The sequence below is a fragment of the Bacillus sp. MYb78 genome (genome assembly GCF_002975115.1).
GTDB classification, from domain to species: Bacteria; Bacillota; Bacilli; order Bacillales; family Bacillaceae_G; genus Bacillus_A; species Bacillus_A cereus.
Map to the genome: position 1 here is coordinate 57,672 of NZ_PCOB01000016.1, position 57,671 is coordinate 115,342.

Sequence of the window (57,671 nt, forward strand, 5' to 3'; positions counted from 1 at the left end):
GAAATAAGAAATTGAATCGTCACTTCCATTCCATTCAAAAATACCTTTTTGACCATTTTCGCCCTTCTCTCTCTATAATTTACCCCTTAATTTTATTCTTAATTTTCTGAATTGTAAATATTTTAAGAACAAAAAATCACTAGGCTATGATCCTAGTGATTCCTTATGCGCATGCCTTTCTCTTTTCGCAAACGGCATATACAAAACCAAACATCCAATAAGCGCAGCTATTTCTAATGAAATAATATAGTAAGGATGCGGCCCTAACATATCAAGTAATGAAGCTGTTTCTGGCTTATGAGCTAAAAACATATAATTACCACCTGTTTTGTAATTTACAAACGAAACAATTGGAATCAATATGTTTAAAAATATCATTGTGCGTTTAATAGATTGTACTGTCGGACGATATCCTTCCACCCAAGTCATAAAGAGTGGTGCCCAAATGAGCAATATATGCGCGATAAAATATTCAATGAAACGAAAATGCGGAAAAGCATACTGCAAGTTTGGCGTTAAAATAGCTTGTGATGCACCAATAATTCCCGTGAAAAATACAATCTCATATATGCGGTAACTTTTCGTTACGATCATAATCGACGCTAATAATAAACTAATCGTACATAATTCAAACGGTAATGAAGTAGCTAGCTCAAAAATCCCCGCTTTCCACTCCCACATATGAAGCCCAATTTCACTACCTATAAATAAAAATGCAATTGCATATCGAACCGTTATATTCCACTCACTTTGACGTAATACATCTTGGTATTGATACAGAAAAAATATCCCCACCAACATAATAAATAATATAAGGGCATGTTGCCTTGAGTATGGAATAAATGGTTTTAATGGGTGTGCGCTAAAATAAGCTTCCATCTTCCTTCCTCCTTTCCTCCATACAATATTATTGTAAGAAAGAAACGACGAGTCAATTCATTTGCTTACACTAGGACAACCTCTACCTTACATTTACATATTCATACCTTACAAAACTGTAAGGTTATTGTAAGCTAAAACGATTTGTCAGATTCTTCACCTCTTCTATACTTAATGTAGATACTAAAACGAACGAAAAGGTGATAAATAGATGAAAAAGAAAAATAAAGTGTTAATTACTAGTGTAGTAGCAATCGGAATTGCAGCTGGATCATACTTTGCATTTGCTGGGGGCGGTTCAGATGTAGCAATGGCATATAGCGGATATAAAGTAACCGAAAAACAAATCCAAAACGCGCAAAAATTTGGTGGCGAAGTTATTCCAAATGGAATTGAAACTATTTCATTCGATCCAACAAAAGGAACATATGAATTAGCTGTAAAAAAAGGCGATGAAGTGAAAAAAGGTCAGCTTCTATTTAAATACAATGACCCGACTGCTAAACAAGGGGTAACAGAAGCAGAAATGCAAAAGAAAATCGCACAAAAAGAAGTAACGTTGTTCCAAAAACAAATTGATGCGGCGAAACAAAAATTACAAAAAGATAAAAATTCAGGCCTTCCTGCTGAAGCATTAAAAGCATCAGAAGCTGAAGTTGGGCAATTAGAATCACAACTTGAAATGAAAAAGTTTGAAGTTGAAAAAGCTGATGAAATGATTAAAACAGCAAAAGAGAAAGTAAACACTCTTTCTGTAACAAGTCCTGCTGATGGCGTAATTGATGATATCGTGAAAACTGCTGACGAAAAAACAGGTATGAGCGGAGTTACTCTTCGTCACGCTGGTCAATTTAAAGTAAAAGGTCAACTTTCTGAATATGAGCTTGCTAGTATGAAAGTTGGGCAAGAAGTAACTGTTTCATCAAAAACTGTCGCTGGTAAGACTTGGGCAGGAAAAGTAACAGAAATCGGTTCTACACCATTAAAGAGCATGGATGAAAATAAAACTGTTTCTAACTATCAATTCACTGTCACATTAGATAATAGTGACGAATTACAAAACGGATTCCACGTTTACGTAACAAGTAAATCTGGCGAAGCAACTGGTACAATTGTTCCGAAAAGCAGTATCGTGAAAAAAGGTGACAAAAATGTTGTCTTCGTTGTAAAAGACGGTAAAGCGAAAGAACAAGCAGTTACTGTTGAATTCGAGACTGATAGCGAAGCAAAAGTTTCTGGAGTGAAAAAAGGAGAGGAAATTATCTCTAAGCCTGAAAAAGACTTAAAAGATGGTATGGAGGTTGTCGCCCAGTGATTAACTTAAAAGGCATCACGAAATCCTTCCAAAATGGTGCAGAGTCCGTTCAAATATTACACGGAATTGATGTAACACTGAACCAAGGAGAATTCACTTCGATTATGGGACCTTCTGGTTCTGGTAAATCAACATTAATGAACATTATCGGTTGCTTAGATAAACCGACGACAGGTACGTACGAACTAGCTGGTCAAAACATTTCAAACATGTCTGAAACAGAACTTGCACACGTACGTAATAAAGAAATCGGATTCGTATTCCAAAACTTCATGTTATTACCTAGACTTACAGCACTTCAAAATGTAGAGCTACCTCTTATTTACGCTGGAGTCGATAAAAAAGAAAGACGTGAGCGCTCGTTAGCTGCTTTAACAAAAGTAGGCTTAGCTGATCGCGCTACTCACTTACCGAACGAATTGTCCGGTGGGCAAAAGCAGCGTGTCGCTGTTGCACGTGCAATCGTAAATAACCCAAAATTCATTTTAGCCGATGAACCGACGGGAGCACTTGATACGAAAACAAGCACACAAATTATGGACCTCTTTTACGAATTAAATAAACAAGGCTCAACAATTATTATGATTACCCATGATCGTGAAATCGGGGAAGCTGCAGCACGTCAAATTGTAATTCGTGACGGAAATATCGTCCAAGATTGGAGAGGTTAATTTTGAATACGAGTGAAAATATACGCATGGCCCTTTCCTCTATCTTTGCTCATAAGATGCGTTCTATCTTAACAATGTTAGGTATTATTATCGGTATTAGTGCCATTATTACTATCATCTCAATGGGTGATGGTACAAACGCAAAGTTTAAAAAAGAATTAGGCCAAGGAAAAGATAATGAAGTAACGATTTACTACAACAACCCTGATTACGGAACAGATAGTGCCAAAATCACACCTGATATGCTAAACCGTCTGCAAACTGTACCAGGCGTTAAAGATGTATATCCAGACGTAAGTATGAAAGTAAAAGCATCTGCTGGTTCAAAAGATGTAAATCTTGATTTAAAAGGTGGAACAGGCGCCTTTATGAAAGATTCGAAAATAAAATTAGTTCACGGTCGTGAATTAAATGACAGTGAACTAAACCAAGCAATCCCTGCTGTTATATTAAATGAAGAAGCTTTCAACAAATTATTTAGTGGTTGGGAATCAAACCAATACACAGATATAAAAGGAAAGCCTTATAAAATAGTCGGTGTATACGAAACGAAAAACGACTTCGGAATGCCTATGCCTGAAGGTTATACATCACTTGAAAACGCGCCTGTCATTTCAGGAGTAAATGAGTATGACTCTGTAAGATTAACAATGACCTCTCCGACAGAACGTAAAAGTGTAGAAAAACAAGCTGTTTCTGTCTTAAACGAAATGAAAGCTCCTAAATTTGAGCACAAATTCGAAGCACAAGATTTAGGTGAATTTACGAAACAACTAGACGAATCAATCGGTATGATGAAAATGGTATTCGGTGGTATTGCTGCTATCTCCTTACTTGTTGGTGGTATCGGTGTAATGAACATCATGCTCGTATCTGTAACAGAACGTACACGTGAGATTGGTATTCGTAAAGCACTTGGTGCAACACGTGGTAAAGTATTAACACAATTCTTAATCGAATCTTGTATTTTAACAGGACTTGGTGGTTTCATCGGATTCATGCTTGGTATTTTCTTCGCTTGGATCGTCTCAATCTTTGCTGGATGGCCACTCGTTGTCTCAAAAGAACTTGGACTTCTTGCCGTAGGTATTTCAATGCTAATCGGTATTGCATTCGGACTACTACCAGCCAACAAAGCTGCAAAACTTGATCCAATTGAATGTTTACGATATGAATAAACAAAAACGTAGGAGTTTACACTCCTGCGTTTTTTATTTACCTATTAAATCGAGTTTCTTCTATTATATATATTTCACGTTACAACTATCACTCTAATACTCTTCATTATTTATAGATACTAAGGCTATTATCTAATCCTATTATTGCAAAAATACTATGTAACAGACGAAAATCAAGGCGTAATTTTTTCCATGCTTCGACTGATTTTGTAACAATTATATCGATATTTCATTAAATTTCACCTCATTTATATCTTTTTACATCTAAAAAGGTTATCATTCCATAACTATCTTTTCATTCAGACAGTAAAATACGCTATTTTTGTAACACTATAGATATCCACAAGAAATATTACCGTAACATTATTAATGTTACGGTAATTGAAATGCTACTCATTTTGTGTTTTACATGCCCTAATACGCCAAAAAACAACAAGGAAGCGCTATCAGGATATTTATGGAATTGTTACAGAATATTAATGCCCCGTTACGAAAGCTTTGTAATTTTATGTTTTTCGCAAATAAGAAAATAATGGTTGCTATAATGAGGTCAACGAAAACAAATGCAATGGAGGCTATTATGAAAAAATTTATGGGTATAGCAACAGCAGCGGTTTTTGGTCTTGGGATTTTCACAACATCTGCTAAAGCAGAAACGATCGTAACGACTGACGTACTAAACGTACGAGAAAACCCAACTACTGAATCAAAAGTTGTAGGAAAATTATTAGATGGATATAAAGTAAATGTTTTACATACAGAAAATGGTTGGTCAAAAGTTCAATTGAATAGCGGTAAAGAAGCTTTCATAAGCGCTGACTATACAAAAGACACTTACTACGTAACAGCAAACGTATTAAATGTACGTGCTAGTGCAAACACAGATTCAGAGATTCTTGGTAAGTTGAAAAAAGATGATGTAATCGAAACAACACACCAAGTACAAAATGATTGGATTCAATTTGAATATAACGGAAAAACAGCTTATGTTCATGTTCCTTACTTAACAGGTAAAGCACCAGTTAAAGTTCAACCAGTAGTTAAAGCTGAAAAAACAACTACAGTTCAAGATACAGCTAAAGTTCGTGAAGCTGTTAAAGCTCAGGAAGTAGCTGAAACTCAAGCAAAAGCTAAAGCAGTGGAAGCAACTAAAGCTCGCGAAGCAGCTGAAGCTCAAGCAGAAGTTAAAGCTCAAGAAGCGGCTAAAGCTCGTGAAGCAGCTAAGGCTCAAGAAGCAGCTAAAGCTCAGGCAGATGCTGAAGCTCAAGCAGAAGCTAAAGCTCAAGAGGCGGCTAAAGCTCGTGAAGCAGCTAAAGCTCAAGCAGATGCTGAAGCTCAAGCAGCGGCTAAAGCTCAAGAAGCAGCTAAAGCTCGTGAAGCGGCTAAAGCTCAAGCAGATGCTGAAGCTCAAGCGGCTAAGGCTCAAGAAGCAGCTGAAGCTCGTGAAGCGGCCAAAGCTAAAGAAGCAGCTAAAGCTCAAAAACCAGCTACACAACAACCTGTTGCAAAAGAAACTGAAACAAGTGCACCATCATCTTCTCGTGAGTTACGTGTTGTAGCAACAGCTTATACAGCAGATCCACTTGAAAATGGTTATAAAGCAGGCGACCAAGTAAAATCAGCTTTAGGCCACAACTTAACAGCTAATCCAAACATGAAACTAATTGCAGTTGATCCAAGTGTCATTCCATTAGGTTCAAAAGTATGGGTTGAAGGTTACGGAGTAGCAATCGCTGGTGATACTGGTGGAGCTATTAAAGGTAATAAAATCGACGTTTTAATGCCAGATAAAGGCACATCAAGTAGCTGGGGACGTAAAACAGTTACAGTTAAAGTATTAAACTAGTTAAAAAAAAGAGTCAGTCTCATCGTTGAGGCTGGCTCTTTTTTTTACTCTATTAAACTACTGAAAAATGACATAGTAAATGAAATTATATCAACGATTTTTCAAATATATCTATCGTAACCTACAATATATCAACGATTTTTCGAATATATCTATCATAACTTACAATATATCAACGATTCGACAAGAGATATCGATTTACCGACAAATTTTGACGTTAAAAGTACTTTAATATTAAAAAGGCGTTCCAAAATTTGGACCGCCCCCTATCTTCCCTATTCCACACAAGTAAACTGTGTCCAAGCCCCTACGTAATCTAGTAAGAATAACTCCTCTTCCGCAATTATACCGACAATATTTTTCCGTTCATCTATCGGCATTTCTTTTAGAATGATTTGCAGTTCACCTTTATACTTACCAAATGAATTGTTACCAATTACAACTTGCCCTCTTTCCTGTAGCACACTTTCGCGCACTGGGAAGTCATAGTCTTTGTACTTTTTACGTACTTCTGTAGAACGTACCATATACTCTGTTATGTCGCCGCGTCTTACGTGTAATTCTTGCAGCGTAGCTCTCTTCTCTACTTCAGTCACTTCGTCTACAAAGTGCACTTTTAGCTGTAACATGTAGCGATTTAAGTTTCCTAGTTTCTCTAACTCTTCCTCACTCGCATAAGCATTTCCGATAATGACATCATCGATTAGCCCTGTTGCCCATAAATGCTTCGCTTGTACTTCAATTGGTAAATTACGATGCTCTTCTAACGTACATAATCCGTCGTTAATATCCCATGGACCGATGTTTGCGGCATGTGATGTAATAAATGCTGCACTGCGAATACCATGCTTTTTAAAGCGTTCACTACAGCGAATGAAATAATCGTACGGAAGACCAGTGAATTTTTGCGGATAAAAATTATGACAACCAATTAAAGCTGATTTATTCGCTTGATGCGAAAGAATATTTTCTAAGTACGCAATATCGTTACTTACATTTAACTCAATTTTTAAACCGTACGGATTATTCGTCATTTTCGCTTCCGTTAATCCGTCAAAACCTACATCTAAACGAATACCGTCTGCGCCTAACTCTGCGAAAAATGATAGATCGCTATAACTAATACCAAGCTGATCAAACACAGCTGGAGCTACATCTAAAATAACTTCCATATTGTTATCTTTTGCGTGATTGATAATCTCTTTAAATTCAGCTACAATTTCTTCTTTCGGACGATTCACAGATAACAAACAAGTAAATATTCTTGAAAAACCGTGTCGTGCCGCTGCGGAAATATAAGCCATATCTTTTTCTTTCGTTGAATGTTCTGGATAAAGTGAAATTCCTAATTTACGCTCCATGCTTTTGCATCTCCTTCACACGTTGTATTAATGCCATGCTCGTAAATCTATATTTTGCAGATAAACACGTTGCACATAAAATTGTCGGTACAATAATTACGTACGGTGATTGCAATCCTAACATTACATATGCACCCATTGAACAACCGATAAATAAAACTGATACTAGTAGTAACACTAATAAAGATTTACTTTGTATCCATTTCGAATAATGGGCAATACACTGTCCGACCACGAATGTAATTAAGATGATAATTGCTCCGAGCATTCTGTTTTCTCCTCTCCTGCTAATTGTTGTTTCTCATACATTTTGAAGAATGGATAGTAAATAACGAATGAGATCGCAAAGTTAACAAGTACAAGTACACCAGCCATAATTGTCCAGTCCGTGCTAATAATCGCTGCAATTGGTGCTAACATCGTAAATGGCAGTTTCGCCATCATGAGTGGAATCATACCTGAAACAACTGCGAAATATGATACTGTCGTTGTCACTAGCGGTGTAATAACGAACGGAATAATTAAGATTGGGTTCATTACAATCGGAGCCCCGAAAATAATTGGCTCGTTAATATTGAATAAACCTGGTACGAATGATAATCTACCTAACTCTTTTAGGAACTTAGATTTAGAGAACATAAACATAATTACTAAAGCTAACGTTGAGCCTGATCCGCCAATCCATACGAACCATTGAATGAATTGCTCTGTAAATAAGTTTGGTAACTGATGTGCATTTCCTGTAGCCGTGAACACTTCCATATTTTCAAGAATTGCTGAATCCCACATCGGACGAATAATTGGTCCTAAAATCGCCGGTCCATGTATACCAAATGACCAGAAGAACACGATTAAGAATACTGTTAATAAACCACCGAATAAGTTATTTCCTACTAGTACTGATTTTAATGGTGCGATTAAGTATGTAATTGTTGTATTTACATCGAATTTCAAACCGTAGCGAATGCCCCAGAATAAAAGAATAACTACTAATGTTGGAATTAATGCTGCAAACGAATTTGAAACTGCTGGTGGGACACTGTCTGGTAATTTTATTGAGATATTATGCTTAATCATAAAATGATAAATTTCTACTGCAATTAATGCTGTAACAATTGCGCCGAATAAAGACGTTGCACTTAATGTTCCTACTGAAATATATCGACCTGCATCAATAACACCTGGTACAGCTTTCGTAATTTGAATTGGTTCAACTGATGCTAGTAAAAAGGCGAGTACAGATAGTAGCCCTGCACTTAATTGATTGAGCTGATAAAAGTTCGCGAGCGAAGCTCCTACACCAAACGCTGCGTATAATGCCATTAGTCCTACTGTAAATCGGAATGGAATATCTAAAATATGGCGAAACGGTGCAATCCATTCCATATATGCATCAATTGGTAAATTTAAAAAGATAACGAAAAATGACCCGACGATCGTTAACGGTAATGTAGAAATAACCCCATTTCGTATTGCCAATAAATGTCGTTGTCCTGCAATCTTTTGCGTTGTTGGCATAATCTTTTGTTCCATAAAATTCATAAACCCATTCATCAATAGCCCTCCTCTTTCTCTCTACTATAAAAGAATGAAATAAACTTTATAACATTATAATGTTTATATTTAAAAAGATATAATTATGCTAAAACTAATTGTTCTGCTTGCCTAAGCACTTTCAAACCATCACACATGCCATAATCTCGTTGGTCTATAATTGCAACTGGTATGTTGTATGAGTTTGCAAGAAACTCTACAGCTGGAAATAAATATTTCACTTGTGGACCAATTAAAACGACATCAGCTTCCTTAATTTCAAGTTTCACAAGTTCTGAATCAACCGCCTTAATTTTATAATTCTTCCCCTGTTTCTTTGCCTCTTCTTGCATTTTTCTTACGACCATACTCGTTGACATACCTGCTGCACAACATAATAAAATATACATCTTATACTGTCACTTTCTCTTCCACGCGTTTATGAAGAGTAATAAATTCTTTAGCTAGTTCTTTCACTGTAATTGCATTCATTAAATGGTCTTGTGCGTGCACTAACAGTAAACTGATTTCTGCATGATTTCCTCTTGCCTCTTCTTGAATTAAATCCGTTTGAATACGATGCGCTGCTGAAATTTCCTCACTAGCAAGTTTCATCTTTTCACCCGCATTCTCAAAATCTCCTTGTCTTGCAAAAGCGATTGCTTCAAGCGCCGCACTTCTCGCATTGCCACCATGTAAAATTAATGCAAATGGAGTTTGCATATCAGCCATTTTAAATTCCCCCAAGCTATATGTTTTCTATATTTTTATCTTATTATGAAAACGCATACAATTAAACATAAAAAACTTCCGTTATGTAACGGAAGTTTTTATATACTTTTTCAAAATGATAATAAAATCTCTTGAAAATCTTCAATTACCTCGGTCTGAGTAAGTTTCTCTATCGTAGTTTGACTAGACATAATATCATATAAAAAATCATAAAGCCTTTGCAAATCTTCATTATTATTGCGCTTTACACTAAATAAAATAATTACTTGTACTTTTTTATCTCCCCAATCAACAGCCTTTTCAAGTGTGCAAAACATCAAGAAAGTTTCCTCACTTAATAATTGCATCGGATGCGGGATTGCAACTGAATTCCCAACCGCTGTCGGAGACGTATTTTCTCTTTCCATAACAGAAGCATAAAAGTGTTCTGGTACATAGCGTTTCTCAGCAGCTTTCTCACATAAAAACTGAATAACATCCTCTTTCGTAGAAGCACTATGATTTAAAAAGATTAAATCTTCCTTAATATATTGCTGCACACTATTATTCACATGCGTAAACAACCGCTGACCAATCGATTTAATCTCTTTATCATCAAATATTGAATTTACTTTTATAACTGGAACAGGCAAGCCACTCGGTATATGAATCGTACTAATAATACAATCTATTTTTTCTTTATAAAGATCTTCTACTTTCAATTGATAATAGCCTGTAATACCTACAATCTCTAATTTATCTCGGAACTGTGATAAAATTTTATATTTTAATAGTTGTGCACTTCCTTGACCAGTCGCACAAACTAATAAGCATCTTTTCTTTTGATTCTGCTCCTGCAAACGGCTCATCGCTCCGCCGAAGTGAATTGCTATATAACCAATTTCACTTTCAGGGATCGATTCACCCGTATATTCACCAATGATATCTCCAACAAGAACCGCAATTTCAAAAGCATACGGATAATTCTTTTTCACTTCTGCCAAAAGAGGATTTCTCGTATTTAACTTATACTTCAAACGATTTAATAACGTTTTTAAATGAATACCAAATCCAAATAATAATTCTTCATCATAATAAAAAATAAGATTCCGTTCTTCCGCTACTTTAAAAAGAATATGTTGCATAAATGCATATATATCTTTTCCTAATAGCTCTTCTACATTTTCATAGCGATCTCTCGTTGTAACAGCAGTACTTAATAAATGCATCGTCACATATAATACTTCTTCTTCTGGAAATAAAAATTTTAACTCTTTCTCTAAATCTCCTAAAATCTGCTTCGCAATTGTATATTCTTTCTTTATTATAAGTTCTGATTGCTCCGCATGCAGTTCTTTCATATAATGTTGACTTTGACAACGCTTTAATGCTATTGCAATATGAATGACTAAATTATCAATTTCTATATCAGATAAATATATTGTTCCGCCTTCAATATACTTTAATATAATTGAACGAATGAGTGATATATGAGGTAGCGATAAATATGTCTCCGTCTGCTCAAATTGCTCATGAAACGGAGTATGGTCATAACGCGGTAAACCATATTGTGATAAACAAGAACGAATATTAAATTCCCCTCCAACAATACGTATACCATAATACGGTCTCTTCTCAATTTGTAATTTATAGCGGCCACATATATCTGTAACATCTTTCATAATTAAATTGACCGTTGATTTGCTCACATAAATCTCTTCTGCTAATTCTGAAAGCTTCACATATCCCTCTGTCGTTAAAACACGCTGCAGAATATACGCTATTCTTTCTTCATAAGAAGTTGGGATCTTTTCCGTCTGTTTTTGAAATAGACTCACACAAAATTCTTCAAATTTCTTCGTTTGTATAATTTCTAATTCGTACCCAGTCCCTCTTTGCGATTCGATTTTCGCTCCGTTTTCTTCCAATATATCATTTAATAATTTTATATCCTTTTGAATCGTCTTCGTTGATACATGTAAACGGCCCGCTAAAAAAGCTCGATTTAACATCGATTTCTCTTCTAAAAACTCCTCTAAAATAGAAATTAATCGCTGATGCACCTTTGTCATAGCTCTTCCTCTCGCTCTTTATATATAAAGGGGAAAAAGCTGCTGAAATCAGTAGTTTTTCCCCTTTATATTCTCTCTATTTCTTTAATGTGAACCCGAATTTATCCCATGCTTGTAAATAATCTAATAAGAAAATTTCTTCTTCTATAATTCGACCAACTACATTTGTTTTTCCTGTATTCACCATATCTTTTAATGCAATTTGTAATTCGCCTTTATACTGGCCATATTGTTCATTATCAATTAATAAATCTCCACGCTTAATTTCACGCGTATTATGAGGTTTAAACTCTTCTTTTTTATATTTCACACGACTTTGTGTAGAACGAATCATATATTCAGATACATCTCCGCGATAAAAATGTGGTTCGTCTAATACGATAATTCTTTCTAATTCTGTCGTTGTATCATATAGTTCTATATCAAATGTTTGTTTCTCTTTATTTAATGCACCTAGTGCTTGTAATTCTTCTTCTGACGCATATGCGTTTGCAATAATAACATCATCAATTAATTCCGTCGCAAATAAATGCTTCGCCTGTGTTGTCATCGGTAATTCACGATGCTGCTCTAATGTACATAACCCTTCTGTTACTGGCCAAGGTCCGTATGTTGCATCAAATGATGAAATAAAAGCAGCCGTTCTCATACCGTAATCTTTAAATTGTTTCGAGCATTTAATGAAATGATCGTATGATAACCCTGAATAACGATGCGGATAAAAATTATGACAACCAATTAAATTTTCACGATTTGGTCTATGACTCATAATGTTATCTACATACTTCGTACCATTGCTCATATTAATCTCAATTTTCAAACCATACGGATTATAAGTCATAATTGATTCTTCTAATCCTGAGAAACCAACATCTAAACGAATACCGTACGCACCCAATTCATGGAAGAATGATAAATCATTATACGAAATACCTAATTGTTCAAAAACAGATGGACTAATATCAACTAATACTTGGAACCCTAATGCATTCGCATGAGAGATCGTTTCTTTAAATTCTTCTATAATTTTCTCTTTTTCTCCATCCACAGATAATAAACATGTGAACACACGTGTAAATCCATATTTACTTGCTAATGTTAAATACTCCTTATCTTTCTCTACTGTTGAATGTTCTGGATAAATAGAAATACCTAATCGTCTCATATGTACACGCCTCTTTCTTCATCATATTGTAAACCTTTTCAAATATATGTAGTGAAAAAGTATATATCCCCTTCTTGTTCACTACTCCTTTGAATCCGCTTTCTTTAAAGAAAAAACAATTTCTATCATTCTTAACACCTACAAGTCTATACATCTATACTTTACATCTTTTTTTCATAGTTGTGTAGCCTTTACACAAATTTGTCAGTTTTTCACCTTAAAAATTGTTATCCGTTTTCAAGACACCTTCCTTGACTGTTGCATTGGCCAATACATATACTCGAAAGAAAAGAGAAAATTTTATATAGGGGATGAATATATGGGAGAAGCAATACTCGTAAAACGAGAACCGTTATGGACAAAAGAGTTTGTTGCTTTAATTTTTGCAAACTTATGTATGTTTTTAGGGTTTCAAATGTTAATTCCAACCTTACCTGTTTATGTGAAAGAAATTGGCGGCACAAGTTCCAATATCGGATTGGTTGTCGGCATGTTTACCGTTGCGGCACTTTTTGTTAGACCGCTAACTGGGAACGCCTTGCAAAAATTTAATAAAAAAATCATCTTAATGATCGGTACTGCTATTTGTTTACTCGCTATGGGCAGTTACCTTTTCGCCTCAACAATCTTTCTCTTGCTTGCTGTTCGTATTTTACACGGAGCTGGTTTCGGTATTACAACGACTACATATGGGACTGTCGTTTCTGATTTAATTCCCTCAGCTCGCCGCGGAGAAGGCATGGGATATTTTGGTCTTTCTGGAACAATTGCAATGGCCCTCGGTCCACTTATCGGACTATGGCTTATGCAAACATATAACTTCACAATTCTTTTTTTATGTGCATTATCGTGCACAATTGTTTCATTAATATTAACGAAACTACTTCAAATCCAAAAAACGAAACAGCCTCCACAACAATCATCTAGTACTTTTCTCGATGGATTTATTGAGCGTAAAGCTTTACTTCCTTCATTATTAATATTATGTATTACATTAATGTACGGAGGAATCGGAAGTTTTATCACACTATTTGCTACAGAAGTCGGCATAGCTGATATTAGCCTCTTCTTTTTATGTAACGCACTAGCAATCGCTGTAACTCGTCCATTCTCTGGAAAGCTATATGATGCAAAAGGCCATACATTCGTCATCATTCCGGGAGTTATTATAACGTTTACAGGTATTATTTTATTGTCGTATACGACGACAATTCCGAGCTTAATTATTGCTGCAGCATGTTACGGAAGTGGTTTTGGAGCGATCCAACCTGCACTACAAGCATGGATGATTGACCGCGTAGCACCGCATCGACGCGGCGTAGCAACGGCTACATTCTTCTCCGCATTTGACCTTGGAATTGGTGCCGGAGCAATTATTTTCGGATTCATTGCACATTTTACAAACTATGCGACTGTATATCGTTATTCTTCGCTATTACTTATTGCTTTTCTCTTCATTTACATTACAAGTATAAGAAAACAAAAGCACGGAGATAAAAATACAGAAAAAGCTGCTGGATAATTTAGCGGCTTTTTTTCTTGCAAAAAAGACTACTTAATAAATATTAAACCTTATGTTGACGTTATAAAACTACATGCATTTTCCTACATATTTTTTTAACTTTCATCAAAAAATATACGATGAACTCGCAGACGCTTTCCTTGATATTCAACTGAACATTATTATTCTAAAAAGTGTGATTTCTTTACAAAATTAAGATTTTTACAAGATGAAAACCAATAAAATACAGCTGTTTCTTTAAGGGATTGTAAACTTTTCTTCTCTTTGTAAAATTAGTGTAAATTTTACTAGCAAACCGTTTACAGTGCCTCAAGGTTCAGTTAATAATTACATCGTACATGAAATTTAAGGAGTGGAATGCGTGGAATATAATGTTCAAGATATGATCTTCCAGTTCATTGGTGGATTAGGTATTTTCTTATTCGGGATTAAATACATGGGCGATGGACTGCAACAAGCAGCTGGAGATCGTCTTCGAGATATTCTAGATCGTTTTACAACAAACCCACTTATGGGTGTACTAGCAGGTATGTTAGTTACCGTATTAATCCAATCAAGTTCAGGAACAACCGCTTTAACAGTCGGACTTGTAAGTGCTGGATTTATGACATTAAGACAAGCAATCGGTGTTATTATGGGTGCAAACATCGGTACGACAGTTACTGCATTTATTATCGGAATTAAAATCGGAGAATATGCTCTCCCAGTTATGGCAGTTGGAGCAATCTTACTATTCTTCTTTAAAAATAAAAAAGTACATTCTGTAGGTCAAGTTGTATTCGGTTTTGGTATGCTATTCTTCGGTTTAGAATTAATGAGCGCAGGTATGAAACCTCTTCGTTCTTTAGAGTCATTCCAAGATTTAATGATTAGCATGAGTGATAATCCAATTTTAGGAATTGTTGTCGGTACAGTCTTCACTTTAATTGTACAGAGCTCAAGTGCAACAATCGGTATTTTACAAGAACTATTCGGTCAAGGTGCAATCGATTTACAAGCATCTCTTCCTGTATTATTCGGTGATAACATCGGTACGACAATTACAGCAGTATTAGCAGCAATCGGTACTTCAATTGCAGCAAGACGTGCAGCATTAGTTCACGTTATCTTTAATATTATCGGTACCATTATCTTTACAATTTTATTAGTACCATTTACAAGTTTAATTCAATATTTCCAAACATCATTAAACTTGAATCCAGAAATGACCATTGCATTTGCACACGGAACATTTAACGTAACAAATACAATCATTCAGTTCCCATTCATTGCAGTATTAGCATGGATTGTAACAAAAATTATTCGCGGCGAAGATTCTGCTATTAATTTCAAACCGCAACATTTAAATCCAATCTTTATTGAACAATCTCCAGCCATCGCTTTAACTGAAGCTCAAAAAGAGATTATCCGTATGGCTGAGTTCTCATTACATGGATTAAAAGAAGCAAATCAATTTTTAAATACACAAGACAAAAAACACGCAAACATGGCTACTCAATTAGAAGGAGCTATTAACAATTTAGATAAAAAAATTACCGAGTATTTAGTTTTACTATCAGAAAAGCCACTTTCACCTACGGATTCTGAAAAACATTCTGTTTTAGCAGGTGTTGTTGGAGATATTGAACGTGTCGGTGATCATGTAGAAAACCTTGTAGAACTTGTAGATTTCCAAATTTCAAACCGTGTTTCACTATCAGATGAAGCATTAGCTGAATTAAACGAAATGCTAGAATTAACGATTTCAACACTGCAAGACGCAGTTGAAGCTTTAACAAACTTCGATACTGAACTAGCTCAAACTGTTATTGCAAAAGAACGCAAAATCGATCAAATGGAACGTGTTCTTCGTAAACGTCACGTATTACGTCTAAACGAACGCAGCTGTTCAGGTGATGCAAGTATCATCTTCGTCGATATGGTAAGTAACTTAGAGCGCATTGGCGATCACGCTGTAAATATCGCTGACGGTGTTTTAGGCGAACAAGGAAAAATCAATTTAAAACAATCATTATAATAAGAAAGAGACGCTAACTTAAGCGTCTCTTTCTTATTATATTTTAACAACTGTTCTTCCTTTTAACTTTCCTTGCAATATAAGTGCAAACTTCTTCTCTAATTCTTCTAATGTACATTCTTCTGTATAAGATAGTAATTCTTTATTTCCCCATTCTTTCGCTAAAAGCGTCCAGACATCTCTTCTCACATCTACTGGGCATTGCACGGAATCTATCCCTAAAAGGCTTATACCTCGTAAAATAAACGGATATACCGTGGTTTGTAGTTCCTGGCCTGCCACATTACCGCATGTCGTTACACAACCACCATACTTTACTGTTTTTAAAGCTGTTTCTAACATATGTCCACCTACAGTATCGATAACTCCCGCGTATATCCCTTTTAACATCGGTCTTCCTGATTCATCATTCAATTCCGCGCGATGAATCACTTTTTTCGCTCCTAGACGTAGTAGCATTTCTTCCTCTTCCATTTTCCCTGTCGCTCCTACTACGTTAAACCCTAACTTACTTAATATACTAACAGCTACACTCCCTACGCCGCCTGTAGCACCCGTTACTAAAACATCTCCCATACTAGGCTTGATTCCTGCTCCAATAAGCTTATATACCGACAAAGCCGCAGTAAAACCTGCTGTCCCATACATCATACTTTCCTTTAATGACATTCCTTCTGGTAAAGGCACGACCCAAGATGATGGCACGCGAATATATTCTCCGAAACCACCAGAGGTATTCATACCTAAGTCATATCCCGTTACAATAACTTGATCTCCTACCTTAAAGCAGTTATCTTCACTACTCACAACTTCTCCTGCGGCATCAATTCCTGGCGTATGAGGATACGTTCTCGTAACACCTTTATTACCAGTAGCTGAAAGGGCATCTTTATAATTTAATGAAGAATAATGAACTTGTATGAGTACGTCTCCCTCAGGTAAACTACTTACTTCTCTCTCAACAACTTTTCTTACAAACTGATGATTTTCCGTTTCATTCACAACGATTGCTCGGAATGATGTATGATTCATTATGCTCTCTCCTTTATCCGTCAAATTCTTCTTTATTATATAGAAGAAATAAGTAAGCTTACTCATTTCTTCTTGGCTATATTTCAACAAATCTTACTTCCCTATCGCTTTCTCATAATATATATTTTCATTTCTACTAATAGCCCTTATACTTATTCTACATCTACAAAATAATATATAGAAAATCTGACTTTTTATAAATAAATTGAATTTTTACGAAATGTAAATGATTTGTAATGTTTTTTTTCGCTAAATTTCATTATAATAAGTGGATATGAGTGTCGTATTTCAATCCAAATGAAGGAGTACAAGAAATGGAGCAAAACCCATCTTTGCAAGAAAATACACGCAGTAAACCGAAAAAAAATAAGAAAAAAATAAAAATTATTATAAGCGCTATACTATTCGTTTTATTAATAGGCGGCGGTTATACTTGGTTTTTAGTAAATAAAGCATCTTCTGCTGTTCGAAATGCCGCACACGATTTAGCACGCGGTGATAAATCTGATTTACGTGATAAGGCTGTAAAACCTATTACAAACAATGTCTCTGTTTTAATAATGGGTGTTGATGAAAGCGATGTCCGTGGAAAAGAATATGGTGAAGCTATAAGAACAGACGCGCTTTTACTTGCAACATTTAATAAAGATAGCAAAACTGTTAAACTATTAAGTATCCCACGTGACACATATACTTATATTCCAATAGAAAAGAAAAAAGATAAAATTACACACGCTCATGCATTCGGTTCTGCTAAAAACGGAAAAAATGGTGGACCACAAGCAAGCATTGATGCAGTTGAAAAATTAATGAATGTTCCTGTCGATTATTTTGTAAAATTCAACTTTAAATCATTTATAAAAATCGTCGATGACTTGGGCGGTGTTGAAGTTGATGTACCAGTTGAATTTACTGAGCAAGATAGCAATGATAATGCTGAGGCAATTCACCTAGAAAAAGGTGTTCAAAAGTTAAATGGCGAAGAAGCTCTTGCTCTTGCTAGAACAAGACACATCGATAGTGATGCAATGCGTGGACAACGTCAACAACTCGTTATCGAGGCTATTTTAAAGAAACTAACAAGTGTTGGTTCTGTAACAAAAGTTGGCAACATCATTGATGATATTAACGGACAATTCGTTACAAACTTAACATTTGATGATATGCTTTCATTCTATAAATATGGATCGGATTCGGAAATTGAGAAATTACAAATCCAAGGTGATGATTGCTATATGGCAAAAGGTGACGATACATGTAGCAAATCTGCTGGTGGTGGTCGAACTTACTACTACAATCCAGATAAAAAAGAATTAGCTAATGTTACAAATGAACTTCGTACTCATCTTGGGCTACCTGCATATACAAAGTCTGACTCAGACTCTGATTCGAAAAAGACAAAAGAATCTAAGTCTGAAAATTCAAGTGAACGCGAATCAAGTAACAATGAAGTGAAAAATAAGAACAAAAATAGCAGTGAAGATACAGAAACATCGTCTAACGACAATGAATAGTAAAGAAGCAGTACTCTATGGAGGTAGAGTACTGCTTCTTTTTATTTCTTCAGAATCAAAAATCAGAACTTTCTAACTATCTTTTTTAATATTTTTAAATTATAATAAATAGTAGCAATCTATTCCAATTATCAGGGGGCTCATACATATGAAAGCTGCAGTAAAACATAACATCTCAGATTTTAAAGACTACTTAAAATCCAACGATATATACATGGAAGAAAATATAGATGAAAATGATGGCTCTGTTCATTTTTCAGTAGGATTAGAGACAGAAGCTGGCGCAAAAATTCAACTTATCGCTGCTTTCCAAAACGAACATCCTACGGTGGATATATACTGCTTCAATGTTGCTCACGTGCCTGATGCAACATCAACAAATGATATTTTACATGTTATTAATGAATTAAACACATCTTATCGCTTTGCAAAATTCACATTAAACAAGCAAAATGCAATTGATATTTCAGCATCTCTTGCATTCTCAGAACCAAACTTTAATCCAGCACTTGTCTTTGAACATACGAGAATGCTATATAAATTAGCAAATGACGAATATAAAAACTTAATGAAAGTTATTTGGGCATAAAGTAAAACTATAATCCGTTAGGTTTACGGACAATAAATAAAAGGATGGGCTGTAAGCAGCACCATCCTTTTATTTTGATATCATATCGATCCACATTTTAACAGCAGTGCCTACAATTAAAGTGGACAATACATATTGCAGTACTTTTTGATTTAGCCTCTTCCCGACTCGTGCTCCAAGTGGCGCAGCAAATATACTGGCAACCGCAATAATTAGAGCTGGAATGATAACTACTTGCCCAGTAATCACTTTTCCTGTAGTAATCCCTATTGAGGAAATAAACGTAATAGCGATAGATGTCGCGATCGTCATGCGCAGTGGTAATTTTAAAATAACTAGCATAATGGGAACTAAAAGGAACGAACCTCCAGCTCCTATAATGCCTGAAGCTCCCCCTACAACGAACGCTAACAAGCTTGCTAACCATTTATTATACTTCACATCTCCACTATTATTTTGTTTCGGTACAAACATCATAATAGCTGCAATTGTAGCTAATGCTGCATAAACAACATTGACTGTATGTTCCTCTAATATGTTAGCACCGAAACTCCCTATGAAGCTTCCTATTAATATACTAGCTCCCATATACATAACTAACGTTTTATTCATGTCATTACTTTTCCGGTATGCCCACGCGCCTGCAAAAGTTGCAAAGAATACTTGTACCGCTGTAATACCGCTCACTTCATGTGACGTATAGCCAGTAAATCCTAGCAATACTGGAATGTATAAGATCATCGGATAATTAATAATCGCGCCACCAATCCCAACCATTCCTGATATAAACGATCCTATAAACCCAATTATAAAAAGTAATACGACTAAGCTCATCTTACATCCCCCGCCTTCTAAAAAGAAGGTGATTTAAATGAATAAGTTTACATTCCCATCCGAAGCATCTGCTAAATATGCCCCTACACCTGCAAACTCTACCCCTTCCATAATCTCTTCCTCTTTTAACCCTAATAAATCTACTGTCATTTGACAAGCTACAAGTTTAATTCCTTGTTCTTTCGCCAAATCAATTAAATCTGGCAAAGCCATTGCGTTATGTTTTTTCATAATGCCTTTAATCATCTTCGGCCCCATGCCAGCAAAATTCATTTTGGATAATCCCATCTTATCAGCACCGCGTGGCATCATTTTTCCAAATACTTTTTCTATAAATGTTTTCTTTACATTCACATGTTCATCTTTCCTTAAAGCATTTAATCCCCAGAAAGTATGAAAAATAGTTACCTCTTGATCATACGCCGCTGCGCCATTTGCAATAATATAAGCAGCCATTGCTTTATCGTAATCCCCGCTAAATAAAACGATTGTTGTTTTCTTCTGTTGTTCCATATTGTTCTCCCTCCAATTACCTATAGGGGTATTTATTTATTTATTTATTTATAAAAAGGCCCAAATCACTTACTTCACTATATGACTTTACCTTCCCACGCTAACATACCACCTACCATATTGATTGCTTGAAAACCGTAGCTCTCTAGAAACTGAACTGCTCTTCCACTTCTTCCGCCAGAGCGACAAACGATAATATACTCTTTCTTTTTATCCAACTCATGCATTCGAAACTCTAATAGCCTTAGCGGAATATTACATGCTTCTGGAATTCTCCCTTCTGCTACTTCTTCTACTTCACGGACATCTACGATATTTACTGCTTCTTTACGTAACAATTTTTCTTCTAATTCTTTTGCTGTCATTTCTTTCATTTTAAAGTCCCTCCTCACAAAGCATTCATACCACCCGAAACGTTTATTACTTGCTGAAACCCTAGTTTTTTCAACATCTTTGCAGCTTGCTTACTTCTCATTCCACTTTGGCAAATAACGATTACTTCCTTATTTTTATCTAACTGACTTGCTCTACTAGCTAACTCATTTAACGGGATATTCTGAAATCCTTTCATATGATTTCCTCTATATTCACCTACTGTACGAACATCGATAAGTTGTTTCCCCTTTTTTTCCACTATATTCTTTAATTCTTTTCCACTGATATTTTGCACACCTTTCACTGGTAAAAATCGTGAAATAACAAACCATGCAGCAAGTACAATGAAAAGCGTACTTAATATTGTGTTCATATAACCAACCTCTCTGCATTTATAGCAATATTTTTTTCCTACGCCTTCTTAATCCAAAACTTCAGCACATCAGCTTCTTCTACATGCTTTACGATGTCATGACCACTTTTATTTGCCCACGCTGGAATATCCTTAACTGACCCTTTATCCGTTACGTGTATTTCTAACACTTCTCCAGTTTGTAGAGTATCCATTGCTCTCTTTGTTCTTACAATCGGCATTGGACATGCTAAACCTTTCGCATCTAATACTTGTTTTATATTCATCATCAATTCCTCCAATTTGTTATTTTTATAATGACTCATGCACTGCACAACGATTTGGGCCAATCTCCATTTCACGCTCTTCTTCCACACTCGGATGAATTTTCCCCATATTCGTTTGACGAATTTCTTCATATGCATTTGGTTGTGGCGGTAAGTTCTCTGTCACAGTTTTACGAAACTCTATTTCATCAACAATATTTAACCCTACATTCTCTTTAAATAGCTCTTGTAAGCTCGCACTCACAATGCCTCTTTCATCCATTTCACTTATTTTTGAATAATGAGCTGGTAAAACAATTAAATCTTGAGACAGTTCCTTATACAGCGTATATAACGTATTTCGTAAATCACTCACCCAATCTTCAGCCTTACCAGCAAGGTCAGGACGCCCAATTGAATCTACAAATAAAATATCACCTGATAATAAATAAGAATCATCTACAATGAATGACGTACTTCCAATCGTATGCCCTGGTGAGTATAACGCGTCAATTTCAATTTTTGTACCCCCCACCGTAATAACAGATCCTTCTACAAGTGGTTCATATGAGAAAACGACTTCCTCGGCATCTTTTGGCGGTAACCAATACGTACCACCTACCTTTTCAGCTAACTTACGTCCTCCGGAAATATGGTCTGCATGTAAATGTGTATCCATTACATTCGTAATCGTAACGCCATGCTCTTTCGCAAACTCCTCATATGCTTCAACCGTTCTTACTGCATCAATAACTGCTGCTTCACCGTTAGAAACAACCATATAAGATAAACAGCCTTTTCCAAGACGATTAAATTGATATATACTTCCTCCGCCCTGTACATCCCCTACTTTTAACGGCTTCACATATTCACTCCAAGCTTTCATACCACCAGCTAAATAATAAATATTTTGTAATCCCGCCTCTGTTAATTGCTCTGCTACAAATATAGAAGACCCTTCTTTTGCACATACTACTAAAACATCTTTATCTTTAGGTAATTCACTTACAATATGATCTACACCATCTAACAAATCAAAGTAAGGTCTATTAATAGAAGAAACTTGTTTCCCTTCAATTTTCCAATCTTCATAATCCGTCTCATTGCGAACATCTAAAATAAATAACTCTCCGAATAAAACTTTCTCTGCCACATCTTTTGCTTGTAACGGTTTAACATTCATTTAATTACCCCCATAGGTATATTTTCGTTCAAAAAAATTTACTTCTCTATATTCCCTTGCCACTCTACCATACCTGGAATGACATTTTTCACATTTAAATAACCTTTCTCATTCAACATTTGGCAAGCTATATCACTGCGATTACCAGTTCGGCAAATAACATAAATTTGCTTCGTCTCATCTAACACTGCGCTGTCTAATTCACCTAATGGTACCGAAATGGCGGATGGAATATGGCCAAAAGCAAATTCCGCTGCTTCGCGAACATCTAATACAATGCTCTCTTCTCCATGAGACAATATAGACTGTAATTCTGCATTCGTAATTGTATGAGGATATTTCACAACTTCATTCACTTCATGCTCGTTTGCTTTCCTAACATAATGCACCAATACATCCCCCTCTTGTTTCGTCCCGATATATTGATGTCCTACTTTACTCGCCCAACTTTTTATATCTACCGTAGATCCTTTATCTGTTGCCTTAACTTCAATCACTTGCCCTGGTGCCAATCCTTCTATCGCCTTCTTCGTTTTCACAATAGGCATCGGACAAGCCAAACCTTTACAATCTAAACTCATATCCACTTTTATACTCATAATCGATTCCTCCACAATCCATATACATATACCTGCAGGGGTATATTAAAACGTTTTTGAAAATCTGTCAACAATTATGTTTGACAGATTATCGGCTTTTTACAAGTAATTGAACAGCTTCTTTAATTAACTCTTCATTTGAACCATTACCACTTTCAAACTGTTCACGCAAACATTGCTCTAAATTCGTTCCAACAACGAGCCCAATTGTACGATCAAGGGCAGAACGAGATGCTGTTAACTGTGTAATAACTTCTCGGCAATCTTTTCCTTCTTCCATCATACGAAGCACACCACGAACTTGACCTTCAATACGTTTCAATCTATTTTTCATATCTTGATTATATTCCATTCTATAATCACCTCATTACCATTATGTCACCATTTATAACCTATGACAACATATTATACCCTATAGGGTATTTTGTAAACCCCTATTTTTAATTTTTGTCTTATATGTTCGCAAACCAAAAAATAATACCTTAATCTATAGATTTTCATCTTCCACTAAATCTTGAAGTAGAAGATGAAAAATATCAATATACAACACGTTCTGGCAATACTGTCCCATACAACTTAAAACCACCATCTACATTCTTTACCTTATATCCCTTTTCCATTAACATACGCGCTGCAACATACCCTCTCATACCAAGTTGGCAAGTGATATATATTTCTTTGTCCATTGGTACTTCATCCAATCGATCACGTAATTCATCTAACGGAATATTAATAGAGCCTTTAATCATTCCCTGTTTTAGTTCATTAGGTTCTCGAACATCAATAAGGTACCCACCATTTTCAACAATGTGATCTATTTCATGCCATTGCACTGTGTCCACAAAACCATCTACTATATTACTTGCAGCATACCCCACCATGTTTACTGGATCTTTTGCAGAAGAATACGGCGGGGCATATGATAATTCTAAATCTGGTAAATCGATTACAGTTAAATTTGCCTTCATTGCCGTTGCAATAACATCGATACGCTTCTCTACTCCATCACGCCCTAAAGCCTGTGCTCCGTAAATTTTTCCGCTTTCTTTATTAAAGATTAATTTTATTAGCACTGGCGTAGCATTCGGATAGTATCCCGCATGAGAATTTGCCTGTACATGTACTACCTCATAGGGTATATTTAATCGTTTTAATATTTTCTCATTTACTCCAGTCGAAGCAACTGTTAAATCAAAAACTTTAGCCACAGAAGTTCCCATCGTACCTTTATATAAAGACTCCGTATGACCATGAATAATATCTGCTAACATGCGACCTTGACGATTAGCTGGCCACGCTAAAGGAATCATCGTTTCTGTTTCTGTAACAAAATCTTTCACTTCAATCGCATCACCAATTGCATATACATATGGGTCAGATGTTTGAAATTTCTCATTTACCTTTATCGTTCCTCTAACTCCTAATGCTAGTCCTGCAGCTTTCGCTAAACTACTCTCTGGTTGTACACCAATTGCTAAAATAATCATATCTGTTTTTATAAGTGAGCCACTTTTTAAACGTACAACAGTCCCATTCTCTTCTAACGCATCTACACCATCTTCAAAAACAAGCTCAACATTGTGCACCTTCATATGCTCATGTACATATACTGCCATTTCATAATCGATTGGTGGCATCACTTGATTCGCCATCTCTACAAGAGTAACTTCAATCCCACGTTCTCTTAAATTCTCAACCATTTCCACTCCAATAAATCCACCACCAATAACCGTCGCATGACGTGGTTTCTTCTCATCAATATACGCTTTTATACGATCTGTATCAGGTACATTTCGTACCGTAAACAACGCCTTTGCTTCTTCAATGCCCGGAATAGGTGGAACAATTGGTTTCGCCCCTGGTGAAAGAATCAAAACATCATATTCCTCGTTATATGTTTTACCTGTAGTTACATTCTTTATAGTAATTGTTTTCTCTTCTTTATTAATCTTTACCACTTCACTCAATACACGTATATCTAAATTAAAACGCTTTGACATCCTTTCAACAGTTTGTACTAATAATTTTTGTCTTTCTGTAATGACACCGCCAATATAATATGGCAATCCACAGTTTGCAAATGAAATGTATTCACCGCGTTCAACCATAATAATTTCATCTTCCTCACTTAAACGACGAAGCCTTGCAGCTACTGATGCCCCGCCGGCAACTCCGCCTACTACAACTATTTTTCTGGACATATTTTAAACCTCCATATTATTTAATTTTCTCATGTACCACAAAAACATATACCCGTATGGGTATATAATAGAGTATAAAAAATTTAATTTCAATCAATATGTCTTTCTTTCACAAATTTGAAACAAATAAAAAAGAACTTAGATATCTCCAAGTTCTTTACGAATGAAGCAATCCATCGTTCCATTTTCATACTTCCTATAATCTCTTTGTAAAACTATACTCCATGTTCCCGCCTAGTGCTGCAGCTGTATCACCAGTTTCTCTAAAATCATGTGTATATATTTTTTCAAATGAATCGAAATCTACTTGCTTATAAAATTCAAAACAAGGGAATCCATCATGCTCTCCTTGAATATCAATACTACCATCCTTTTTCACACATACATGTAATAAATAATCTACAGGAGGTGCATATATATTTAATGGATTACTTGCACTCGCACTCATTTTAAATTGCACACCACCAGGATTCCATACGATATTCGTGCACACAATATTTTCAGTACTCGCTTTTCCTGTTCTTTTATTCACAGAACCATCTGGATTCGTAACCTTCTCTGTCGTAATACCCGTGTTCGCATATGAAAACACTTCTTCTTTATAAAAATCCACTACTACCTCTTGCTCAACTCTAGAGCGCATCGCATTTACCGCATACGGTGTGAATTCACGTGAATCACCTTCGAATTGAATTACTTTTCCTGTTTCCATATCCTTCTTAGCCTCAGTCCAAGACATTGGAATAAATACACTGGCTCTAATTTTCACGATATTAGTCATAAGAAACACCTCTATAATTTTATTTTAGATACGGCATAATCTTGAGTAAAACAGCCCACAATCTCGCTATCATAATAAATAGCTTTCTCTTTTACGCTTGCTACTTCCTTCTGAAAAATAGCGCTATATTTACAGCTAGATTATCGTTTTAAAGCTATATTCCATCTCTCCAGCTAGTGCTGCTGGGGTATCATCCGTTTTTCTGAAATCATGTTTGTATATCAATTCAAACGAACCAAAATCTACTTGTTTATAAAATTCATAGCAAGGGAAACCATCATGTACACCTTCAATATTCACAGTACCACTTTCATTAGCTCGTATAGTCAAAAAATAATCAGCTGCAGGTGCTGCTGCGTTTAAAGGATTACTTGCACTTGCTCTCATTTCAAATGAAACTTCATCTTCACTCCATACAATATTTGTACATACAATGTTTTCTGTACTTGTTTCTCCCTTTTGATACTCAATTGAGCCATCTGGATTTGTAATCTTCACGGTGACGATACAAGCATCTGCATATGTGAAAATTTCTCTTTTATAAAAATCAATATTTACTTCTTGTTCTAACCTTGAACGCTTTGTGTTCACAGCTTGTGGTGTAAACTCACGTGCATCTCCAGCATATTCAAACACTCTTCCTGTTGCAGGGTCCTTAATAGGTTCCAGCGATGCATACGGTGCAAATACACTCCCTCTAATTTTCACGATATTAACCATGTGAAACCTCCATTGATTCTATATTATATAAATCATTATTTGTTCTACCAACATAATATAGTCAACTTGATTGACTATATTATACATAGTACAATAGGTATTACATATAGTCAACTTAATTGACTACAAACGCGGAGGTTATATACATGGATCAAACATTCAACGAGTTAGATCTTACATCGCTTTTATCATTATCATTTAGCACATTAATCACTGAGCTACATGACAAATTAAGTGAATTAGGATTTGAAGATATTAGGCCAGCACATGGTTTTATGTTCAAACGCATCCTTCCTAATGGGGCAACTGGTATAGAGCTAGCTGAGTATTTGGGGATTTCCAAACAAGCTGTAAGTAAAATGGTGGATTCTCTTGAGAGTAATGGCTACGTTACACGCAAAACACATCCTACTGATAAAAGAGGTAAAATCATCGTTTTAACCGAACGTGGTTTGTCAGTAATGAGAGCAAAAGAAGAAATAGTAGCTGAAATAGAACAGCGATGGATTGAAAACATAGGTACAGAACGAATGCAAATGCTGAAAGAGGATTTAACAACATTCGTTACTAAAGAAAATACAGAGAAATTATCATCAAATATACGACCTGTCTGGTAAACAAAAAACGAATCCACTTTGATTCATATTTTTCAAAATGGATTCGTTTTCATTTCATCTTTTTCAAATACAAAAACTGTCCCATAAATACGCTCTTCAACATTATTTATGCCTGTCTCTCTATGATATCCGACAAAATCAATACCTACAGGCGGCGTAATATCAACCTTACATACCCCTACTTTGCTCATTTTAATCGCTCCATTTCTCTATATAACTCCCTTTTTTCAAGAATAGCATATTTAACTTGGTTCCAAATAAAAAGAACGGACACAGTATCCTATGTCCGTTCTTCCCCTCACACATACTTCCGATGCACCATCTTCCCATCATAAGAAAACACAACGCCCTTACTCTCCACGATGGACTCCATATGCACCGTTCTTCCCCATAGCTGATGAAGATATGGCAATACCTTTTCTAAGTATTTTAAATCGAGCTCGATTCCTTCGTAACTATGTTTAATGTATAATTCTCCGTTCTTTAAGTAGTCTCCATCTTCTACTACTAAGTACGGGAACCCACCATTTGTCCGCATATTTACGAGTTGATCACGCACATTTTCCCATTCTTTATCTATTACTTTATATTCTTTTCCTTGGCGCTGGAATAAGTACATATCTTCTCGCATAACAAGATCTTTATTTAAGTAGTTTCTTAGGAACGATACGTCCCATTCAATTTCGCGTACTTCAAACATTTTGTCACGGCCAGATCCTGGTTTTACGCCTCGTCGTTTCATTTCTTCTGTTGGATTGTTGTACCGTTCTTCAATATCTTCAAACATTTTAATACCTAGGTAGTATGGATTAATACTTGTTTTTGATGGCTGTACAACACCTGCATTTAATTTCGCAAATTCAATTGCTTCATCAGAGGTTAAGTCCATTTCGCGAAGTATGCGTTGATGCCAGTAGGATGCCCAGCCTTCGTTCATGATTTTCGTTTCAAGCTGCGGCCAGAAATATAACATTTCTTCACGCATCATCGTTAATATATCACGCTGCCAATCTTCTAGTTCACGGCTATATTCTTCAATAAAGAGGAGCAAGTCTTTCTCTGGTTGCGGTGGGATCTTCTTCTTTTTGCGTATATTGGATCGTTCTCTCTTTTTGTTTCGATCATCTAAATTCCATAGATCATCGTATTGTGATACCTTTTTCTTTTCTACTTCTTCTAAATCATCAATACTCCACGCAAGTTTGGGACGCATGAGCGACGGGTCAATGTGCTCTTGAATGGCAAGTACGGCATCTAAAAATGTTTCTACTTCTTCTTTTCCGTACTTATGCTCATATGCTTTCACCCGTTCAGCTGTCGCTGACATACTTTCTACCATATCTCGCTTCGTATTTGAAAAACGAATATTATTTTTAAAGAAATCACAGTGCGCTAAAACGTGCGCTACAATTAATTTGTTTTGAATTAAAGAGTTCGTATCTAATAAAAAGGCGTAACATGGATCAGAGTTAATAACGAGTTCGTATATTTTACTAAGTCCTAAATCGTATTGTAATTTCATTCTGAAAAATTGTTTTCCAAAACTCCAATGTGAAAACCTTGTCGGCATCCCATATGCACCAAATGTATAAATAATTTCCGCTGGACATATTTCATAACGCATCGGATAAAAATCAAGCCCAAATCCAGTCGCAATTTCCGTAATTTCCGCAATCGCATATTGCAGTGCTTTATCGTCACTTGCTCTCATTATTTTCCCTCCTTACACTTTCCCTTAAGAAAGTGTATGATGAAGAACAAGCTTTCATGAGGATTGATTGCATAATAAAAAGACACCCTCGTAAAAACGAGAATGTCTCATCTATTAACCTTCAATAATCTCCATCTTCTCCATAATTGGAGTACGAGCTTTTCCTTCTGGTGCTTTATCGAAATAGCCGATATGAAGAATTCCAACGATACGTTGGCCTCTTGTTAAACCGATTCCTTCTATAAATAATGGATTGTAGTTTAATCCGCCTGATTTCCAAACGCAACCTAATCCGCGTTCCCAAGCAAGAAGTTGGAAGTTTTGCATGAATGCACATGTTGCAGCATAATCTTCATCACGTTGAATTTGACGCGGATCTTCATTTATATATACAACGATTTGTGCAGGCGTGCTTAAAAAACGATCTGATAAAATTTTACCGCGTTTCGCTCTTTCTTCTTCTGTGAAAGAGTTTAATACTGCATCTACTAATTTCTTGCGGCCTTCTCCGATGTATAGTTTACAATTCCATGGTTCACGGTGCTTATGATTTGGTGCCCATGTTGCATCATTTAATAGTTCAATTAATAAATCTTTTTCTACTGCTTTGTCTGTAAATGTACGAACAGAGCGCCTTTCTTTAATCACATTAGCGATGGAAGTATATGTAGTCATATTTATCTCTCCCTTATTTTTATCTATATGTATAAGTTTATCGTCAGTATTGATATTGATTTTCAATTTCGATTATACCTTAGTTTTTTACTATTAATCAATGTTTTATGTTGGAAAACTTCTAAAAACGTCATTCCATGCTGTGAATAAAAAAACTTAACTTGTTCACAAGTATTTCACATTTTATGGAAATGATATGTGTACAGTTTTCCACACTATCCATCTAGGAGGAGTTTACATGTACAAAAAAATCGCGGTAAGTATGACTATGGCAGCATTATTATGTGGGATATCCACCTTCCCTACGTCCGCTGCCACACCAAAAGAAGTAACAATGCATCACCATAAACCAATTTCAGAAGAAGAAATGCAGTCGCTAGAAAAACTCGGCTATAACAAACATGAAATTTGGAAAGCTGCTCATATTGCAAGAATCAGTAAACAAGAAATAAAAGGTGTTTTATCTTACTATAAGCAAAATAAATCTTGGGAGAAAACAGCCGAGCATTTCGGTGTAGATCCAAGTAAGCTGAAAAAGCATCATATGAGTAAAGAAACAAAGCAAGCACTGCTACAACAGTTAGCAACTATGCAAAAATCCACACCGGATCAGCTAAAACAAAAAATGAAAGAATATAACATCAAATTGCGTCATCTTACTGTGTTAACAATCATCTCTCAAAAAAGCAATACCCCTCTTGATGATGTATTAAAAATGAAAAAAGATGGAATGGACATTAAACAAATTGCCGAAAAATTAAATGTAAAAAGAGAAGATATAAGAGCGGAAATGTTGAAATTAGTGAAGTCTATTAAAGAAAAGAAAACAAATTAACACGCTAAAAAGGAAGAGGTATTCACTACTCTTCCTTTTCTTTATAAACTTTCAACTTTGAAGTATAAATTTCCGTCTTTCCCAAAAACTAACACAAGTAAATGACGTATGTTAGGGGTGAGAAAATGTTCGGTTTATCATCTAAGAAATCAAAAAAGACTAATACAAAAACACTTTGTTCTATTCCAGAATTTATACAAACCATGAAAGAATCAAGCGATTTTGTCTCTTATAACATACTTAAAGATGAAACGTTGTGCTTGTTTTATTATAAATCTGTCGTGGAAGCACTTATTATTAAACAATTCATTTTAACTCCTATAAAAAAGGAATCGGAACAAATTCAAAACATCTCTGATTTATGTAATATCATCTCTATTGAAGACATTATTACCTCCCCTTCTATTGATGATATTCGTGAAAAATTATTAGGTGGATATATTTTAATACGATTAAAAAACAATGCGAATCCTGATCAATATGCTTTAATTCGTGCCGAAAGTACTGTTTTAGGAAAACGATTATATAACGATACAGAAAATGAGTATAGTGTAATCGGGCCTAAAATCGGTTTCGTTGAAAATCTTGATACAAATATCCACTTATTGCGCCGAAATATCGTAACAGAGCAACTCATTTTTAAAGAAGTTACCGTCGGATCTATATCAAAAACGAAAGTAGCAGTTGCTTATATAGAAGGAATTACAAATGAACAATTTGTCAACACCGCAATTCAACGGCTAGAAGACATTGACTTTGATGTCCCATTTGATTCAACTATGATTGAGCAATTTATTAGTGATAATAGCAATTCACCTTTTCCTGTTCTATTACCTACAGAACGATTAGATCGAGCTGTATTTGCATTAATTAATGGGGAAGTTTTAATCTTAACAGATGGCTCTCCATATGCTTTATCAGGACCAACAACGTTACTGGATTTTTTCATTTCACCAGAAGATTATTATTTACCGTGGATGATTGGATCGTTCTTTCGTATTATTCGTTTTTTCGGAGCTATATTTTCTCTTTTTTCCTCCGCTATTTATACAGCGGCTTTAACATATCATTATCAAATGATCCCTGCCGATTTACTAGGTCCTATTATTTTCTCGAGAGCTAACGTACCTTTCCCTCCTATTCTAGAAGCACTCTTTTTAGAAATTACAATTGAATTGCTCCGTGAAGCTGGAGCGCGTTTACCGACAAAAGTCGGACAAACAATCGGGATTGTTGGGGGGATTGTAATTGGCCAAGCATCCGTGGAGGCAGCTTTGACAAGTACAATTTTATTAATTGCAGTTGCTTTATCCGCTCTTGCATCTTTCACAACACCAACAGTAAAGATGTCTTCTACTATCCGGTTGTTACGCTTTCCGCTTATTCTTTTAGCCGGTGCATTCGGAGGATTAGGCCTCGCTGTCGGATTTGTATTTATTTTAGCTCATTTAATTAAATTAAAATCGCTTGGATCACCTTATTTGTTACCTTTATATCCATTTCGTGGTTTAGGTACAGCAGAAGGTTTTCTTCGATTACCATTTAGTCAAACGGCACAAAGACCTTCTTTTCTTAGACCAAAATCAAAATGGCGATATAATCCAAACAAATCGAAGCAAAAACGTGATGGTGAGAATGAATGAAGAAAATTTTATTGCACCTTATTATCATTATCTTCTTCATTTTACAAACTGGCTGTACACAAACGTATATAGTGGATACGCAGCGTATTATTCATGTCGCTGGATTTGACATCACAAAAAACAAAAGATTCCAAGGAACTATTCTCTTCCCAGAGTACACACATGGTGTAAAGTCTAAACCAGAAACTCAATCAACATCTGCCCGTTCACTTGAGACAATCGCTTCACGATTAAATGCAAAATCACCTCACAATGTCGTTGTAGGTCAAATGCGTGTCGTCCTATTTGGAAAGGCTCTAGGAGAACGTGGAATGGGAGAGATTATTACTAACTTACAACGTGACCCAAATATCGGGCGCGATGTACAACTAGCAATTGTAGATGGATCAGCTGAGGAACTTTTAAATTACGGAAAAAAAAATGGATCTTTATACATTGCTGATTTACTTGAACAAAATATCCGAAATGAGAACATTCCACAAACCGCATTAGACATTTTTTTATATAATTACTACTCTTCTGTATGTGATGCCTATGTCCCTTATCTTAAAATGGACGATAATCATTCCGTCGCTGTCAAAGGACTTGCTTTTTTAAAAGGCGATAAAGTCGTTATGTATACGGATAAAAGACATTCTGTTTTAGCAAAATTACTTATTAACCCTACGAAAAATGGACGTTACGAAGCAGCGATAACAAAGGATAAACATAAAGGTATGGTTGTTATACAAAACTTAGCTGGGGAAAATAAGTATGATATAGATCAAACTGGCGACATACCAAAAGTAAAAATCCATTTAAAATTAAATGGATTAATTAAAAACTCTCCAAATTGGATTGATCTAAGAAAAAAAACAAATATCAACTATATAAAAAAACAAATTGAACGAAATGTTGAAAAAGACTGTGAAGATTTAATAAAACAATTTCAAGAAAAGAAAATTGATCCTTTAGGAATACGAGATGAAATTAGAAGCCATACGAGAAAATGGAATATAAAACAAATTCGAAATATGTATCAAAACGTAGCGGTGGATATAAATTTAGATCTTAATATTGTACAATCTGGAATCGGGGAATAGTGAGGTGAAATGAGCAATGAATACAATGAATAAAACAAAAACTGTCTCTCCATATTTTGCATTTATTTTATTGCATTCTCTCCAAATCGGAATAGGAATTCTCGGATATCAACGTGTAATTTTGAAAAATGCAGGTTATGATGCTTGGATTTCTCTTATTATTGCAGGTATTGCAACTCATATTGTACTGTTTTGTATGTTAAAAATGCTTGAAAAAGACGGAGATTTAATTAGCATTCATACAACAACCTTTGGAAAATGGATTGGCTCTATATTTTCTGTAATTTTCACTCTCTATTGCTTATTATTTTGCCTTACTGTTCTTCGTACATATATGGAAGTAATACAAGTTTGGATCTTTCCTACCATTAAGTTATGGAAACTTACGCTTATGTTTTTGTTAGTCACTTACTACATTATAAAAGGTGGCTTCCGTTCTGTGACAGGGATATGTTTTTGGGGTATTGTTCTTCCTATGTTCGTTGTATTCTTTTTAGTCTATCCGATGAAGTATGCACATTTTCGTAATATTTTACCTATTTTTACACATTCCCCTTTCGACATACTTGTGTCAGCAAAACAATCTGCATTAGAATTTCTCGGATTTGAAACAATTCTTATCTTCTATCCCTTTATTGAAAAAGGAAAATCTTTAAAAAGATGGGCTCACGCAGGGATTGTTTTTAGCACTCTAATTTATGTAGTTTTAGCTATTGTATCATTTATGTATTATAGTGAAGGACAATTGAATCACACTATTTGGCCTACTTTAACGATGTTAAAAATAATTAAAGTTCCTTTTATTCAGCGGTTCGAATATATTATTATTTTTGTTTGGTTTTTAATAATTTTGCCGAATCTTTGTTTAACTATTTGGTCATCATGTCAAACGATGAAGCGTTCCTTTCATATTTCATTTAAATTTACACTACCATTTTTTATTTTCATCGTTTTTACAGCTTCTTTATTTTTTAAAAATCGGGAAAGTATCAACGCATTAAATACTGTACTATCTCAAGCGGGATTGTATATTGTATACGCTTATATCCCACTTTTATTTCTATTCCATTCGCTAAGATGGCGCTTCAAAAATCAGTCAAAAAAATCTTCAACCGATACACCGTAATCTCTGATACAATTTGATTAATACATTTGTAAAGGGGACAAGCGAATGAAAAAGTATGTATTTTCTTTACTTGCAGTACTGAGCTTAATTCTTGCTGGATGCGGAAGTACTGGTACAAATGACCAAAAATCTTCTGAATCAAAAAAAGAAGAACATGACCACGCATCGCACACTCAGCAAGCTGACATTCAAGAGAAAACAAAAGGAGTCGACACACTTCCTACCTTCCTAGATAAGCTTGATCCACAAATGAAAGATATCTACACTGTCGCTGGACAAAATGCAGAGCTATTAGATTGGATTCCATGCTATTGTGGTTGCGGCGAAAGTGTAGGACATAAAAATAATAAAAACTGCTTTATTCGTGAAATTAAAAAGAATGGTGAAGTTGTTTGGGATTCCCACGCAACGACTTGCGTCAATTGCCTAGAAATCGCAGTTGAATCTGCTTCCATGAAACAAAAAGGAAAATCAACGCTAGAAATTCGTAACTATATCGATAATAAATATAAAGAAGGCTATGGCAAACCAACACCTACGCCAATGCCAAAAGCTTAAAAAACGAGGAAACTCCTCGTTTTTTCTTTTCATTCACTTTTTTTCTTAACAAATTCTTTCAAGTGTATTTCCCCTTACTTATCACACACTATATATAACTCTCGGTAAGGAGGGTACACAGTGCAAACATATAACGACTATGATAAAGCTCTCTATTACACGTATTGCTGTAATTGGGATAAATTACTCGTTCTCATGGTTCAAACGAACGATCAATTATTTTCTAAGCGTATTGAGCATTTTTTACACGCTTATCAATACAGCAAGGAACTACCAGAAGTTGATAAACAATTGCAGCTCCTATTTCAATATATTGACCATGCATCCCAAAAGTCGCATGTAGAAGAAGTAGAACAAATTCAAATGTAAAATATAGCGCTATTCTCTTCCGGAGAATGGCGCTTTTTTAAAATGTTTATATCAATAAAAGTTTCTCCTTATAAAACTTTTATTGATAAACATATTTTTTCTTTCTTTTCCATACCACTTCATACTATAATTTAGTATGTAACTATTATAAGAGAGGTATAAAATATGGGACGAGAAAAAAAGCAAGAATATGCTTTACTTACCGCATGGGGAGCTTCTTTTATCGCTACACTGGGAAGTCTTTATTTTTCCGAAATCATGAAATTTGAGCCTTGTGTTCTTTGTTGGTATCAACGTATTTTTATGTATCCATTCGTTTTATGGCTCGGTATCGCTGTAGCAAAGAAAGACTATCGCATCGCAACTTATTCTTTACCAATCGCAACTATTGGTGCTTGTATTTCTTTATATCACTATGCAATTCAAAAAGTCGCAGCATTTTCAGCTGCTGGGGCAGCTTGTGGACGTGTACCATGTACGGGAGAATACATAAACTGGTTCGGCTTTGTGACAATCCCGTTTTTAGCACTTATCGGCTTTATTACAATCGCTGTTTGTAGCTTTATTGTCATCAAAAACAAATAAGGAGATGAAAGAATGAAAAAAATGCTTATATTTGGTGGTATTATTATCGCCTTGTTTGCGGCAATTTTCGCTGTAACACAAATGGAAGAAAAAAAAGCTTCAACTAGCCAAAAAATTGATAATGCTACTGGTAGTCAAACAGATGGTCCTGACTACTACACAAATAAAATCTCTCTTTCAGATCTTCAAAAGAACTTAAAAGAGAAAAAAGAAGAAACAGTATACTTTTATCAAACATCTTGCGTTCATTGCCAAAAATTATCTCCTGTCGTAGTGCCAATGGCTAAAGACTTGAACGTTGATATGAAAGTTATGGATATTGAAAAATTAGATGTTCCTTGGGATGAATATAAAATTCAAGGTACACCAACAATCATTCATTTTAAAGATGGCAAAGAAGTGAGCCGTATTAGCGGTGAACAGCCGAAAGACAAATTAAAAGAATGGCTTGAACAAACGAAAAAGTAATAAGAAAAGGAAACTCCTTCTACACATGAAATGGGCGTAAAATCCCACACTAATGTATAAGGAGGGGGTTTTATGCCAGAAGTAAGATGTTCTGTTTCCAACTGTTCTTTTTGGGGACAAGGTAACTTTTGTCAAGCAAGTGCAATCATCGTTCAGCCTGATGCAGATGAAACTGGTCAAACTGAAAATGATTCATATACAGCTGCTGTTTTAACAAACGAGACGCTAGAAAGTTCTGTAGCAACGAGTGTAGAGACTTGTTGTCATACATTTAAGCCTAGATATTAACAATTATTCCACCTCATATACGTGAGGTGGTTTTTTCTTTCTCTCTTCTTGTTTACGTCATCTCTAATTCTCCCTATAATAAAGTTAACATTTTTATGAATACGAAGGTGAAATACTATGGCTAAAACAATTGCAGATATCGCCAAATTGGCTGGAGTTGCAAAAAGCACAGTCTCTCGTTACTTAAACGGCGGATATGTAAGTGATAAAACAAAACTTAAAATCGAAGGTATTATTCAGGAAACAAATTTCTCTCCCAATACATTTGCTCAAAGTTTAAAAGCAAAAACAACAAATTTAATTGGTGTCATCATCCCCCGATTAGACTCCTTTGCTACAATGAAAACACTTATCGGGATCGATAAAACATTACAGGAAAATAACTATCAAATGCTTGTAGCAAATGCAAATCAAACAACCGAAACTGAAATACAAGCAATTGAAAACTTTATAAAACAAAAGGTAGCTGGCATTATTTTATTAACAAAAACATTAACGAATGAACATCAAAAAATTATGGCTAATTCAAACATCCCTATTTTATTCGTCGGGCAAGAATATAAAGATCAATATTGCCTCGTTCACGATGATTATGATGCAGCTTATGAGTTAGGGGCATACGTTTTATCGCAAGGCCATCGACATATTGCCTATTTAGGGATAGAAAAATCTGATATTTCTGTTGGAATAAATCGAAAAAATGGTTTTCAAAAAGCAATTGAAAATTTAGAACCGACTTGCAACGTTTCATATTACGAAACAACTTTCCGCATAGAAGATGCCATGAAACAAGTACAACATATTTTAGATAATAATCGCCCAACTCTTATCGTATGTGCTACAGATAACATCGCTCTTGGCGCAATGAAAGTCATTCACTCCCACTCCCTTTCTGTACCAGGTGATATTTCTGTAACAGGATTCGGTGGATATGATATTTCAGAAATGGTACACCCTAGTTTAACGACAATTGCCTTTGACTATGAGTATGCTGGAAAGCTTGCTGCCACTTCTCTTTCACAGCTTGTTGAAAACAAAACTATACCAAAAATATTACACTCTCGTTATACATTAAAAATCCAAGAAAGCGTTGACAAAATATAAAGGCGCTCTATAATAAAATTAAAACCGGTTCCACATTTTAAAAACAGGATTTTCAACATCATTTCCCTGTTTTTTATTTTAACTTATTACGGAACCGGTTCCATAAAAAGAAAATTTATAGTAAGGGGGAATTTTTATGGATATGAAGCAAATTGCAACTCAAGTAATACAGAACATTGGTGGAAAGGAAAACATTGTTCGTGCCACACATTGTGCGACTCGCCTTCGTCTTATATTAAAGGATGATACGAAAATAAACTCTGCAGAAATCGAAAACATCAATGGAGTAAAAGGTGCTTTTGCAACGACCGAGCAATATCAAATTATTTTTGGAACTGGCATAGTAAACAAAGTATATGATGAATTCTCAAAACTAATTGGAATAGCCGAACTAGATTCTACAACATCAAACGATATACCTAAGAAAAAAATGAATCCTATCGCCCGCCTAGCAAAGACACTATCTAATATTTTTGTTCCAATTATTCCAGCTATCGTCGCAAGCGGTTTACTTATGGGTCTACTCGGAATGTTGAAAGCGTTTAAATTAGTTCCTGGAGATCACTCACTTATCCAATTACTTGATATGTTCTCAAGTGCAGCTTTCATCATTTTACCTATTTTAATTGGAGTTAGTGCCGCTAAAGAATTTGGTGGAAACATTTTCTTAGGTGCAGTTGTTGGTGGTATATTAACTCACCCAAACTTAACAAATCCTTGGACTCTTTCAAATGCAAAACCCACTGTTTTACATTTCCTTGGTATGGATATTGATATGATTGGCTATCAAGGTACTGTTTTACCTATTTTATTATGTGTGTATGTTATGAGTACAATTGAAAAAGAACTTCGAAAACGTGTTCCGAACTCTTTAGATTTATTAGTTACACCATTCTTAACAATTATTATAACTGGCTTTTTATCACTTATTATTATCGGACCAATTGGATATAAAATCGGTGACGGCATTACGTACCTTTTAAATACAATTTATCAATTTGCAGGACCAGTAGCTGGACTTATATTCGGTGGATTGTATTCAACAATCGTTCTTACTGGCTTACATCATAGCTTCCACGCTATTGAAGCGGGCTTACTCGCAAATAAAGATATCGGTGTCAATTTCTTACTCCCTATTTGGTCAATGGCGAACGTTGCACAGGGCGGTGCTACTTTAGCTGTCTATTTCAAAACAAAAAACAAAAAAACGAAAGAAATTGCAATTCCAGCAGCAGCTTCAGCATTTTTAGGAATTACAGAACCAGCTATTTTTGGTGTCAATTTAAAACTTGGTAAACCATTTATTGCAGCAGCTATTGGCGGCGCAATTGGAGGCGCTTACGTTGTTTGGATGCAAGTGGCGGCTAATGCATACGGTTTAACAGGTATTCCGATGCTTACAATTGTTGCACCTCTTGGCATGATGAACATGATTCACTATATAATTGGTTTCGCTATTGCAGTTATCACTGCTTTTGTTGCCACATTCATTTTATATAAAGAAAGTAAATAATAACGGGGTGAAAACCTATGTCAAAATATAAAACAATACTGCAATCTAATAAAGACGAATTACATTCTTTATATGAAATTGCAAACCAAGATTCATGGAAACCAATTTATCATATTCACCCAACATTTGGATTAATGAATGATCCTAACGGTGTATCATACTACAATGATGAATATCACGTTTTTTATCAGTGGTATCCATTTGGTCCCATTCATGGAATGAAGCATTGGGGGCATGTGAAGTCAAAAGACCTTATTAACTGGGAGCGTATGCCTGTAGCCATCATCCCTACTGAAAGCTATGAATCACACGGTGCATATTCTGGTAGTGCTATCGTAAAAGATGGCCTTCTTCATTTAATTTATACAGGGAATATAAAAAATCCTGATGATTCCCGTGATGCAAAACAATGTATGGCAACAATGGATTCACAATATACGATGACGAAATATAGTAATAATCCTGTTATTGATATAATTCCTGACGGATATACAAAACATGTACGTGATCCAAAAGTCTGGAAACATAATGATATGTACTATATGTTACTCGGTGCCCAACGTGAAAATAAAACAGGAACTCTATTACTATACAAATCACAAGACCTATACAATTGGCATTTCCAAGGCGAAATTACAACAAATTTAAAAGAATTCGGATTTATGTGGGAATGCCCCGATTACTTCCAATTATCAGGGAAAGATGTACTTCTCTTTTCACCGCAAGGAATTGAAAAAGACGGAGAAAACTTTCACAATGTATACAATGTCGTTTATGCTATAGGCCATTTCGATATTAAAAATTTATATTTCCATGTTGATTCCTATTACGAAGCTGATAAAGGATTCGATTTTTATGCCCCTCAAACTTTAGAAGACTCTACTAGTCGTCGCCTATTGTTTGCTTGGGCAGGATCAAGTGAAATCACATATCCTTCTGATGATTATATGTGGGCTCATTGCCTAACACTTCCACGTGAATTAACATTAGAAGATAACATTTTAAAACAAAAACCAGTTTCAGAATTAACAAAACTACGAACAACAAAAAAACACATTTCAGGAGATATAACAGCTGGATTAAATGTATTATCAACGCTTGATGATGAAGACTCCTATGAATTAATTGTTACACTTAAAACAGAAGATGCAAAGCGTTTTGGTCTTTCTCTCTTCCACAATGAGGAGGAATGTTTCCCCATTACATTTAATCGGGAACAAGGTACTATTTCTATAGACAGGGGCAACTTCTACCATCAATTTGGCGGAGAATATGGATTTGAACGCTGTAAAAAAATCGATATTCAAGATACGATAGAACTACAAATATTTGTAGATAAAAGCATCGTGGAAATTTTCTTATACGATGGTTCAACAGTCTTTACGTCCCGAGTTTTTCCTCGAAAAGACATGAAACATCATATCGCAATCTTTTCAGATGCAAAACTAAACTTTACCATCACACAATATAAGCTGAAAAGAGGGATTGTATGCGAAATGTCTTTTGTATAGGTGAACTATTAATTGATTTTGTGTGCCGAAATACTAACGTTTCTTTAGTAAACGGTTCAGATTTCGAAAAAAAAGCTGGTGGAGCACCCGCTAACGTTGCTGCTGCGATTACAAAATTAGGTGGACACGCTACATTTATGGGGCAAGTAGGAAACGACCCATTTGGTGAGTTTCTTGAACAAACTTTACAGCGTGCGCAAGTCGATACATCCATGCTCATAAAAGATAAACAAACAACACTTGCATTCGTATCCATCGATCAAGATGGCGAACGTGATTTTACTTTTATGCGTGGTGCAGATGGTGAATATCAATTCAATAGCATTGATTTATCAAAAATACAAACGAATGATTTAATACATTTCGGTTCAGCGACAGCTTTACTATCAAGCCCATTAAAAGAAACGTATTTTCAGTTGTTACAATATGCGAAAGATAACGGCCATTTTATTTCTTTTGATCCAAATTATCGAAGTGCACTCATTACAAATACAGAACAATTCTCTCAAGATTGTCTAACCTTTATAAAACATGCACACTTCGTAAAAGTAAGTCAAGAGGAAGCTACTATGCTCTCTAAAGAGAGTGATTTACAACAAGCGGCACTCAAATTATTAAATTATGGCGCAAAAGTAGTAGCTATTACACTTGGAAAAGACGGTACCCTTCTTGCGACAAATGAAGGTCAAACCATTGTCTCTTCTATTTCCATTCAACAAGTCGATACAACTGGTGCTGGTGATGCTTTCGTTGGAGCAATGTTATATCAGATTGCCCAAAGTGAACATACACTTTCGTATCATTTCAAAGACTTAACAGCGTTTATCTCCTTTGCAAATAAAGTAGGCGCTATCACATGTACAAATTACGGTGCAATTGCCTCTCTTCCATCATTAACAGATATAAAAGCATACGATTAATCGTATGCTTTTTTACATTCCTCTCCAAAAATCATGCATAATAAAAAAGTACAAAATAACGAGAACGGCCGTCCCGCATAAGGTAATGCGCCGATATATACTCTTCTCTCCTTCCCTCGCTTTCACAAACGCCCAAATAAATCCAAAGAACAATATTAAATCAACATATGGAACATAAAAAGAAAAGACGAGAAACGCATATAAATACACGATAAATAAACAGGTCGTTACTAAGAAAACTTTAAACGCAAATTCACTTTTCATAATATAACCGCCCCCTATCTGTACTGTATTATATTCAGCAAAATACAATAGTTGCAGTTAAACTCCAAGTATAAATAAGCTACCGTCTATAATACGGTAGCCATTACGGAACATTGTATTTCCGTTTATATATATTACTTAAAATCGAAGAAGGAATTTGCTCGTAACGAATTTTCTCTCCTGTTTCATCTATAATATACGAATTGTTTCCTATATAATATATTCCATCTTTTCGTTTTGAGTACACTGGATATCTTTCATTTGGCAATACAGTTTTTACCTTTGTTAACTGTCCATTTGGTTCTTGCCAATATATATCCGCGCGGTCTACTAACGTAAGTATTCCAATTTGTTCTTTTTCTATTTTTCGACCATTCCAGCTCACAACGCGATAACCAAGCTTATTCGCTTCATATTCGGGGCTCGTATGAAAACGAGAAATGATTACTTTTGTTTGTAATTGTACTCGGTCATATAACCATTGTATATCCCTGTCATGCATACGAATACAGCCATTTGATTCCCTACTTCCAATCGTCCATTCCCGGTTCGTCCCGTGAATCGCATATTCATTCTTATCTAGTCCAAGCCACCTCGTACCGAGAGGGTTATTCGGTGCACCCCCAGCTATTTTTTTTCGATGGTATTCTTTATTTTTAAATTTCGTTATAATACAAAAATTACCTTCAGGCGTAGGTGTACGATCTCTTCCAGTCGTTACTGGAAATGTTTTTGTGTAATTTCCATTCTCAAAAAAAGACAACTGGTTTGTCGTAAGATTCACTAATATTAAATGATCTGTATCAGCAAAAGCACTAACCGGTAGGAAGAAAAATAATAGTAAAACGAAACATACCCTTTTCACCTATATCCCCCCTAGCGCTCACCATAATAATTGTAATTAGCTTTACTTTGCTCTTATAAATGAAAACTATCCATTTACAATAACGCCCCCATTTACATGTATCATTTGTCCAGTAACATAAGAAGAATCACCAGACGCTAAATATACGTATGCCGGCGCTAACTCATATGGTTGACCAGGCCGTTGCATCGGGACATTGCTCCCAAACTGAGAGACTTTCTTCTCATCAAAGCTCGATGGAATAAGCGGTGTCCAAATCGGTCCTGGTGCAACACCATTTACCCGAATCCCTTTTTGGACTAACGATTGAGAAAGTGATCTTGTAAAAGCTACGATTGCTCCTTTCGTTGCGGAATAATCAATTAACGTTTCATTTCCTTCATATGCAACGATAGATGCCGTATTTATAATGACATCCCCTTTCTTCAAATGAGAAAGGGCTGCTTTCGTAACGTGAAAATAAGAAAAAATATTAATACGAAATGTTTTTTCTAGCTGTTCTGCTGTAATATACTCTAGCCCTTGCTGCGGATATTGCTGCGCGACATTATTTACTAAAACCTGTAAACTACCTAGCTGCTGGACGGTCTCTTGAACAACCTCTTTACAATGCTGTTCATCACTTAAATCACCCGGCAACAATACACACTTTACACCTTCTTTCTCAACATATTGCTTCGTCTCATTAGCATCTTCTTCCTCATCTAAATAAGCAATCGCAATATTTGCTCCCTCTTTCGCAAAAGCGATGGAAACAGCTCGTCCAATCCCACTATCTCCCCCTGTAATTAATACATTCTTTCCTTTTAACTTTTCGCTACCTTTATAATTTGAATCTTCAAACTGCGGAAGTGGATTCATTAATGATTCAATACCAGGCTGTTTATTTTGATGTTGCGCTGGCATTGTTACAAAGTTTTTTTGCTGTGGCATAGCTTCTTTCAACTCCTTTTCCTTATAATGTGCATAATAAAAACTGAAATTCACACATCAAGTTACGATTAATATTCGAATTTAAGACACAAAATATGAATTGTTGTAAACTTTTTATACAAAACTATTGCAAAATAGTTAAAAAACGAATATTATATATAACTGTTGTGAAAATTATTCGTAAACAGAAAGGATGTTTATATGTTTAACCTTTCAAAACATAAAACTTCTATTAAAACTGAAATTATGGCAGGTATTATTACCTTCTTAACAATGGCATATATCATTGTCGTAAACCCAGTCATCCTTGGGGATGCAGGTGTTCCATTTGAACAAGCATTTACAGCAACAATTATCGCTGCTGTTGTCGGAACATTATTTATGGCAATCTTTACAAACTTACCAATCGCAATCGCGCCAGGTATGGGATTAAATGCTTACTTCTCTTACTCTGTTGTAAAAGCTCATGAAGGCATGACTTTCGCAATTGCATTCTCTGCTGTATTCGTAGCAGGTATGATTTTAATTTTGTTATCATTCACATCTTTCCGTACAAAATTAATGGAAGCAATTCCTGAAAACTTAAAACATGCAATTACTGCTGGTATCGGTCTTTTCATCGCCTTTATCGGTTTACGTTTAACAGGTATCGTTACAAAAAATGATGCAAACTTAGTTGGACTTGGTGATCTTCACTCTGCTCCAGTTCTACTAGCATTGGCTGGGCTTGGAATTACTATTGTTCTTATGTCTTTAAATGTAAATGGCGCACTATTTATTGGTATGCTATTAACTGGTATTATCGCTTTCTTCACAGGACAGTTAACATTCTCAAACGGTGTTACATCAATGCCTGGATTACCAGAAGGAATTATCGTTTCAAATCCAATTACTGCTGTATCTGATGTAATTAACTACGGATTGTACGGCGTTGTATTTTCATTCTTCCTTGTTACATTATTTGATACAACAGGTACATTACTTGGGGTAGCTCAACAAGGTGGATTTATGAAAGACGGAAAACTCCCGAAAGCTGGACGAGCTCTTCTATCTGACTCATTTTCAGCAACAATCGGTTCTATGTTCGGAACAACACCATCAACAGCTTACATTGAATCATCTGCTGGTGTTGCAGCTGGTGGTCGTACTGGTTTAACAACTGTTACAGTAGCTGTTCTGTTCGCACTAGCAGCATTCTTCGGACCATTAGTAAGTGCTGTTTCTGGTGTATCAGCTATTACTGCACCATCATTAATTATTGTTGGTAGTCTTATGATGGGTTCAGTTCGCCACATCGATTGGGACTCATTTGATGAAGCATTCCCAGCATTCTTAGTAATCTTAAGCATGCCGCTTACATCAAGTATCGCAACAGGTATCGCACTTGGATTTATTTCATACCCACTTATGAAAGTGGCAAAAGGTAAATTCCGTGCTGTTCACCCACTTGTATATGTATTTGGAATTTTGTTTGCTTATCAATTGATATTCTTACCACATTAAAAAAGTAGAGCATCGAAATCCGATGCTCTACTTTTCTTTTATAACAATCATTCAAACTATAAAGGCACCTCCAAAATATGAAGGAGCTTATAACCTTTTAATACTTCTCTTCTACCTGTAATTCTTTACTATACTTTTGAATGAACACTGATGAAATAACCATTACTATGCCCACACTAAAACCAATAAGTTGATCTAATAACATTTCATCATGAATAAACCAGCGAAGTAAAAATACACCCCCAAAAATAAGCATCATGATAAATCCAGTATGTCTAAGCCCTTTATATACATTTTCCATATGTATCACCTCTCCACATACTTTTATCCATATTATACCATATTCTAAAAACGTGTATAACCAACATTCGGTATTGAAACCAATAATAAAAAGACTGCAGAGAACTCCATCTCCACAGCCTAATATTTATTTTTGCAAAAACGCCTGCAAATCTGCAAATTGTCTCTTTGCATCTTCATAGCCTTGCTCGTATAAATTTTGTAGTTTTGCTGTATCTTTTTCCATACGATCTACTTGAAGCGGCACTTCTGGGCGAATAACAAATAAATTACCAGCTTGCTCTTCTTTTTCAATATAGTGAAGTGTTTCATTATACACTTCATAACGATTCAACATCGTGTTAACAAGATTCGGATATTTTTTATAAGCTTTCCCTGCAATCCATCCGAATTTTGATTTTTTCTTCGCGTAACCATGATTTCTCGTTAAAATAACGACTGATTTTTTAAATCCATCTTCCTGTGCCTTACGAACTGGAATTGGATCAGAAATCCCGCCATCTAATAACTGCTTACCACGATAATTTACTACTGGTGCAATGAAAGGCAATGAACTAGACGCTTGTAATAAATTTAGTGCATCATCATTCGTTCCTTCTTTCTCAAAATAAACAGATTGTCCTGTTTCACAATCCGTCGTTCCTACAAGGAAACGTTCTGGGCTATTAAAGTATGTTTCAAAATCAAACGGAACATGCTTTTCTGGAATTTCATGAAAAATGAAATCCATATCAAATAGCTGACGTTTTCTCCATAAGTTTTTATACGACAAATATTTCGGATGTGATGCATAATCAATATTGACCGTTTTATTTCTATTTCTTTGTCTGGAAAGATACGACGCTGCATGACAAGCACCAGCTGATACACCGATTACATATGGAAAATATAAATCTTGTTCCATAAAGTATTCTAATATCCCACCCGTATATACACCACGCATACCGCCGCCTTCTAATACTAACCCCGTATTTTCAAGCATGTTACTCTCTCCTCTATATATATTGACTCTTTAATTATTCACCATGTTAAGTATCTTTTTCTATTATATATGAGTTCTTTCAGAAATTATATTTAAAAGACTTGAGAAAAAGGAGTTTTTTCTTCCAATTATATTTCCAAATGATCGGAGACATCCTTTATAAACCTTTGAATAAAGTCTTGCTCTTCTTTCGTATATCCATCTAAAAGTAACAACCACTTTTCTTCAGCTTGCTTATGCAATTTTTCATGAGCTTTATATATTTCATTGCCGCTTTCCGTTAAGCTGAAGAAGATTTCTTTTTGATTATCTAACATTTGCATCTTCTCAACGAATTGCTTTTGAAACAACTTCGTACAAATTTTAGAGATTGCTCCCTTCGTCATGCCCATTTCTGTCGTAATTGCCGTTACATTCATCAAACCATTTTTTCCGATACATTCGATTACATGTAACTCAGATAAAGACATACTACTTACACCTGTCTCATAAAGAAACTTCTCGTTTTGTCGTTTTAAATGTTCTTCTTTTTTATGCAAAAGTGTACGAATGTCCGACAGTATTTCCATTTGCTTCGTTGCATGCTTCAATCCGTTCGCCTCCTAAGTTTCCAAAGAAACAATTTAACTATATACCATTTTAAAATTATTTTTTCATCTTTACAAGTGAGAAAATCATGTTAAAATAAATTTAGTTTCCAAGGAAACTAAAATACAAGGAGGTTAACAAGATGAAAAAATCTAAACTAACTTTCATTTTATATGTTGTCTGTATTAGTGCCTTACTCGGTTCCTTCGCTCAAAATATTTACACACCTATCTTACCGATGATTCAAAATTCTTTTCACACTTCTCTTTATCTTGTAAATGTAACAGTTTCACTTTTCACATTCATTCTTGCAATTATGCAGCTCGTATATGGACCTTTAATTGATACAAAAGGGAGAAAATCTGTCCTTATCCCTAGTTTAGTCATTAGTACAATTGGTTCAATCGGATGTGCTTTTTCGGCAAACATTTATTTATTTCTCTTTTTTAGAGCTGTTCAAGCTATAGGAATAGCGGCTATACCTGTAGTTTCAGCAACGATTATCGGCGATTTATTTGAAGGAAAAGAACGCGGAGAAGCGATGAGCCTATACCAAATGTTACTTGCCCTCGCACCTGCAATGGCTCCTCTCATAGGTGGATTTCTTGGCAGTATAAATGGTCACTTATCTGTATTTCTCTTTTTATCTACACTTGGCATTATCTTATTAATTATAAACATTTCACTACTTCCAGAAACAAAGCCAAATGTAATTAAGCAGCCTAAAGCACAAAAGAATTACTCTCTTATCTTAAAAAATAAAACTGGATTTTCTATTACTCTTATTGGCTTCATTCAATTTTGTATTTACTTTTGCTTTCTCGTTTTTTTACCGAGCATTTTAGCAAATTCATTTCATCTAGCTGCAAGTGAAATTGGTCTTATGTTTGTACCAATGTCTCTTTCTATCATGCTAGGAAGTTTTTGCTACAAGTTTTTGCAAAAACGCCTCACAACAAAGCAAACTTTATTTATTACGAGTTACTTCAATATTATATGTGTCTTTTTATTCTCTTTCATATATAACATCAATATCCCATTCATCATTATCGTTACATCTTTGTACGGTTTTAGTATGGGACTTTCTATGCCAATTCACACTACTTTATTAACAGAAGAATTCGTGCAAGAACGTGCAACAGCTATCGGTATGTACAACTTCATCCGCTATCTTGGTATGGGCACAGGGCCACTTATAGGTGGATTTCTTTTATTTAACCAAAATTACTTTTGGATTTTCTTCCTAGGCGCAATTATGTTTTTACTTGTAATCTTATATGCAATGAAAATGCTAAGTTTTCATTCTGTACAAAAAGCAAAATAGAGCCCCCAAAAAGGTCGGCTCTATTTATCCTCTTTGATCCGCAACAATATGAATATCAATATACTTTGTTTGTCTCATAATTTCATTTACAATAGAGCCTTTTCGTATTTCTTCCCACCTTGTTCTAGCCGATTGTCCAAGTAAAATTTGCGTCACCTGTAATCTTTTTGCCACTTCAATAATAACATCTGCTGGCTTTCTTCCCTTTGCTTCTTCTAATACAAAACTTGCATCAAATTGATTCGTTAGCAACTTCCACTCTTCAATCGTCTGCTTTTTTCCAGCTGAAATAGAATCTATATTTTCCCTCTCAACGTTTAATACGTACAATTCAGCGTTTAACCGATCAGCCATGCGCCATCCCCGTCTTATTAATTTCTCCGCTGTTGAACTGTATTGTACACAAACAAGAATTTTTTCTTTTACGCCAATTGGTTCTATTACTGTTTGGCTAATTTTCTCGTCCATATCATCGGCAACCTCGCGAAGTGATAATTCCCTAAGTGCCCCTAAATTATTAAGCGTAAAGAAATTTTGTAAACTTTGCTGAATTTTTTCTTCTTTATATATCTTTCCGTCTATTAGTCTCTTCCTTAATACCTCGGGCGTTGCATCAACGAGCTGAATTTCATTTGCTTTTTGTAAAATAAAATCTGGAATTCGTTCTCTTACTTTTACATTCGTAATTTGAGCTACAATATCATGAACACTTTCTAAATGTTGAATATTAAAAGCTGATAATACCGATATACCAGCCTCTAACAATTCCTGCACATCCATATAACGTTTTTTATGCTTAGAACCAGGAACATTACTATGCGCAAGTTCATCCACTACGACTACTTGCGGCGCGCGTTTTTTTATTCCTTCCACATCAAGCTCATAAAATACCTTTCCTTTATACTGTATTTCTTTCAAAGGAACTTTTTCTAAATCAGCAATTGCTTCTTCCGTCTCTTTTCTTCCATGCGTTTCAATTAAACCAATTACAATATCAATTCCATCTTTTTTCATTTCCCTTGCATCAAAGAGCATTTTATAACTTTTTCCTACGCCTGGAGCTGCTCCTACATATAGCTTTAACTTTCCGCGATTTTGCTGACGAATATATTCTAAATATTCCTCTGGCGTTCGCCTTTGAAACTTCGGTTCATAATCATCTGCATACAAAATAAACACTACCTTTCATTCGAAACAACGCTACCTCAATCCGTTAGATTGAGGTAGCGTTGTTTCTATTTCATTAATTCCTGTAATGCCAAATTTAGCTTTAAGACGTTCACTCGATCTTCTCCAAATAAACCAAGCGCAGCACCTTCTGTTTGATCTTTAATCAATTGATTAAGTTTTTCTTTCGGAATATTCGTTAATTTCGATATGCGATCCACCTGCACAGAAGCTGCCTTCGGACTAATGTCAGGATCAAGCCCTGAACCTGAATTTGTCACTAAATCAATCGGTACTTCTGTAACTGGAACGCTCGGATTTTGTTTCTTCCACTCTTCAATACTTTTCTCTACTCGTTTCTCTAAATCTGGATTAGATGGTGCATAGTTATTTGAACCAGATGCTTCTGCCTTATATTCAATACTAGAAACACGCCCTTGAAAATAACGTGGATCCGTGAAGTTTTGCCCGATTAATTTAGAACCAATCACTTCATTTTTATCATTATATATTAGACTTCCATCCGCATTATCCTTCATCACTGCTTGTGCAATACCAGTAACAATAAGTGGGTATACAAGTCCACACAACACTAGAAATGTAAAAGTAATACGGATAATTGGTGATAGTATACTTTGTTTCTTTTCCATCTTTTTCCCCTCTTCCTTATATGAACAAACCGACAATTATATCAATTACTTTAATTCCAATGAACGGAACGATAACTCCGCCAAGCCCATAAATAAGTAAGTTTCGGCTAAGCAATGCATTAGAACTCATCGGTTTATATGCAATACCTTTCATCGCTAACGGAATGAGTAATGGAATAATAACAGCGTTAAATATTAATGCTGATAAAATCGCTGACAGTGGTGATGTTAATTTCATAATGTTCAATGCTTCCATTTGCGGAATCGCAAGTGTAAACATCGCTGGAATAATCGCAAAATATTTCGCTATATCATTCGCAATACTAAACGTCGTTAACGCACCTCGGGTCATTAACAATTGCTTACCAATTCCTACAACCTCAATAATTTTCGTTGGATTCGAGTCTAAATCAATCATATTCGCTGCTTCTTTCGCAGCTGTCGTACCACTATTCATCGCTAATCCAACGTCAGCCTGTGCTAATGCCGGAGCATCATTTGTACCATCACCTGTCATCGCTACAAGTTTCCCTTTATCTTGCTCTGCTTTAATAACCGCAATTTTATCTTCTGGTTTACACTCGGCAACGAATTCATCTACTCCAGCTTCTTTTGCAATCGTTGCTGCTGTTAACGGATTATCACCTGTACACATAACCGTTTTAATCCCCATTTGGCGCAACTGTTCAAAACGCTCACGCATACCCGGTTTTACTGTATCCTTTAAATAAATTAAACCGTAAATACGATTATCTACTGCAACTACAAGTGGTGTTCCGCCCTCTTTTGAAATTAAGTCTGCTTTTTGATTTACATCTTTCGGAATTGTTCCACCTTGTGACCCAACCCATTCAATAACAGCACCGACAGCACCTTTTCTCACTTTCGTTCCGTCTTGTAAATCAACACCGCTCATTCTCGTTTCTGCTTTAAACGGAACAAACTCCCCTTGTTCTGCAAGTTCTCTATTATATGATATAGATTTTCCCTGCACATACTCAATAACAGATCGACCTTCTGGTGTTTCATCTAAAACAGAACTAATAGCAGCCCACTTTCCAACTTGCTCAATCGTTTCATTTCCTACAGGCAATAATGTATGAGCCATCCGGTTTCCAAAAGTAATTGTACCTGTTTTATCTAAAATAATTGTATTAATATCGCCCGCAGCTTCTACTGCTTTCCCTGACATCGCTAACACGTTAAATTTTGTCACCCGGTCCATCCCAGCAATACCAATCGCTGATAGCAAACCACCAATTGTCGTTGGAATTAAACATACTAACAATGCTACGAGTACAGCTGTATCAATTTGAAAACCTAAATAATTTGTAAAAATCGGCAACGTCACAACGACGATCAAGAAGATAAGAGTTAAGCTCGTTAATACTGTATTTAAAGCAATCTCATTCGGCGTTTTTTGACGAGCAGCTCCTTCTACTAAAGAAATCATTTTGTCGATAAATGATTCACCAGGATTACTCGTAATGACAATTGTAATTTCATCACTTACCACCATCGTTCCACCTGTTACGGAACAAAAATCACCACCCGCTTCTTTTATTACAGGAGCTGATTCTCCTGTAATTGCAGATTCATCTACAGACGCTAATCCTTTGATTACTTCACCATCATTCGGAATCATTTCTCCTTGTTTTACGATAACAACGTCACCTTTTCTAAGATCAGTTGCTGAAACTTGGACAATGTCTCCATTTTCTTTTACAACATTTGCAAACACATCTTTCTTCGACTGTTTTAAAGAATCGGCTTGCGCTTTACCGCGACCTTCTGCTAATGCTTCTGCAAAATTCGCAAATAAAACTGTAAATAATAGAATAAGAGAAACTGTTATATTAAACCATCCTGGTATACTACTAGAACTGCTTGGAAGAAAAGATAAAATGAACGTAATGATAAACCCAATTTCCACAACAAACATAATCGGATTCTTTATCATGACTTTCGGATTCAATTTCGCAATGGATTGCTTCATCGCATGTGTTACGATATCACGATCCATCGTTTTCGCTTGTCTAACCTCATCTTCTACAGCATGTATTTGTGTCTCATTTACTTGTTTTTCTTTTACTACTACCGGTCTCATCATTTACCCTCCATTACTTCAATGTAAGAAATTCTGCAATTGGTCCGAGTACTAACATCGGGAAAAATGTTAATGCACCGACAATTACAATCGTTCCGATGAAGATGCCACCAAATAAACTATTATCTGTACGGAACGTTCCGACTGTTTCTGGCACTACCGTTTTTTCTTTCAACGAAGCTGCCACAGCTAGCATCGTAATTAAACTGAAGTAGCGTCCTAAAAACATAACTAAACCAGTCGTAATATTCCAAAACGGTGTATTATCTCCTAATCCTTCAAATCCAGATCCGTTATTCGCAGCTGACGATGTATATTCATATACAACTTGTGTTAAACCGTGGAAACCGGAATGAGAAATAGCATCCGTTCCTAAATTTGTTGAAAGAGCTAATGCCGAAAATCCTAAAATGAGCAATGGATGAAATAAAATCGTGACTGCGATTAATTTCATTTCCTTACCTTCAATCTTTTTACCTAAAAACTCTGGTGTCCGTCCAACCATTAACCCAGATATAAACACCGCGATAATTGCATACATAATAATGTTTACAAAGCCTGCTCCAACTCCGCCATACACTGTATTTAACATCATATTTACGAGGGGAACTAGACCACCAATTGGTGTTAACGTATCATGCATCGTATTAACAGCGCCTGTTTCAGCAGCTGTCGTTACTGTTGCGTATAGTGAAGAAAATACTGTTCCAAATCGTACTTCTTTCCCTTCTGTACTTCCTTGTACATGTTCGATACCCATTCCATTTAATGCCGGGTTCCCGTTTAGTTCAAATGTCGTAATCGTTATAAACCCTAGTAAAAATACCATAAATAGTGACACGAAAAGGATGCGGCCTTGTTTTTTATTTCCGACCATTCGTCCGTACGTAAATGGAAGTGCTGTTGGTAATAACATCATAAGCATCATTTGCAAAATATTACTCATTTGTCCTGGATTTTCGAAAGGATGCGTAGAGTTTGCTCCGAAAAATCCACCGCCGTTATTTCCAAGTTCCTTAATGGAAACGAATGATGCAACAGGTCCACGTAAAATACTTTGCTTTGCACCTTCAATCGTTTGTGCTGTAACCGCCCCATCTAACGTTTGTGGTACACCAAGTGCGACAAAAACTAGTGCCGCAATAAATGCGATAGGAAGAAACACTCTCGTTAACGCTCTCGTAAAATCAACGAAAAAGTTACCAAGTTCTTTTCCAGCAAGTCCTCTTATAAAAGCCATAACGAGCGCTAATGTCGTTGCTGGTGCCGCAAACATTAAAAATGTAATTCCGATTAATTGTGATAAATAAGATAAACCATTTTCACCGCTATAATGCTGTAAGTTTGTATCAGCCATAAAACTAATTGCTGTATTAAAAGCGAGCGTAGGCTCCATCCCTTCAATATGCGCTGGATTTAATGGCAGCACACCTTGTAATCTGAAAATGAAGTATACGACAACGATCATAAATCCATTTAATAAAACTAATGATAATGCGTACTGTTTCCACGTTTGATTGTATGCTTTTACACCCGTAATTTTAAAAATAAGTTTTTCAAAAGGCCCGAATACTTTATCTAACGTTTTGCTACCTTGAAAAGCTTTTTCTAAATAAATCCCCGTTGGCTTTGCTACTAAAATAAACAAGAGCATTGTAATAATGACTGCAACCCAAATCATAATGAATGATTCCCCCTAATTAAAACTTCTCTGGATTTAATAATGCATACACTAAATACACTGTAATTGCTGCGACAATAACCGATAAGACAATCATCATGATTGCTTTCCTTCTTTCACAACTTTATCTGACCAACTTGCAAGACTTGCCATCGATGCAACTAATAAAATAAAAATCCCGACCATTACAACATCTAACATAACTATCCCTCTCTTTTTGTTAAAATTTACCATTTAAATATTAAAAAAGAACACTGAGCTCTACTCAGTGTTCAAAAAATGAACAACAAAAAGTAAACCTCCTCTCTAAACGCTTACGAGGTTAGCTGTCGGATTCGGGCCTAAAGAGTAGCCCTACTTTCAAAACTGAAAGATTCACCCCAAGTGACGATGCACAAAATTGGTTCCCCCGCTCCATTTCTGGAACTCAGCGATTTTAGGTTTTTTTGGAAATTTTATGAATGATTTATGAGAGTAAATATACTCCTCTATATTTCACTTGTAAAGGGGTAAATTACTGAAAATAATAATATTTACATTCATTTAAACGCTTACATTGAAGATTATTACTGTTATTTCATCTATTTTCTTTATTTCTCTTTTCTTTTCTTAAAAATGACCTTTTAAATATGAAATAAAAAGAGCGAATGACATGAAGTGCATAGCTTGTTGCACTCAGCATTCGCTCTTTTTTATTCAACCTTTATTCCCCTCGTAAAAATGCACGTAAATTTCTCCCACGAATATAAACTTGTGTCAATTCTGCATGTAGCTGCTCATACTCGGTAATATCCATCTCTAAATACAAAGCATCTTTTGATGGTAATATAATATATGGCCCTGGAAAAAGGGGATCAATCTGGACCAATTCTTGAACTCGCTCTACCGATACTGCCCAACGATTTGCTATATCTCCAAGTAATAGTACCTTCATCATTTCTTCCCCCGCCCTATTCAAAAAATAAAAAAGAAATATTATCACAATTTGTAAACACGACAAACTTAGCTCCAATTGTTTCATAGAGCCTCGCTGGATATCGTTTATTCCTTGTAACAACAGTAATAGGTGCTTGAAAAGAAAAACGAATGTGTTCTGTGAAGAAACTAACGATTGGAAGCTCATCCCCTAGTAAAATGACCTTCTTAATACACTCACAAATACTAGTAAAATCCTGCTCCTTACTACAACTATAAGTCCAATCAAACCCACAATTCCTAACTTCAGCCGCTACCTCTTCATTTGCTGTAAAAATAACTAACTCATGTTGAAATGCAACTAGATCTCTTAAACTATTTACCTTACTTTCTTCTCCAACACAAATAAGTGTTAGTTCCATGTACCTCATCCTCCTTAGTATAAAAGAAATCAAACATAGATTGATATTCCCCTATACTAATCAGATCGATGAAGTGATGTATCCATCATGGCACCGTCCTCTCTCAAGACGCTTACGAAGTTAGCTGTCGGATTCGGGCTTTGAGAGTAGCCCTACTTTCAAATTTGAAAGATTCACCCCTAGTGACACTGCACAAATTGGTTCCTCCGCTCCATATAATTGGACTCAGCGTTTACAAAAAAATATATTCTGGCTGATATATTACTCCTGTATTTTGAAAAAGTAAACAGAAAAAAAGCCAGTTATAAAACTGGCTTTTCACTTATCTATACACGCGTTCTATTCACTTTATACGCAAAATGATTCGTCGGTCCATGACCACTACCAATATTCAATGGCTCTTCAATTGCTATACTAATAAATCGTTTTGCTTCTTGAACAGCATCTTCAATTGAGTATCCTTTCGCAAGTCCTGCTGTAACCGCTGAAGCAAATGTGCACCCACTTCCGTGCGTTTGCTTTGAAGGAATTCGCTCGCTTCTAAACTCAATAAATTCTTCTCCATCAAAGAGGAAATCAATTACTTCATTACCTTGATATTCTGCATGTCCGCCCTTCATAAGCACATATTTAGCACCTAATTTGTGCAATACTTTTGCAGCTTCCTTACTATCTTCAACGTTATGAATCTCCATCCCAGTTAACACTTCTGCTTCTGGAACATTCGGTGTTATAACGGTTGCTACTGGTAATAAATATTCTTTTAATGCATGAACTGCTTCTTGCTGTAATAATGATGCACCGCCTTTTGCGATCATAACGGGATCTAGCACAATATTATTCCAGCCAAATTTTTCAATTTGTTCTGCAACAATTTGAATTATTTCACTACTAAATAACATTCCTAGTTTCACTGCATCTGGTGTTAAATCCGTACCAATTGAATTCAGCTGTTCTGTAATACCTTCTAACGGAACAGGATATACCCCTTGAACGCCAAGCGTGTTTTGAGCAGTAATTGCCGTAATAGCCGTCATTCCGTATACACCAAGCTCTTGGAATGTTTTTAAATCTGCCTGAATTCCAGCACCGCCGCCGCTATCAGACCCTGCAATTGTTAAAGCTTTATTCACTTTCATCCCACTCATCCTTTTCTATCCAAAATAGCGATGATAAATCGTTTTTGCTTCGCTTATATCTTTCGTTCCATGTACGAGCACACGGCCATCTTTAAAGGCGACTAACCTCTTGTCTTCAACAGAAAATGATAGTAAATATGGATTTACATTTAAATCATTCACGCGACCTTCCAGCAACTCTTTATATTGTTCAAAATTCATTTCCTCTTTATGAGGTGGTCTAATTTGAACTGTATTTCGCCCGCATAAAACTGCTGTTTTTGATGTGTTCTCTTTATTTAAATACGGATATAATGCATTCTCTCCGCATGAAGAACAATTATGCTGGCGAAGCTTTTGCACATTCATACATGAATACTCATTCTTCCACATATCAAACGATACAAGCCCATCTCGAAGTGATTCGTAATCTTCTACTAACAGTTTAAGAGCTTCTGTTACTTGATGAGAAACGACAAGAGATACAGCAGGTGATATAATACCCGCTGTATCACATGTTGCCCCGCCAAGCGGAATCGACTGCAATAAACATGATAAACATGGTGTTTTACTAGGAATGATTGTGTAAGAAAGACCGTAACTACCTACACATGCACC

The 57,671-nt window shown here is 35.6% G+C and carries 63 protein-coding genes, 1 pseudogene and 2 riboswitches (2 of these 66 cut by a window edge); of the genes and pseudogenes, 24 read left to right on the plus strand and 40 right to left on the minus strand.

Annotated elements, in window-relative coordinates; translation table 11 throughout:
* Positions 1–56 carry the beginning of an ABC transporter permease subunit gene (locus tag CQ064_RS24115; protein ID WP_000239687.1) on the minus strand. It extends 811 nt beyond the left edge of the window, so only the first 56 of its 867 coding nucleotides appear in the window; it begins with the start codon at positions 54–56; its stop codon lies off the left edge, out of view.
* An 88-nt stretch (positions 57–144) separates the two neighbouring features.
* Positions 145–879, minus strand: a complete 735-nt coding sequence (locus CQ064_RS24120; protein WP_000388700.1) for a YwaF family protein — start codon at positions 877–879, stop codon at positions 145–147.
* 211 nt (positions 880–1,090) lie between these two features.
* On the opposite strand from CQ064_RS24120, the gene CQ064_RS24125 reads away from it, so the two are divergent.
* From CQ064_RS24125 to entC, 4 genes are all read left to right on the plus strand, one after another.
* A complete protein-coding gene (locus CQ064_RS24125) occupies positions 1,091–2,194 on the plus strand; it encodes an efflux RND transporter periplasmic adaptor subunit (RefSeq protein WP_000728804.1) in 1,104 nt (367 codons plus the stop codon).
* Positions 2,191–2,865, plus strand: coding sequence for an ABC transporter ATP-binding protein (locus CQ064_RS24130; protein ID WP_000609100.1), 675 nt, complete (start codon positions 2,191–2,193; stop codon positions 2,863–2,865). The genes CQ064_RS24125 and CQ064_RS24130 overlap by 4 nt, the downstream gene beginning before the upstream one ends.
* A 26-nt stretch (positions 2,866–2,891) precedes the next feature.
* On the plus strand, positions 2,892–4,043 hold the full coding sequence (locus tag CQ064_RS24135) for an ABC transporter permease (RefSeq protein ID WP_015406456.1): 1,152 nt from the start codon (positions 2,892–2,894) through the stop codon (positions 4,041–4,043).
* Between the two features lie 457 nt (positions 4,044–4,500).
* Positions 4,501–5,889: a cell wall-binding protein EntC gene (gene entC / locus CQ064_RS24140; RefSeq protein ID WP_000421977.1), complete on the plus strand. Its 1,389-nt coding sequence runs from the start codon at positions 4,501–4,503 to the stop codon at positions 5,887–5,889.
* Between the two features lie 275 nt (positions 5,890–6,164).
* On the opposite strand, the gene CQ064_RS24145 is transcribed toward entC, so the two are convergent.
* From CQ064_RS24145 to CQ064_RS24175, 7 genes are all read right to left on the minus strand, one after another.
* Positions 6,165–7,250 carry a DUF871 domain-containing protein gene (locus tag CQ064_RS24145; RefSeq protein ID WP_000440050.1) on the minus strand — a complete coding sequence of 362 codons (1,086 nt, stop codon included), beginning with the start codon at positions 7,248–7,250 and terminating at the stop codon, positions 6,165–6,167.
* Positions 7,240–7,518, minus strand: coding sequence for a hypothetical protein (locus CQ064_RS24150; protein ID WP_000900043.1), 279 nt, complete (start codon positions 7,516–7,518; stop codon positions 7,240–7,242). Before CQ064_RS24150 ends, CQ064_RS24145 begins: the two co-directional genes overlap by 11 nt.
* Positions 7,494–8,804 carry a PTS sugar transporter subunit IIC gene (locus tag CQ064_RS24155; RefSeq protein WP_001013042.1) on the minus strand — a complete coding sequence of 437 codons (1,311 nt, stop codon included), beginning with the start codon at positions 8,802–8,804 and terminating at the stop codon, positions 7,494–7,496. Before CQ064_RS24155 ends, CQ064_RS24150 begins: the two co-directional genes overlap by 25 nt.
* Positions 8,805–8,887: 83 nt before the next feature.
* Positions 8,888–9,193: a PTS sugar transporter subunit IIB gene (locus CQ064_RS24160; protein ID WP_000275645.1), complete on the minus strand. Its 306-nt coding sequence runs from the start codon at positions 9,191–9,193 to the stop codon at positions 8,888–8,890.
* Between the two features lies 1 nt (position 9,194).
* Positions 9,195–9,515, minus strand: a complete 321-nt coding sequence (locus CQ064_RS24165) for a PTS lactose/cellobiose transporter subunit IIA (RefSeq protein WP_000774624.1) — start codon at positions 9,513–9,515, stop codon at positions 9,195–9,197.
* A 110-nt stretch (positions 9,516–9,625) separates the two neighbouring features.
* Positions 9,626–11,566 carry a BglG family transcription antiterminator gene (locus tag CQ064_RS24170; protein ID WP_000169804.1) on the minus strand — a complete coding sequence of 647 codons (1,941 nt, stop codon included), beginning with the start codon at positions 11,564–11,566 and terminating at the stop codon, positions 9,626–9,628.
* Positions 11,567–11,642: 76 nt separating this feature from the next.
* Positions 11,643–12,731 carry a DUF871 domain-containing protein gene (locus CQ064_RS24175; protein WP_001253350.1) on the minus strand — a complete coding sequence of 363 codons (1,089 nt, stop codon included), beginning with the start codon at positions 12,729–12,731 and terminating at the stop codon, positions 11,643–11,645.
* Positions 12,732–13,050: 319 nt separating this feature from the next.
* Between CQ064_RS24175 and CQ064_RS24185 the strand changes: the two genes are divergently transcribed.
* The gene (locus tag CQ064_RS24185; protein WP_000503254.1) at positions 13,051–14,253 is read left to right on the plus strand and encodes an MFS transporter; all 1,203 of its coding nucleotides are present in this window, start codon (positions 13,051–13,053) and stop codon (positions 14,251–14,253) included.
* 361 nt (positions 14,254–14,614) lie between these two features.
* Positions 14,615–16,270, plus strand: a complete 1,656-nt coding sequence (locus CQ064_RS24190; protein WP_000456275.1) for a Na/Pi cotransporter family protein — start codon at positions 14,615–14,617, stop codon at positions 16,268–16,270.
* Positions 16,271–16,306: 36 nt separating this feature from the next.
* On the opposite strand, the gene CQ064_RS24195 is transcribed toward CQ064_RS24190, so the two are convergent.
* Positions 16,307–17,302 carry a YhdH/YhfP family quinone oxidoreductase gene (locus tag CQ064_RS24195; protein ID WP_001016969.1) on the minus strand — a complete coding sequence of 332 codons (996 nt, stop codon included), beginning with the start codon at positions 17,300–17,302 and terminating at the stop codon, positions 16,307–16,309.
* 314 nt (positions 17,303–17,616) lie between these two features.
* Between CQ064_RS24195 and CQ064_RS24200 the strand changes: the two genes are divergently transcribed.
* Together CQ064_RS24200 and CQ064_RS24205 are read left to right on the plus strand one after the other, a co-directional pair.
* Entirely contained in the window at positions 17,617–18,816 is a 1,200-nt protein-coding gene (locus CQ064_RS24200; protein ID WP_000437406.1) for an LCP family protein, read from the plus strand.
* Positions 18,817–18,964: 148 nt separating this feature from the next.
* Entirely contained in the window at positions 18,965–19,405 is a 441-nt protein-coding gene (locus tag CQ064_RS24205; RefSeq protein ID WP_000642361.1) for a hypothetical protein, read from the plus strand.
* 69 nt (positions 19,406–19,474) lie between these two features.
* Here the strand turns inward: CQ064_RS24205 and CQ064_RS24210 are convergent, their stop codons facing one another.
* From CQ064_RS24210 to CQ064_RS24265, 11 genes are all read right to left on the minus strand, one after another.
* Positions 19,475–20,239 (minus strand): sulfite exporter TauE/SafE family protein, encoded by a 765-nt coding sequence (locus tag CQ064_RS24210; RefSeq protein ID WP_000060742.1) that lies wholly within the window; start codon positions 20,237–20,239, stop codon positions 19,475–19,477.
* 33 nt (positions 20,240–20,272) lie between these two features.
* Complete coding sequence (locus CQ064_RS24215; RefSeq protein ID WP_000437739.1) at positions 20,273–20,752, minus strand: DsrE/DsrF/DrsH-like family protein; 480 nt, start codon at positions 20,750–20,752, stop codon at positions 20,273–20,275.
* 77 nt (positions 20,753–20,829) lie between these two features.
* Positions 20,830–21,126, minus strand: a complete 297-nt coding sequence (locus CQ064_RS24220) for a rhodanese-like domain-containing protein (protein WP_000661802.1) — start codon at positions 21,124–21,126, stop codon at positions 20,830–20,832.
* A gap of 14 nt (positions 21,127–21,140) precedes the next feature.
* A complete protein-coding gene (locus tag CQ064_RS24225) occupies positions 21,141–21,500 on the minus strand; it encodes a rhodanese-like domain-containing protein (protein WP_001092322.1) in 360 nt (119 codons plus the stop codon).
* 38 nt (positions 21,501–21,538) lie between these two features.
* A complete protein-coding gene (locus tag CQ064_RS24230; RefSeq protein WP_014481958.1) occupies positions 21,539–21,769 on the minus strand; it encodes a sulfurtransferase TusA family protein in 231 nt (76 codons plus the stop codon).
* Positions 21,770–21,791: 22 nt separating this feature from the next.
* Positions 21,792–22,928, minus strand: a complete 1,137-nt coding sequence (locus CQ064_RS24235) for an MBL fold metallo-hydrolase (protein WP_001101341.1) — start codon at positions 22,926–22,928, stop codon at positions 21,792–21,794.
* A 38-nt stretch (positions 22,929–22,966) separates the two neighbouring features.
* A complete protein-coding gene (locus tag CQ064_RS24240) occupies positions 22,967–23,527 on the minus strand; it encodes a sulfurtransferase TusA family protein (RefSeq protein WP_000023953.1) in 561 nt (186 codons plus the stop codon).
* Positions 23,528–23,615: 88 nt separating this feature from the next.
* Positions 23,616–23,879 (minus strand): metal-sensitive transcriptional regulator, encoded by a 264-nt coding sequence (locus tag CQ064_RS24245; protein WP_000456206.1) that lies wholly within the window; start codon positions 23,877–23,879, stop codon positions 23,616–23,618.
* A 184-nt stretch (positions 23,880–24,063) separates the two neighbouring features.
* Positions 24,064–25,728: a CoA-disulfide reductase gene (gene cdr / locus CQ064_RS24250; protein ID WP_000087589.1), complete on the minus strand. Its 1,665-nt coding sequence runs from the start codon at positions 25,726–25,728 to the stop codon at positions 24,064–24,066.
* A gap of 196 nt (positions 25,729–25,924) precedes the next feature.
* A complete protein-coding gene (locus CQ064_RS24260; RefSeq protein WP_000182102.1) occupies positions 25,925–26,509 on the minus strand; it encodes a DUF3238 domain-containing protein in 585 nt (194 codons plus the stop codon).
* A 135-nt stretch (positions 26,510–26,644) separates the two neighbouring features.
* Positions 26,645–27,229, minus strand: a complete 585-nt coding sequence (locus CQ064_RS24265; protein ID WP_000247262.1) for a DUF3238 domain-containing protein — start codon at positions 27,227–27,229, stop codon at positions 26,645–26,647.
* Positions 27,230–27,375: 146 nt separating this feature from the next.
* On the opposite strand from CQ064_RS24265, the gene CQ064_RS24270 reads away from it, so the two are divergent.
* Positions 27,376–27,846, plus strand: coding sequence for a MarR family winged helix-turn-helix transcriptional regulator (locus CQ064_RS24270; protein WP_000372892.1), 471 nt, complete (start codon positions 27,376–27,378; stop codon positions 27,844–27,846).
* A gap of 44 nt (positions 27,847–27,890) precedes the next feature.
* Here the strand turns inward: CQ064_RS24270 and CQ064_RS24275 are convergent.
* From CQ064_RS24275 to CQ064_RS24285, 3 genes and pseudogenes are all read right to left on the minus strand, one after another.
* Positions 27,891–28,037, minus strand: a pseudogene (locus CQ064_RS24275) (neutral/alkaline non-lysosomal ceramidase N-terminal domain-containing protein); the annotation flags it as partial.
* 107 nt (positions 28,038–28,144) lie between these two features.
* A complete protein-coding gene (spoVR, locus tag CQ064_RS24280; RefSeq protein ID WP_001202719.1) occupies positions 28,145–29,557 on the minus strand; it encodes a stage V sporulation protein SpoVR in 1,413 nt (470 codons plus the stop codon).
* Positions 29,558–29,671: 114 nt separating this feature from the next.
* Positions 29,672–30,232 carry a nitroreductase family protein gene (locus tag CQ064_RS24285; protein WP_000214818.1) on the minus strand — a complete coding sequence of 187 codons (561 nt, stop codon included), beginning with the start codon at positions 30,230–30,232 and terminating at the stop codon, positions 29,672–29,674.
* 238 nt (positions 30,233–30,470) lie between these two features.
* Between CQ064_RS24285 and CQ064_RS24290 the strand changes: the two genes are divergently transcribed.
* From CQ064_RS24290 to CQ064_RS24350, 13 genes are all read left to right on the plus strand, one after another.
* Positions 30,471–31,067, plus strand: a complete 597-nt coding sequence (locus CQ064_RS24290; protein ID WP_000276982.1) for a hypothetical protein — start codon at positions 30,471–30,473, stop codon at positions 31,065–31,067.
* A gap of 125 nt (positions 31,068–31,192) precedes the next feature.
* On the plus strand, positions 31,193–32,710 hold the full coding sequence (locus tag CQ064_RS24295; RefSeq protein WP_000467487.1) for a spore germination protein: 1,518 nt from the start codon (positions 31,193–31,195) through the stop codon (positions 32,708–32,710).
* Entirely contained in the window at positions 32,707–33,792 is a 1,086-nt protein-coding gene (locus CQ064_RS24300) for a Ger(x)C family spore germination protein (RefSeq protein ID WP_000722252.1), read from the plus strand. Before CQ064_RS24295 ends, CQ064_RS24300 begins: the two co-directional genes overlap by 4 nt.
* Before the next feature lie 16 nt (positions 33,793–33,808).
* A complete protein-coding gene (locus tag CQ064_RS24305; protein WP_001095035.1) occupies positions 33,809–34,918 on the plus strand; it encodes a GerAB/ArcD/ProY family transporter in 1,110 nt (369 codons plus the stop codon).
* A gap of 45 nt (positions 34,919–34,963) precedes the next feature.
* Positions 34,964–35,476, plus strand: coding sequence for a PCYCGC domain-containing protein (locus CQ064_RS24310; protein ID WP_000761026.1), 513 nt, complete (start codon positions 34,964–34,966; stop codon positions 35,474–35,476).
* Positions 35,477–35,596: 120 nt separating this feature from the next.
* The gene (locus CQ064_RS24315) at positions 35,597–35,845 is read left to right on the plus strand and encodes a YhdB family protein (RefSeq protein ID WP_001195459.1); all 249 of its coding nucleotides are present in this window, start codon (positions 35,597–35,599) and stop codon (positions 35,843–35,845) included.
* A gap of 165 nt (positions 35,846–36,010) precedes the next feature.
* A complete protein-coding gene (locus CQ064_RS24320; protein WP_000532267.1) occupies positions 36,011–36,430 on the plus strand; it encodes a disulfide formation protein C in 420 nt (139 codons plus the stop codon).
* A 12-nt stretch (positions 36,431–36,442) separates the two neighbouring features.
* Positions 36,443–36,898, plus strand: coding sequence for a thioredoxin family protein (locus CQ064_RS24325; protein ID WP_000738432.1), 456 nt, complete (start codon positions 36,443–36,445; stop codon positions 36,896–36,898).
* Positions 36,899–36,970: 72 nt separating this feature from the next.
* Positions 36,971–37,186 (plus strand): DUF1540 domain-containing protein, encoded by a 216-nt coding sequence (locus CQ064_RS24330; RefSeq protein ID WP_001115482.1) that lies wholly within the window; start codon positions 36,971–36,973, stop codon positions 37,184–37,186.
* 117 nt (positions 37,187–37,303) lie between these two features.
* Positions 37,304–38,290, plus strand: coding sequence for a LacI family DNA-binding transcriptional regulator (locus tag CQ064_RS24335; RefSeq protein WP_001140397.1), 987 nt, complete (start codon positions 37,304–37,306; stop codon positions 38,288–38,290).
* A 136-nt stretch (positions 38,291–38,426) separates the two neighbouring features.
* Entirely contained in the window at positions 38,427–39,803 is a 1,377-nt protein-coding gene (locus tag CQ064_RS24340) for a sucrose-specific PTS transporter subunit IIBC (protein WP_000367322.1), read from the plus strand.
* Positions 39,804–39,820: 17 nt separating this feature from the next.
* Entirely contained in the window at positions 39,821–41,314 is a 1,494-nt protein-coding gene (scrB, locus tag CQ064_RS24345; protein WP_000049753.1) for a beta-fructofuranosidase, read from the plus strand.
* Positions 41,293–42,234, plus strand: a complete 942-nt coding sequence (locus tag CQ064_RS24350) for a carbohydrate kinase family protein (protein WP_001246642.1) — start codon at positions 41,293–41,295, stop codon at positions 42,232–42,234. The genes scrB and CQ064_RS24350 overlap by 22 nt, the downstream gene beginning before the upstream one ends.
* 12 nt (positions 42,235–42,246) lie before the next feature.
* Here CQ064_RS24350 and CQ064_RS24355 read toward each other — a convergent pair whose 3' ends face one another.
* The 3 genes from CQ064_RS24355 to CQ064_RS24365 all read right to left on the minus strand — a co-directional run bounded on the left by CQ064_RS24355 (position 42,247) and on the right by CQ064_RS24365 (position 44,296).
* A complete protein-coding gene (locus tag CQ064_RS24355) occupies positions 42,247–42,498 on the minus strand; it encodes a hypothetical protein (RefSeq protein ID WP_000834195.1) in 252 nt (83 codons plus the stop codon).
* A gap of 103 nt (positions 42,499–42,601) precedes the next feature.
* Entirely contained in the window at positions 42,602–43,363 is a 762-nt protein-coding gene (locus tag CQ064_RS24360; RefSeq protein ID WP_000831960.1) for a L,D-transpeptidase, read from the minus strand.
* A 66-nt stretch (positions 43,364–43,429) separates the two neighbouring features.
* The gene (locus CQ064_RS24365; protein ID WP_001136292.1) at positions 43,430–44,296 is read right to left on the minus strand and encodes an SDR family oxidoreductase; all 867 of its coding nucleotides are present in this window, start codon (positions 44,294–44,296) and stop codon (positions 43,430–43,432) included.
* A gap of 201 nt (positions 44,297–44,497) precedes the next feature.
* On the opposite strand from CQ064_RS24365, the gene CQ064_RS24370 reads away from it, so the two are divergent.
* Positions 44,498–45,799, plus strand: coding sequence for an NCS2 family permease (locus CQ064_RS24370; RefSeq protein WP_000482716.1), 1,302 nt, complete (start codon positions 44,498–44,500; stop codon positions 45,797–45,799).
* A 97-nt stretch (positions 45,800–45,896) separates the two neighbouring features.
* Here the strand turns inward: CQ064_RS24370 and CQ064_RS24375 are convergent, their stop codons facing one another.
* From CQ064_RS24375 to CQ064_RS24385, 3 genes are all read right to left on the minus strand, one after another.
* Complete coding sequence (locus CQ064_RS24375) at positions 45,897–46,100, minus strand: hypothetical protein (RefSeq protein ID WP_000432810.1); 204 nt, start codon at positions 46,098–46,100, stop codon at positions 45,897–45,899.
* Positions 46,101–46,226: 126 nt separating this feature from the next.
* Positions 46,227–47,081, minus strand: a complete 855-nt coding sequence (locus tag CQ064_RS24380; RefSeq protein ID WP_000892676.1) for a patatin-like phospholipase family protein — start codon at positions 47,079–47,081, stop codon at positions 46,227–46,229.
* A 128-nt stretch (positions 47,082–47,209) separates the two neighbouring features.
* Entirely contained in the window at positions 47,210–47,671 is a 462-nt protein-coding gene (locus CQ064_RS24385; protein ID WP_000679682.1) for a MarR family transcriptional regulator, read from the minus strand.
* A 140-nt stretch (positions 47,672–47,811) separates the two neighbouring features.
* On the opposite strand from CQ064_RS24385, the gene CQ064_RS24390 reads away from it, so the two are divergent.
* The gene (locus tag CQ064_RS24390) at positions 47,812–48,993 is read left to right on the plus strand and encodes an MFS transporter (RefSeq protein ID WP_000748717.1); all 1,182 of its coding nucleotides are present in this window, start codon (positions 47,812–47,814) and stop codon (positions 48,991–48,993) included.
* A gap of 24 nt (positions 48,994–49,017) precedes the next feature.
* Here the strand turns inward: CQ064_RS24390 and kdpDN are convergent, their stop codons facing one another.
* The 10 genes from kdpDN to thiF form a co-directional block, all read right to left on the minus strand.
* Positions 49,018–50,172 (minus strand): KdpD-like non-kinase potassium sensor, encoded by a 1,155-nt coding sequence (gene kdpDN / locus CQ064_RS24395; protein WP_003269552.1) that lies wholly within the window; start codon positions 50,170–50,172, stop codon positions 49,018–49,020.
* Positions 50,173–50,228: 56 nt separating this feature from the next.
* A complete protein-coding gene (gene kdpC / locus CQ064_RS24400) occupies positions 50,229–50,810 on the minus strand; it encodes a K(+)-transporting ATPase subunit C (protein ID WP_000412606.1) in 582 nt (193 codons plus the stop codon).
* Between the two features lie 16 nt (positions 50,811–50,826).
* A complete protein-coding gene (gene kdpB / locus CQ064_RS24405; RefSeq protein ID WP_001248009.1) occupies positions 50,827–52,917 on the minus strand; it encodes a potassium-transporting ATPase subunit KdpB in 2,091 nt (696 codons plus the stop codon).
* Positions 52,918–52,930: 13 nt separating this feature from the next.
* Complete coding sequence (gene kdpA, locus CQ064_RS24410) at positions 52,931–54,598, minus strand: potassium-transporting ATPase subunit KdpA (protein WP_000638329.1); 1,668 nt, start codon at positions 54,596–54,598, stop codon at positions 52,931–52,933.
* A gap of 19 nt (positions 54,599–54,617) precedes the next feature.
* Positions 54,618–54,698: a K(+)-transporting ATPase subunit F gene (gene kdpF, locus CQ064_RS24415; protein WP_000973728.1), complete on the minus strand. Its 81-nt coding sequence runs from the start codon at positions 54,696–54,698 to the stop codon at positions 54,618–54,620.
* Positions 54,695–54,799 carry a SipW-dependent-type signal peptide-containing protein gene (locus CQ064_RS24420; protein WP_000887894.1) on the minus strand — a complete coding sequence of 35 codons (105 nt, stop codon included), beginning with the start codon at positions 54,797–54,799 and terminating at the stop codon, positions 54,695–54,697. The genes kdpF and CQ064_RS24420 overlap by 4 nt, the downstream gene beginning before the upstream one ends.
* A gap of 96 nt (positions 54,800–54,895) precedes the next feature.
* Positions 54,896–55,041: riboswitch (cyclic di-AMP (ydaO/yuaA leader) on the minus strand.
* A 260-nt stretch (positions 55,042–55,301) separates the two neighbouring features.
* Positions 55,302–55,535: a hypothetical protein gene (locus CQ064_RS24430; RefSeq protein WP_002025339.1), complete on the minus strand. Its 234-nt coding sequence runs from the start codon at positions 55,533–55,535 to the stop codon at positions 55,302–55,304.
* A gap of 13 nt (positions 55,536–55,548) precedes the next feature.
* Positions 55,549–55,935, minus strand: coding sequence for a hypothetical protein (locus tag CQ064_RS24435; protein ID WP_000424087.1), 387 nt, complete (start codon positions 55,933–55,935; stop codon positions 55,549–55,551).
* A 93-nt stretch (positions 55,936–56,028) separates the two neighbouring features.
* A riboswitch (cyclic di-AMP (ydaO/yuaA leader) is annotated at positions 56,029–56,176 on the minus strand.
* An 85-nt stretch (positions 56,177–56,261) separates the two neighbouring features.
* Positions 56,262–57,074 carry a bifunctional hydroxymethylpyrimidine kinase/phosphomethylpyrimidine kinase gene (gene thiD / locus CQ064_RS24440; RefSeq protein ID WP_000867368.1) on the minus strand — a complete coding sequence of 271 codons (813 nt, stop codon included), beginning with the start codon at positions 57,072–57,074 and terminating at the stop codon, positions 56,262–56,264.
* 15 nt (positions 57,075–57,089) lie between these two features.
* A protein-coding gene (gene thiF, locus CQ064_RS24445) for a thiazole biosynthesis adenylyltransferase ThiF (protein WP_001065409.1) crosses the window boundary here: on the minus strand, positions 57,090–57,671 show its 3' portion. 438 nt of this gene lie beyond the right edge of the window; only the last 582 of its 1,020 coding nucleotides appear in the window; its start codon lies beyond the right edge, outside the window; its stop codon occupies positions 57,090–57,092.

Excerpts from the sequence above, each read along its gene's own strand:
- CQ064_RS24120 (WP_000388700.1), bottom strand. The coding sequence starts at position 879 with ATGGAAGCTTATTTTAGCGCACACCCATTAAAACCATTTATTCCATAC.
- CQ064_RS24125 (WP_000728804.1), top strand. The coding sequence starts at position 1,091 with ATGAAAAAGAAAAATAAAGTGTTAATTACTAGTGTAGTAGCAATCGGA.
- CQ064_RS24135 (WP_015406456.1), top strand. The coding sequence starts at position 2,892 with ATGGCCCTTTCCTCTATCTTTGCTCATAAGATGCGTTCTATCTTAACA.
- entC (WP_000421977.1), top strand. The coding sequence starts at position 4,501 with ATGGAATTGTTACAGAATATTAATGCCCCGTTACGAAAGCTTTGTAAT.
- CQ064_RS24145 (WP_000440050.1), bottom strand. The coding sequence starts at position 7,250 with ATGGAGCGTAAATTAGGAATTTCACTTTATCCAGAACATTCAACGAAA.
- CQ064_RS24150 (WP_000900043.1), bottom strand. The coding sequence starts at position 7,518 with ATGCTCGGAGCAATTATCATCTTAATTACATTCGTGGTCGGACAGTGT.
- CQ064_RS24155 (WP_001013042.1), bottom strand. The coding sequence starts at position 8,804 with ATGAATGGGTTTATGAATTTTATGGAACAAAAGATTATGCCAACAACG.
- CQ064_RS24160 (WP_000275645.1), bottom strand. The coding sequence starts at position 9,193 with ATGTATATTTTATTATGTTGTGCAGCAGGTATGTCAACGAGTATGGTC.
- CQ064_RS24165 (WP_000774624.1), bottom strand. The coding sequence starts at position 9,515 with ATGGCTGATATGCAAACTCCATTTGCATTAATTTTACATGGTGGCAAT.
- CQ064_RS24170 (WP_000169804.1), bottom strand. The coding sequence starts at position 11,566 with ATGACAAAGGTGCATCAGCGATTAATTTCTATTTTAGAGGAGTTTTTA.
- CQ064_RS24175 (WP_001253350.1), bottom strand. The coding sequence starts at position 12,731 with ATGAGACGATTAGGTATTTCTATTTATCCAGAACATTCAACAGTAGAG.
- CQ064_RS24185 (WP_000503254.1), top strand. The coding sequence starts at position 13,051 with ATGGGAGAAGCAATACTCGTAAAACGAGAACCGTTATGGACAAAAGAG.
- CQ064_RS24195 (WP_001016969.1), bottom strand. The coding sequence starts at position 17,302 with ATGAATCATACATCATTCCGAGCAATCGTTGTGAATGAAACGGAAAAT.
- CQ064_RS24200 (WP_000437406.1), top strand. The coding sequence starts at position 17,617 with ATGGAGCAAAACCCATCTTTGCAAGAAAATACACGCAGTAAACCGAAA.
- CQ064_RS24205 (WP_000642361.1), top strand. The coding sequence starts at position 18,965 with ATGAAAGCTGCAGTAAAACATAACATCTCAGATTTTAAAGACTACTTA.
- CQ064_RS24210 (WP_000060742.1), bottom strand. The coding sequence starts at position 20,239 with ATGAGCTTAGTCGTATTACTTTTTATAATTGGGTTTATAGGATCGTTT.
- CQ064_RS24215 (WP_000437739.1), bottom strand. The coding sequence starts at position 20,752 with ATGGAACAACAGAAGAAAACAACAATCGTTTTATTTAGCGGGGATTAC.
- CQ064_RS24220 (WP_000661802.1), bottom strand. The coding sequence starts at position 21,126 with ATGAAAGAAATGACAGCAAAAGAATTAGAAGAAAAATTGTTACGTAAA.
- CQ064_RS24225 (WP_001092322.1), bottom strand. The coding sequence starts at position 21,500 with ATGAACACAATATTAAGTACGCTTTTCATTGTACTTGCTGCATGGTTT.
- CQ064_RS24230 (WP_014481958.1), bottom strand. The coding sequence starts at position 21,769 with ATGATGAATATAAAACAAGTATTAGATGCGAAAGGTTTAGCATGTCCA.
- CQ064_RS24235 (WP_001101341.1), bottom strand. The coding sequence starts at position 22,928 with ATGAATGTTAAACCGTTACAAGCAAAAGATGTGGCAGAGAAAGTTTTA.
- CQ064_RS24240 (WP_000023953.1), bottom strand. The coding sequence starts at position 23,527 with ATGAGTATAAAAGTGGATATGAGTTTAGATTGTAAAGGTTTGGCTTGT.
- CQ064_RS24245 (WP_000456206.1), bottom strand. The coding sequence starts at position 23,879 with ATGGAATATAATCAAGATATGAAAAATAGATTGAAACGTATTGAAGGT.
- cdr (WP_000087589.1), bottom strand. The coding sequence starts at position 25,728 with ATGTCCAGAAAAATAGTTGTAGTAGGCGGAGTTGCCGGCGGGGCATCA.
- CQ064_RS24260 (WP_000182102.1), bottom strand. The coding sequence starts at position 26,509 with ATGACTAATATCGTGAAAATTAGAGCCAGTGTATTTATTCCAATGTCT.
- CQ064_RS24265 (WP_000247262.1), bottom strand. The coding sequence starts at position 27,229 with ATGGTTAATATCGTGAAAATTAGAGGGAGTGTATTTGCACCGTATGCA.
- CQ064_RS24270 (WP_000372892.1), top strand. The coding sequence starts at position 27,376 with ATGGATCAAACATTCAACGAGTTAGATCTTACATCGCTTTTATCATTA.
- spoVR (WP_001202719.1), bottom strand. The coding sequence starts at position 29,557 with ATGAGAGCAAGTGACGATAAAGCACTGCAATATGCGATTGCGGAAATT.
- CQ064_RS24285 (WP_000214818.1), bottom strand. The coding sequence starts at position 30,232 with ATGACTACATATACTTCCATCGCTAATGTGATTAAAGAAAGGCGCTCT.
- CQ064_RS24290 (WP_000276982.1), top strand. The coding sequence starts at position 30,471 with ATGTACAAAAAAATCGCGGTAAGTATGACTATGGCAGCATTATTATGT.
- CQ064_RS24295 (WP_000467487.1), top strand. The coding sequence starts at position 31,193 with ATGTTCGGTTTATCATCTAAGAAATCAAAAAAGACTAATACAAAAACA.
- CQ064_RS24300 (WP_000722252.1), top strand. The coding sequence starts at position 32,707 with ATGAAGAAAATTTTATTGCACCTTATTATCATTATCTTCTTCATTTTA.
- CQ064_RS24305 (WP_001095035.1), top strand. The coding sequence starts at position 33,809 with ATGAATACAATGAATAAAACAAAAACTGTCTCTCCATATTTTGCATTT.
- CQ064_RS24310 (WP_000761026.1), top strand. The coding sequence starts at position 34,964 with ATGAAAAAGTATGTATTTTCTTTACTTGCAGTACTGAGCTTAATTCTT.
- CQ064_RS24320 (WP_000532267.1), top strand. The coding sequence starts at position 36,011 with ATGGGACGAGAAAAAAAGCAAGAATATGCTTTACTTACCGCATGGGGA.
- CQ064_RS24325 (WP_000738432.1), top strand. The coding sequence starts at position 36,443 with ATGAAAAAAATGCTTATATTTGGTGGTATTATTATCGCCTTGTTTGCG.
- CQ064_RS24330 (WP_001115482.1), top strand. The coding sequence starts at position 36,971 with ATGCCAGAAGTAAGATGTTCTGTTTCCAACTGTTCTTTTTGGGGACAA.
- CQ064_RS24335 (WP_001140397.1), top strand. The coding sequence starts at position 37,304 with ATGGCTAAAACAATTGCAGATATCGCCAAATTGGCTGGAGTTGCAAAA.
- CQ064_RS24340 (WP_000367322.1), top strand. The coding sequence starts at position 38,427 with ATGGATATGAAGCAAATTGCAACTCAAGTAATACAGAACATTGGTGGA.
- scrB (WP_000049753.1), top strand. The coding sequence starts at position 39,821 with ATGTCAAAATATAAAACAATACTGCAATCTAATAAAGACGAATTACAT.
- CQ064_RS24350 (WP_001246642.1), top strand. The coding sequence starts at position 41,293 with ATGCGAAATGTCTTTTGTATAGGTGAACTATTAATTGATTTTGTGTGC.
- CQ064_RS24355 (WP_000834195.1), bottom strand. The coding sequence starts at position 42,498 with ATGAAAAGTGAATTTGCGTTTAAAGTTTTCTTAGTAACGACCTGTTTA.
- CQ064_RS24365 (WP_001136292.1), bottom strand. The coding sequence starts at position 44,296 with ATGCCACAGCAAAAAAACTTTGTAACAATGCCAGCGCAACATCAAAAT.
- CQ064_RS24370 (WP_000482716.1), top strand. The coding sequence starts at position 44,498 with ATGTTTAACCTTTCAAAACATAAAACTTCTATTAAAACTGAAATTATG.
- CQ064_RS24375 (WP_000432810.1), bottom strand. The coding sequence starts at position 46,100 with ATGGAAAATGTATATAAAGGGCTTAGACATACTGGATTTATCATGATG.
- CQ064_RS24380 (WP_000892676.1), bottom strand. The coding sequence starts at position 47,081 with ATGCTTGAAAATACGGGGTTAGTATTAGAAGGCGGCGGTATGCGTGGT.
- CQ064_RS24390 (WP_000748717.1), top strand. The coding sequence starts at position 47,812 with ATGAAAAAATCTAAACTAACTTTCATTTTATATGTTGTCTGTATTAGT.
- kdpC (WP_000412606.1), bottom strand. The coding sequence starts at position 50,810 with ATGGAAAAGAAACAAAGTATACTATCACCAATTATCCGTATTACTTTT.
- kdpB (WP_001248009.1), bottom strand. The coding sequence starts at position 52,917 with ATGAGACCGGTAGTAGTAAAAGAAAAACAAGTAAATGAGACACAAATA.
- kdpA (WP_000638329.1), bottom strand. The coding sequence starts at position 54,598 with ATGATTTGGGTTGCAGTCATTATTACAATGCTCTTGTTTATTTTAGTA.
- kdpF (WP_000973728.1), bottom strand. The coding sequence starts at position 54,698 with ATGATGATTGTCTTATCGGTTATTGTCGCAGCAATTACAGTGTATTTA.
- CQ064_RS24420 (WP_000887894.1), bottom strand. The coding sequence starts at position 54,799 with ATGTTAGATGTTGTAATGGTCGGGATTTTTATTTTATTAGTTGCATCG.
- CQ064_RS24430 (WP_002025339.1), bottom strand. The coding sequence starts at position 55,535 with ATGATGAAGGTACTATTACTTGGAGATATAGCAAATCGTTGGGCAGTA.
- CQ064_RS24435 (WP_000424087.1), bottom strand. The coding sequence starts at position 55,935 with ATGGAACTAACACTTATTTGTGTTGGAGAAGAAAGTAAGGTAAATAGT.
- thiD (WP_000867368.1), bottom strand. The coding sequence starts at position 57,074 with ATGAAAGTGAATAAAGCTTTAACAATTGCAGGGTCTGATAGCGGCGGC.